The sequence below is a fragment of the Bythopirellula polymerisocia genome, from assembly GCF_007860015.1.
In the GTDB taxonomy this organism is placed as follows: Bacteria; Planctomycetota; Planctomycetia; order Pirellulales; family Lacipirellulaceae; genus Bythopirellula; species Bythopirellula polymerisocia.
Genome location: NZ_SJPS01000003.1, coordinates 634384 through 692054 on the forward strand (window position 1 = coordinate 634384; position 57671 = coordinate 692054).

At 53.4% G+C, this 57671-nt stretch carries 47 protein-coding genes (2 of these 47 only partly in view); 38 read left to right on the plus strand and 9 right to left on the minus strand.

Annotation, left to right across the window (positions count from 1 at the left end; translation table 11 throughout):
* The 5 genes from Pla144_RS12060 to egtB form a co-directional block, all read left to right on the plus strand.
* A protein-coding gene (locus tag Pla144_RS12060) for a cytochrome P460 family protein (RefSeq protein ID WP_146450919.1) crosses the window boundary here: on the plus strand, window positions 1-1113 show its final stretch. Its footprint begins 1797 nt before the window's first position; the window shows 1113 of its 2910 coding nt (coding positions 1798-2910); its start codon lies off the left edge, out of view; the stop codon is at window positions 1111-1113.
* Between the two features lie 91 nt (window positions 1114-1204).
* Window positions 1205-2179 carry an L-histidine N(alpha)-methyltransferase gene (gene egtD / locus Pla144_RS12065; RefSeq protein WP_146451078.1) on the plus strand — a complete coding sequence of 325 codons (975 nt, stop codon included), beginning with the start codon at window positions 1205-1207 and terminating at the stop codon, window positions 2177-2179.
* Window positions 2180-2375: 196 nt separating this feature from the next.
* Window positions 2376-3107, plus strand: a complete 732-nt coding sequence (locus Pla144_RS12070; RefSeq protein WP_146450920.1) for an ATP-binding cassette domain-containing protein — start codon at window positions 2376-2378, stop codon at window positions 3105-3107.
* An 8-nt stretch (window positions 3108-3115) separates the two neighbouring features.
* Window positions 3116-4648: a glycine betaine ABC transporter substrate-binding protein gene (locus tag Pla144_RS12075; protein ID WP_197530620.1), complete on the plus strand. Its 1533-nt coding sequence runs from the start codon at window positions 3116-3118 to the stop codon at window positions 4646-4648.
* On the plus strand, window positions 4632-5915 hold the full coding sequence (gene egtB / locus Pla144_RS12080; protein WP_146450922.1) for an ergothioneine biosynthesis protein EgtB: 1284 nt from the start codon (window positions 4632-4634) through the stop codon (window positions 5913-5915). Before Pla144_RS12075 ends, egtB begins: the two co-directional genes overlap by 17 nt.
* A 114-nt stretch (window positions 5916-6029) precedes the next feature.
* On the opposite strand, the gene Pla144_RS12085 is transcribed toward egtB, so the two are convergent.
* Window positions 6030-6737 (minus strand): cyclic nucleotide-binding domain-containing protein, encoded by a 708-nt coding sequence (locus Pla144_RS12085; RefSeq protein WP_197530621.1) that lies wholly within the window; start codon window positions 6735-6737, stop codon window positions 6030-6032.
* 187 nt (window positions 6738-6924) lie between these two features.
* On the minus strand, window positions 6925-8745 hold the full coding sequence (locus Pla144_RS12090) for a Na+/H+ antiporter NhaC family protein (protein WP_146450924.1): 1821 nt from the start codon (window positions 8743-8745) through the stop codon (window positions 6925-6927).
* 254 nt (window positions 8746-8999) lie between these two features.
* Between Pla144_RS12090 and Pla144_RS12095 the strand changes: the two genes are divergently transcribed.
* The 13 genes from Pla144_RS12095 (at window position 9000) to Pla144_RS12155 (ending at window position 28778) form a co-directional block, all read left to right on the plus strand.
* The gene (locus tag Pla144_RS12095; protein ID WP_146450925.1) at window positions 9000-11246 is read left to right on the plus strand and encodes an amino acid permease; all 2247 of its coding nucleotides are present in this window, start codon (window positions 9000-9002) and stop codon (window positions 11244-11246) included.
* 268 nt (window positions 11247-11514) lie between these two features.
* Complete coding sequence (locus Pla144_RS12100; protein WP_197530622.1) at window positions 11515-12093, plus strand: sigma-70 family RNA polymerase sigma factor; 579 nt, start codon at window positions 11515-11517, stop codon at window positions 12091-12093.
* On the plus strand, window positions 12090-13934 hold the full coding sequence (locus Pla144_RS12105; protein WP_146450927.1) for a FecR domain-containing protein: 1845 nt from the start codon (window positions 12090-12092) through the stop codon (window positions 13932-13934). Before Pla144_RS12100 ends, Pla144_RS12105 begins: the two co-directional genes overlap by 4 nt.
* A 225-nt stretch (window positions 13935-14159) precedes the next feature.
* Window positions 14160-15152 (plus strand): PEP-CTERM sorting domain-containing protein, encoded by a 993-nt coding sequence (locus tag Pla144_RS12110; RefSeq protein WP_197530623.1) that lies wholly within the window; start codon window positions 14160-14162, stop codon window positions 15150-15152.
* 195 nt (window positions 15153-15347) lie between these two features.
* Window positions 15348-16397, plus strand: coding sequence for a DUF1559 domain-containing protein (locus Pla144_RS12115; protein WP_146450929.1), 1050 nt, complete (start codon window positions 15348-15350; stop codon window positions 16395-16397).
* Window positions 16398-16424: 27 nt separating this feature from the next.
* Complete coding sequence (locus Pla144_RS12120) at window positions 16425-17072, plus strand: hypothetical protein (RefSeq protein ID WP_146450930.1); 648 nt, start codon at window positions 16425-16427, stop codon at window positions 17070-17072.
* Complete coding sequence (locus tag Pla144_RS12125; RefSeq protein WP_146450931.1) at window positions 17069-17539, plus strand: carboxypeptidase-like regulatory domain-containing protein; 471 nt, start codon at window positions 17069-17071, stop codon at window positions 17537-17539. The genes Pla144_RS12120 and Pla144_RS12125 overlap by 4 nt, the downstream gene beginning before the upstream one ends.
* 147 nt (window positions 17540-17686) lie before the next feature.
* A complete protein-coding gene (locus Pla144_RS12130; RefSeq protein ID WP_197530624.1) occupies window positions 17687-20875 on the plus strand; it encodes a hypothetical protein in 3189 nt (1062 codons plus the stop codon).
* 59 nt (window positions 20876-20934) lie between these two features.
* Window positions 20935-22425, plus strand: a complete 1491-nt coding sequence (locus tag Pla144_RS12135) for a PEP-CTERM sorting domain-containing protein (RefSeq protein WP_146450933.1) — start codon at window positions 20935-20937, stop codon at window positions 22423-22425.
* Window positions 22426-22637: 212 nt separating this feature from the next.
* Window positions 22638-24677 carry a glycoside hydrolase family 13 protein gene (locus Pla144_RS12140; RefSeq protein WP_197530625.1) on the plus strand — a complete coding sequence of 680 codons (2040 nt, stop codon included), beginning with the start codon at window positions 22638-22640 and terminating at the stop codon, window positions 24675-24677.
* 116 nt (window positions 24678-24793) lie between these two features.
* On the plus strand, window positions 24794-26950 hold the full coding sequence (locus tag Pla144_RS12145; protein ID WP_197530626.1) for an extracellular solute-binding protein: 2157 nt from the start codon (window positions 24794-24796) through the stop codon (window positions 26948-26950).
* 54 nt (window positions 26951-27004) lie between these two features.
* On the plus strand, window positions 27005-27835 hold the full coding sequence (locus Pla144_RS12150) for a sugar ABC transporter permease (protein WP_146450935.1): 831 nt from the start codon (window positions 27005-27007) through the stop codon (window positions 27833-27835).
* Between the two features lie 319 nt (window positions 27836-28154).
* The gene (locus tag Pla144_RS12155) at window positions 28155-28778 is read left to right on the plus strand and encodes a hypothetical protein (RefSeq protein WP_197530627.1); all 624 of its coding nucleotides are present in this window, start codon (window positions 28155-28157) and stop codon (window positions 28776-28778) included.
* Window positions 28779-28871: 93 nt separating this feature from the next.
* Here the strand turns inward: Pla144_RS12155 and Pla144_RS12160 are convergent, their stop codons facing one another.
* Window positions 28872-30077, minus strand: coding sequence for a 2,3-bisphosphoglycerate-independent phosphoglycerate mutase (locus Pla144_RS12160; protein ID WP_146450936.1), 1206 nt, complete (start codon window positions 30075-30077; stop codon window positions 28872-28874).
* Window positions 30078-30231: 154 nt separating this feature from the next.
* The gene (gene mobA / locus Pla144_RS12165; RefSeq protein ID WP_146450937.1) at window positions 30232-30843 is read right to left on the minus strand and encodes a molybdenum cofactor guanylyltransferase; all 612 of its coding nucleotides are present in this window, start codon (window positions 30841-30843) and stop codon (window positions 30232-30234) included.
* Window positions 30844-31022: 179 nt separating this feature from the next.
* Here mobA and Pla144_RS12170 point away from each other — a divergent pair, with 179 nt between their 5' ends.
* The 4 genes from Pla144_RS12170 (at window position 31023) to Pla144_RS12185 (ending at window position 35614) form a co-directional block, all read left to right on the plus strand.
* A complete protein-coding gene (locus tag Pla144_RS12170; protein ID WP_146450938.1) occupies window positions 31023-32156 on the plus strand; it encodes a C45 family autoproteolytic acyltransferase/hydolase in 1134 nt (377 codons plus the stop codon).
* Between the two features lie 159 nt (window positions 32157-32315).
* Complete coding sequence (locus Pla144_RS12175; RefSeq protein ID WP_146450939.1) at window positions 32316-32936, plus strand: hypothetical protein; 621 nt, start codon at window positions 32316-32318, stop codon at window positions 32934-32936.
* Between the two features lie 207 nt (window positions 32937-33143).
* Window positions 33144-33920 (plus strand): glycosyltransferase family 2 protein, encoded by a 777-nt coding sequence (locus Pla144_RS12180; protein WP_197530628.1) that lies wholly within the window; start codon window positions 33144-33146, stop codon window positions 33918-33920.
* Window positions 33921-34093: 173 nt separating this feature from the next.
* The gene (locus tag Pla144_RS12185) at window positions 34094-35614 is read left to right on the plus strand and encodes a sialate O-acetylesterase (RefSeq protein ID WP_146450941.1); all 1521 of its coding nucleotides are present in this window, start codon (window positions 34094-34096) and stop codon (window positions 35612-35614) included.
* Between the two features lie 177 nt (window positions 35615-35791).
* On the opposite strand, the gene Pla144_RS12190 is transcribed toward Pla144_RS12185, so the two are convergent.
* The 5 genes from Pla144_RS12190 to flhA all read right to left on the minus strand — a co-directional run bounded on the left by Pla144_RS12190 (window position 35792) and on the right by flhA (window position 41396).
* Entirely contained in the window at window positions 35792-36580 is a 789-nt protein-coding gene (locus Pla144_RS12190) for a FliA/WhiG family RNA polymerase sigma factor (RefSeq protein ID WP_231936322.1), read from the minus strand.
* A gap of 101 nt (window positions 36581-36681) precedes the next feature.
* Complete coding sequence (locus tag Pla144_RS12195) at window positions 36682-36930, minus strand: hypothetical protein (RefSeq protein ID WP_146450943.1); 249 nt, start codon at window positions 36928-36930, stop codon at window positions 36682-36684.
* A 159-nt stretch (window positions 36931-37089) separates the two neighbouring features.
* Entirely contained in the window at window positions 37090-37989 is a 900-nt protein-coding gene (locus Pla144_RS12200; RefSeq protein WP_146450944.1) for a MinD/ParA family ATP-binding protein, read from the minus strand.
* A 67-nt stretch (window positions 37990-38056) separates the two neighbouring features.
* Complete coding sequence (gene flhF / locus Pla144_RS12205; RefSeq protein ID WP_146450945.1) at window positions 38057-39220, minus strand: flagellar biosynthesis protein FlhF; 1164 nt, start codon at window positions 39218-39220, stop codon at window positions 38057-38059.
* Window positions 39221-39314: 94 nt separating this feature from the next.
* Window positions 39315-41396: a flagellar biosynthesis protein FlhA gene (gene flhA / locus Pla144_RS12210; RefSeq protein ID WP_146450946.1), complete on the minus strand. Its 2082-nt coding sequence runs from the start codon at window positions 41394-41396 to the stop codon at window positions 39315-39317.
* A 258-nt stretch (window positions 41397-41654) separates the two neighbouring features.
* Here flhA and mdh point away from each other — a divergent pair, with 258 nt between their 5' ends.
* The 16 genes from mdh to Pla144_RS12290 all read left to right on the plus strand — a co-directional run.
* Complete coding sequence (mdh, locus tag Pla144_RS12215) at window positions 41655-42596, plus strand: malate dehydrogenase (protein ID WP_146450947.1); 942 nt, start codon at window positions 41655-41657, stop codon at window positions 42594-42596.
* Between the two features lie 555 nt (window positions 42597-43151).
* Window positions 43152-43913: an alpha/beta hydrolase gene (locus Pla144_RS12220; protein WP_146450948.1), complete on the plus strand. Its 762-nt coding sequence runs from the start codon at window positions 43152-43154 to the stop codon at window positions 43911-43913.
* Between the two features lie 189 nt (window positions 43914-44102).
* Window positions 44103-46541 carry a tetratricopeptide repeat protein gene (locus tag Pla144_RS12225; RefSeq protein WP_146450949.1) on the plus strand — a complete coding sequence of 813 codons (2439 nt, stop codon included), beginning with the start codon at window positions 44103-44105 and terminating at the stop codon, window positions 46539-46541.
* A gap of 32 nt (window positions 46542-46573) precedes the next feature.
* On the plus strand, window positions 46574-47077 hold the full coding sequence (locus tag Pla144_RS12230) for a flagellar export chaperone FlgN (protein ID WP_197530629.1): 504 nt from the start codon (window positions 46574-46576) through the stop codon (window positions 47075-47077).
* A gap of 6 nt (window positions 47078-47083) precedes the next feature.
* A complete protein-coding gene (locus Pla144_RS12235; RefSeq protein ID WP_146450951.1) occupies window positions 47084-48001 on the plus strand; it encodes a sensor histidine kinase in 918 nt (305 codons plus the stop codon).
* Between the two features lie 17 nt (window positions 48002-48018).
* Window positions 48019-49476 carry a sigma-54-dependent transcriptional regulator gene (locus Pla144_RS12240; RefSeq protein ID WP_146450952.1) on the plus strand — a complete coding sequence of 486 codons (1458 nt, stop codon included), beginning with the start codon at window positions 48019-48021 and terminating at the stop codon, window positions 49474-49476.
* Between the two features lie 67 nt (window positions 49477-49543).
* Window positions 49544-50071, plus strand: coding sequence for a flagellar basal body rod protein FlgB (gene flgB, locus Pla144_RS12245; protein ID WP_231936324.1), 528 nt, complete (start codon window positions 49544-49546; stop codon window positions 50069-50071).
* 50 nt (window positions 50072-50121) lie between these two features.
* Complete coding sequence (gene flgC, locus Pla144_RS12250) at window positions 50122-50532, plus strand: flagellar basal body rod protein FlgC (protein ID WP_146450953.1); 411 nt, start codon at window positions 50122-50124, stop codon at window positions 50530-50532.
* 165 nt (window positions 50533-50697) lie between these two features.
* Complete coding sequence (fliE, locus tag Pla144_RS12255; protein WP_146450954.1) at window positions 50698-51000, plus strand: flagellar hook-basal body complex protein FliE; 303 nt, start codon at window positions 50698-50700, stop codon at window positions 50998-51000.
* 127 nt (window positions 51001-51127) lie between these two features.
* Window positions 51128-52807: a hypothetical protein gene (locus Pla144_RS12260; RefSeq protein WP_146450955.1), complete on the plus strand. Its 1680-nt coding sequence runs from the start codon at window positions 51128-51130 to the stop codon at window positions 52805-52807.
* 13 nt (window positions 52808-52820) lie between these two features.
* Window positions 52821-53918 (plus strand): FliG C-terminal domain-containing protein, encoded by a 1098-nt coding sequence (locus Pla144_RS12265; RefSeq protein WP_197530630.1) that lies wholly within the window; start codon window positions 52821-52823, stop codon window positions 53916-53918.
* Window positions 53919-53928: 10 nt separating this feature from the next.
* Window positions 53929-54594 carry a FliH/SctL family protein gene (locus Pla144_RS12270; RefSeq protein WP_146450957.1) on the plus strand — a complete coding sequence of 222 codons (666 nt, stop codon included), beginning with the start codon at window positions 53929-53931 and terminating at the stop codon, window positions 54592-54594.
* Between the two features lie 23 nt (window positions 54595-54617).
* Window positions 54618-55961 carry a FliI/YscN family ATPase gene (locus tag Pla144_RS12275; protein WP_146450958.1) on the plus strand — a complete coding sequence of 448 codons (1344 nt, stop codon included), beginning with the start codon at window positions 54618-54620 and terminating at the stop codon, window positions 55959-55961.
* 14 nt (window positions 55962-55975) lie between these two features.
* Window positions 55976-56434, plus strand: a complete 459-nt coding sequence (gene fliJ, locus Pla144_RS12280; RefSeq protein ID WP_146450959.1) for a flagellar export protein FliJ — start codon at window positions 55976-55978, stop codon at window positions 56432-56434.
* Window positions 56422-57120 carry a hypothetical protein gene (locus Pla144_RS12285; RefSeq protein WP_146450960.1) on the plus strand — a complete coding sequence of 233 codons (699 nt, stop codon included), beginning with the start codon at window positions 56422-56424 and terminating at the stop codon, window positions 57118-57120. The genes fliJ and Pla144_RS12285 overlap by 13 nt, the downstream gene beginning before the upstream one ends.
* A gap of 41 nt (window positions 57121-57161) precedes the next feature.
* A protein-coding gene (locus Pla144_RS12290; protein WP_146450961.1) for a flagellar hook-length control protein FliK crosses the window boundary here: on the plus strand, window positions 57162-57671 show its 5' portion. 891 nt of this gene lie beyond the right edge of the window; 510 of the gene's 1401 nt are visible here — the first part of the coding sequence; its start codon is at window positions 57162-57164; its stop codon lies off the right edge, out of view.

The window sequence follows — 57671 nt, forward strand, 5'->3', positions numbered from 1 at the left end:
AATCCTGACAACCCTCAGGCCAAGACATGTCAGGATTGCCACATGGCACGCGACTATCACAACGATGATCTGGACCTGCATCTGGAAAACATCGAGACTCGCATTGCGGCAATTCAGGATGATACTTTCCCAGATGCGGAGAATCTGGTCGAGCAAAAAGAGCTCAAGATTCGCCATCGCAAGGAGGGATATGCACGTCACAATTTCCGCGGGCTGAATGTTTTTCTGCTGGAAATGTTCAACCAGTTCGACGACGTGCTGGGGGTCCGCAAGTACGATTTCATGACTGGCTCAACGCAGGATATCCCCCATGCGATCGACGACTTTCTGTATCAGGCCCGCAATGATGTGGCGACGCTGACTGTCGACGCGAAATTCGAAGGTAAGAAACTAATTGCGACGGTCGATGTGCAAAACAAGGTGGGGCATCGTTTCCCCAGCGGCGTCGGTTTCCGCCGGGCTTTTATTGAATTGCTAGTGATCGAGAAGCCAACAGAAGGCAATGGGCGAATCGTGTGGTCATCGGGTCGCACGAATGAGCTAGGGGTGTTACTTGACGCAGACGGCAAACCGCTCTCGTCAGAATTTTTTGCCGAAGATCCTGCCGCCAATGAGCAAATCTGCCAGCATCATCACGAGGTCATCACCTCGCCAAATCAAGTACAGATTTACGAAACTTTGCTACATAGCGGTAAACACCGTTACACCACGAGCTTCATTCACGGTTCGGACATCGTGAAAGATAATCGCTTGCTTCCGCGCGGATGGAAGTCAAAAGGACCGGACCCCGCGCTGCGAGGTGAATTTCTCCATGCGACCCATCCGGGCCCCGTGGCGAAAAAAGATCCCCGCTATACCGATGGTAGTGGTTCCGACGAAGTGATTTACCGCATCAAGCTACCCGCAGAGATCGACCATGAGCGATTGGAAGTGCGTGCCACGTTGTACTATCAGGCGATTCCCCCCTACTTCCTGCAGAGCCTGTTTGAAACGGCTCCGAACGGGCCGGCAACCCAGCGTTTGCACTATATTTGCAGCAATATTGACCTCCGCGGTACCCCTATCGAGAACTGGAAACTTGAAGTAACCTCTGCGACGGCGGTGGTTGATTAGCGTCAATTTGTCACTGCACAATTTCGATTCAAACCGATAAGATGGTTTACTTCAGCAGAGAACCTATTCACCTGCAGCAGTTGGACTCGTGATGCTCAATTCAGATTCTGCCACCTCACTGCTCGATCTCGAACCCACAACCAAACAGTTTCTCGAAGACGTGCTTGCCGGCTTGCGTTCTTCGCCGAAACGCTTGCCCTGCAAGTATTTTTACGATGAACGGGGTTCGCAACTGTTCGACCAGATCTGTTTGCTCGAGGAGTATTATCTTACTCGCTCTGAGGATCAGATCATCAAAGAGTTTGCCGAGGAGATGGCTGACCAGATCGGCCCGGGAGTGATGCTGGTTGAGTACGGCAGTGGCAGTAGCACCAAGACTCGTGCTTTGCTCGATAAACTCGATGACCCGGTAGCCTATGTCCCAGTGGACATCTCGCGCGAACATCTAGCTTCGACGGCCGCGCAACTCTCACGGGTTTATCCGCAGATTGAGATCTTGCCCGTCTGCGCAGATTTTACCGAGAGTTTTTCCTTGCCCGTATCGCGTCGGGTACCTACCCACAGTGCGGTGTTTTTTCCGGGCTCAACGATAGGAAACTTTGAACCCCCTGAAGCGCGGGCCATGCTGGAGCAGATCGCTGATCTGTGCGGCCGAGGAGGTGGATTGCTAATCGGCATCGACTTGCAGAAAGACGTTTCAGTGATCGAGGCGGCATACAACGACTCCCTGGGGGTGACGGCCGACTTCAACAAGAACCTCCTCGATCGAATAAATCGTGATTTGGCGGGGAACTTTGATCTCGATCAGTTTGGTCATCGGGCAGTCTATGCCGATTTGGAAGATCGCGTTGAGCTCTCCCTGGTCAGCTACTCAGAGCAGAGTGTTTCCATTGCTGATCACCTCTTTCAGTTTACCGAGGGGGAACCGATTTTTACGGAGCATTCTCACAAGTACACCATTGATGGTTTCGCTGTACTAGCTGCTCAAGTAGGATTGACCCTTCGTAAATCGTGGACTGACAAAGAGAGTCGATTCGCCGTCTTACACCTTGCCTTTCTAGATTAGGCGGAGAGGAATGATTCGAGAAATAGAACACGGATGAACGCAGATTTAGCTGATGTCCGCGGATCGAGGTGTTTTAATCTGGAGATACTTCGTCAATTTTTATCGCTTCCGGTTTGACAATTTAGGTCTATGTCGCATCCGCTTTTTTCCGCGGCCCATTTCCTTTCCCGTTGATATTGAAATCCTAGGTCTCGTCATGATCCATCTCCAACGCGTCACAAAACGCTATGGATCGCACGTGGCCGTGGATGGGATTGATTTGGATTGTCAATCAGGGAAGACGCAAGTCTTGATTGGCACCAGTGGCTGTGGGAAATCGACTTTGCTGAGGATGATGGTTGGATTGGTGAAACCTGACTCGGGCACTCTGCTTTTTGACAGTGAACCACTCCTAGCAGAGAATCTTGCAGAGATGCGCCTGCGGATCGGCTATATGATTCAAGAGGGTGGCCTCTTTCCGCACCTCACGGCCCGTGACAATGCAGCGATCATGCCCCGTTATCTTGGATGGGAGCAGGGACGAACCGCCGAGCGGCTCAAAGATTTACTCGAATTGACGCAACTTCCTGCTGGGCTCTTGGATCGGTACCCCCGGCAACTCTCAGGAGGGCAGCGACAACGAGTGAGTCTGATGCGGGCTCTCATGCTTGATCCCGATGTGCTTCTCCTGGACGAGCCGCTAGGGGATCTCGATCCGATGATCCGCGCCGAGTTGCAGCAAGACTTGCGCGCCATTTTTCGAGAGTTAGACAAAACTGTCGTCCTGGTCACGCACGACCTTGGGGAAGCAGGTTTTCTGGGTGATACCATCACTCTGCTGCGTGCGGGTAGAATTGTGCAGCAAGGACCCTTTGAGGAATTACTTAAGAATCCCGTGGATGATTTTGCCGCAAAGTTTGTTCAAGCCCAACGCCCTATGTTATCATGAAGCGTGCAATGATAATCTGCCTCGTCTTGCTCCTGCTAGCGCTGTTCCCGCGCGGATCGAAGCTGGCTGGGGTGCGGGTGGGGTCGAAAAAGTTTACCGAGTCCGTCATTTTGGGCGAAATGCTTACGCAGCTCATCCGTTCTACGGGACAACGCGCCAGCCATTTGTCCGAACTAGGAGGGACCACGCTCGTTTTCGATGCCCTCCGCCGGGGAGAAATCGACCTGTACCCTGAGTATACCGGCACCCTTATCGAAGAAATCTTTTCCGGAAAGAATGCGAAAACATTTGAAGATCTCTCTGTGCTCCTCGAGCAACAAGGAGTGTTTGTCAGCCAACCGCTGGGGTTCAACAACAGCTATGCTCTGGCCGTCACGCGTGACACGGCGGAACAATACAAGTTGACGACGATCTCTGACCTAGCGGCCCACGACGATTTACGCATGGGTTTCAGCAACGAGTTTCTGGATCGCGATGATGGCTGGAAGAATCTCCGCAAGCGCTATGGCCTGCCACAGGACGAAGTCACGGGACTGGACCATGACCTCGCCTATCGGCAATTGGAGTCGGGGACCATCGAAGTAATGGATGTCTACACGACTGATGCCCGACTCGAAGGTCTCGATCTGGTGCTGCTGGAAGACAACCGCAATTACTTTCCTCGGTATGATGCCGTGGTGCTGTTTCGCTCAGACTTGGCTAAGCGGTTTCCTGATGTTCCCAAACAAATCGCCCGACTCGAAGGAATGATCACAGCAGAAGAAATACTCGATCTCAATGCGGAGGTTGAAACAGGTACCGTCCGCGAGCCGCAGGCCGCAGCGGATTTCTTGCGCGAACAGTTCTCGCTGGATGTGGAAGTTGCAGACCCGTCTGTGGCAAGCCAAATCTGGCAGCGAACACTTGAGCATTGCGACCTCGTGCGTCGGTCGCTAATCCCTGCGATCTTTGCGGCTATTCCACTGGGAATTCTGGCGGCCAAGCGTCCTCGATTGGGTCAAGTGATTCTGGGAGTGGTAGGCATCGTGCAGACAATTCCTGCCCTGGCGCTCTTGGTTCTTTTGATCGCCCCGGTGGCTTATTTGGGACTCGACACGCTGGGTGCCGGCTCCGCTACAGCAATAGTCGCGTTGTTCCTCTATAGCCTCCTCCCGATTGTGCGAAACACGGCAACCGGGTTGACCTCGATCTCGCCCGAGTATGCCGAGTCGGCAACTGCCTTGGGACTCTCGCCCATGTTTAGATTGCTGCACATTGAATTGCCGCTCGCATCTCCTTCGATTCTGGCTGGAATTAAGACGGCCGCGATTTTGAATGTGGGGTTTGCGACGCTGGGGGCCTTGGTGGGGGCGCGTGGATATGGTCAGCCGATACTCACTGGCATCCGCCTCAACGATATGGGGCTGATCATGCAAGGGGCCATTCCGGCGGCCTGCATGGCGATCCTCTTGCAAATCCTGTTTGAAGTGGGAGAAAGGTGGTTTGTCCCCGCGGGTCTACTTCCTCAATCCACGAGCATCACTGATGTCGAACCAATCTGAAACCCTTTACCTCTCCACTAATCTGGCCGAACGTTTCGCAGCGGTCCGCCAGTTTACCGAGACACTGTGCGAAACACTCCGTCCTGAGGATTGCTGTATTCAGTCGATGCCCAACTCCAGCCCTGTGCGTTGGCACCTAGCTCACACGACATGGTTCTTCGAAACTTTTTTGTTGAAGACGGATTCGAATTATCGTTCGTACGACGAACACTACGAAGTCTTGTTCAACTCCTACTACAACTCAGTTGGTGAGCAGTTTCCACGTGCGTTACGGGGAATGCTGACTCGACCGACGGTTGCAGAGGTTTACGACTATCGGCACGAAGTGGACCGACTGGTCACCAAGTGGTTTGGTGAGGGACAGATCGACGCCGATCAGCAATTAGCCAAAGTGGTTGAGCTGGGGCTGCACCACGAACAGCAGCATCAGGAATTGATACTCACGGACGTGAAACACATGTTCTCGTTGAATCCCTTGCGGCCCAGATTCCGCGCTGGGTTGCGACCTTCTGCCAGCGATTCGCCAGCAAAGTGCGAGTGGATCCATTTTGAGGAAGGACTCTATACAATCGGCCATGTCGGCGAAGGTTTTGCCTACGACAACGAAGGACCGCAACACCGTGTTTTCCTCGAGCCGTATGCTCTGGCTAGTCGCCCTGTCACCAGCGGTGAATTCCTCGAGTTCATCTCCGAGGGGGGTTACTCTCGACCTGAATTCTGGCTCTCAGAAGGCTGGCAACAAGTGCAAGTGAACGGCTGGCATCATCCATTGTATTGGTATGAGCAGGATGGCCGGTGGCAGGAATTTACACTCTCAGGCTCCCGGCCGGTCGATTTGGCTGCCCCCGTCACGCATGTGAGTTTTTTCGAAGCGGATGCTTTTTCCCGCTGGGCCGGCGTGCGACTGCCGACTGAGGCTGAGTGGGAAGTGGCCGCTCAAGATGTCGGCATTACAGGTAACTTTGCCGACACGCTACTTTGTTCCGGACACGCAATTCACCCTAGTAGTCGATCCGTTGATGATGGTCGCCTCGCGCAGATGTTCGGCGACATCTGGGAGTGGACAGCCAGTCAGTACACAGCCTATCCGGGTTACCAACCCGCCCCAGGTGCCTTAGGCGAGTACAACGGCAAGTTCATGTGCAACCAATTCGTGCTCCGGGGCGGGTCGTGCGCGACTTCATCGAATCACATCCGCCGTACCTATCGCAACTTTTTCGCTCCAGAGGCGCGTTGGCAATTCTCGGGATTCCGGCTGGCGAAGTAATGGAGTGGGCTCGAATTCGCGCTCTGCGGCGCTGGCGCTCCGCATTGCGGCTAACATAATTCCGTTAGCCGCGACGCGACTGAAGAGTTCTGCTTGAATGAGCGGAGCGCGATTTCAATCACCGCGCCCGCCCCGTTTCTGATACGTTTCCATAACCTTTGATGGATGGGCGGCGATGAGACCTTCCTTTCGGAGTTTGTCGACGACGTCGGCGCCGAGGATCCCCTGCACTTTCATGTGCAGTTGGGGTGAATTGTGGAACAATACCCGTAACTTATCAACAGGCCAGGAGAGATACTCGGTCGGGATGCTCGTGACCACACGAGCGCTGGCGAGTTGCTCGGTGAGAAATCCCATTTCTCCGACGAACTGATGCGAGACCACTTCGGCCACGGACCGACCATCGACCTCTACCCTTCCCCGCCCGTTGGCGATGAGCATGAGCGCTGCCACGGGCTGATCCTGCTGCATCAAGACTTCGCCTTCCTTCGCTTTCTTCCATTCGGCAATCGACAATAGCTTGGTGAACTCACGCGGCTTAAGCCCCCGGAAGACCGTGCGATAGAGTCGCAACTCCTCTTCACCCAGAAAGACGGGACGACGTTCCATGATCAAGAGCGCGATTTGGATCAAGTTCACCGTGATGAAGAGCGACTGCCAAGCGATCGGCTCGTACAACGGAGTCGCACTACAACAGTAGTAGTACGGCAAGAGGCAAAACATGGCCGCCACCATCAGAATCCGGAGCCAGAGGACATCGCGGATCGAATATGCGACCAGGTAGAGGATGTTTCCCAAATGGAGAAAATTGATAACGGACATGGTCATTCCCTTGCAAACTAACGACTCAGCTGCCGCGAAAAACCCCTATCCCGCTGCGTAGGCGGGACTGACGGCGCAACAGTCGGCACCCATTATTACCCGTCCAGAGCCGGAATTCCCAGGGGAGGCGTTGTAATTCGGTGAAGTAGAGCTGCTTTGTTCGATGAGACTAAACCAGTAAAAGTCGTCAGACAGCAAAAAACGCTAAGGCTGTCCAGCCAACTACTGCCAGGAAGGCGGCTTGCAAAGCGACAGGGATTTGAGTCGTAACGTGATCCATCAGATCCGCCCCAGTACACATCGAGCTGAGAATCGTGGTGTCGGAAATCGGAGAACATTGGTCACCAAACACCCCACCGTTGAGGCACGCGGCAAAACAGATTGACATGAACAACTCCGGGTGAGCGAGATTCAGGTTGATTGAAACCGCGTGCGCCAAAGGAAGTACCAGTGGCAACGTCACTGCAAAAGTCGCCCAACTGGTGCCCGTGGAGAAGGCAATCACCACGGCGATCAAGAACGCAGTGCCGGGCAGCAGCCAATGCCACTGGAGTGCCCCCAACAGCGAAACTAGATAGCGTCCCCCGCCAACATCCTGCGAGAGTTGGCCAATAGTAATTGCCAAAAGCAGGATCACACTGCCGAGGATGACGCCCTTCTGCCCCTCTAAAATGGCCGTGATAATCTGGCGGAGATTCATTCCTTTGAGCCAAGCCATCACAGCCGCAAGCATTAGCGCAGCACCGAAAGCCCAGAGAACTTTGGGTGAACCGTAGAAGTAATAAGTACCCACCGCGACCCCCAGCAAGGTAATCAAAGGCAAGACGAAATCCAAGATATGGGGGGGGTAACCAATCGGGACGAATTTGTATCCTGGATCATCTCCTGCCAAGGGCTCGGCGGTGGGGGAATTCAGTTCACCTGTCTCTCTGGCTCGTTGGCGAGCGGCCTTGAGCTTCCTCGGCATGAAAGGATGCTTTTCAATTGCGATCAGAAAAGTAAACAGGACAGAGAAGATCGCGTAGAAGCTCAAGGGAATGGATTGGAAGAAAAAAGCGACCCGATCCGTCTCGGTTGCCAGATAGGAGACTCCCACGACACCCATGAACGCCTGCACGTAGATTGGCCAGGCATTGAAGGCTAACAGAATGGCAATCGGCGACGAGGTGGCATCGACGATAAGCGAAAGTTCCTCATGAGAGACTTTTTCCTCGTCAGCAAGCGGGCGGACTGTCGTGCCGACCAGCACGGCACTGATCGTGCCTCCCTGAAAGAAGACGACACCCAGCATCCAGGCCACGAGCTTGGCGGTGCGAGGTCCGCGGACGAAGTGGGCCGCCATGTAATCTGCAAATGCCTCCGAGGCGCCTGTCGTGGCCCAGATTCCCATCAGCCCTCCCAGTAGCCAAAGATATAAGACAAGAATCGTGGCTGCCGTGGGAGTACCAATCGAGGGAATGAGCACTGAGTCCAAAACATTAAACTCGCCAATCAGCATCGCGCCGACAACGATTCCCGCTGATAGTGACGAAATTGGCTCCTTTGTCATCCAACAGAGAACGATTGCCGTCAGAGCTGGCAAGAAGGACCAGAATCCCCAATGCCGATAGGCGAACTGCTGAAAGTATTGTTTCTCCTGATCTCCCCCTGCTTGAGGTTGTTCATAGACGAACTGCTGGACCGACTTCGGCGTGCCTCCTTCTCTATGCAAAGCCAACAACTTTTTGACTGTTAGCGGTGAATCAGCCAATGGAATAGCCATATCAACGCCAACCTGTTTACCACCGAGTACGACAAACTGGTTACCAAGGTTATCGGTCTCGACGCCAACCTGTTCACCACCGAGTACGACAAACTGGTTACCGAGGCCATCGGTCTCGACCTTCAGAGGGGTTTGTTCGACCGTCCAGGTTGGTGGTGTGCGAACGCCAACGATGATGGCAGCGACAAATGCCAGGAGGAAAACCCACAAAGCCGGGCTCTTGAATTGGCTAGCTCCCCACGACATCGGCGTTAGCTTCCTGGAATAGTGATTTAGATTACGAACGACAGCAGCTCATCTTAATCTTTATCTGAGAACCCGGAAGCCCATTGGCAACGCCCCGCCAGAGGAATCCACGGGAAAGCTCTCGCTGACCTCTCCCCGAAGTGCCAGGGGTGAGCGGACAAACTTTCCAACCAGCATTGTAACCGGTGGGTATCAGCCGCTACGATCTGCATTGTTCATTCGCGATGTATCAACTCTTTTGCAAGGAATAATACATGCCGGCAGTGGAGTCCGACGGCCAGGAAAAGAAATTCGGGGCGTTTGGAGGTGTTTTCACCCCGTGCACGCTCACGATCTTGGGCGTCATTATGTTCCTGCGGTTTGGCCAGGTGGTCGGACAAGCAGGATTCTACTCTGCGATAGCCATTGTCCTCGCGTCGAAAGTAATCACCACGCTCACGAGCCTCTCGCTATCTGCTATCGCCTCTAATACGCGGGTCCGCGGCGGAGGTGCTTACTACATCATCAGCCGTAGCCTCGGGGTAGAATTCGGCGGGGCGATTGGCATAGTCTTCTTTCTTGCACAAGCCATCTCGGTAGCCATGTATGTCATCGGATTTACCGAGGCCCTAGTGAGCACGTTTCCTTCACTCACGGAAAAATCGTTGGCCATTGCGACCTTTGTCAACATCGTAACCTTTGCATGTGTCTACATTGGTGCAGGATGGACGATCAAGGTGCAGTATGGAATTCTCGCCGTGCTGGGGGCTGCCTTGGTCTCGTTCTATGTGGGAACAGCCAACAGCTTTTCCTTGAGCGTTCTCAAAGAGAACCTCTTGCCCCACTATACCGAGGGAGAGAATTTCTTTACGATCTTTGCCCTCTTCTTCCCCGCGGTCACAGGCATCATGGCGGGGGCCAATATGTCGGGCGATCTGAAGAACCCGGCACACTCAATTCCCCGAGGTACATTGGCTGCGGTGGCCGTCACGGCCGTTGTCTATCTTTCCCAAGCTTTTCTGTTGGCGGGGGTTAGTACCCACGAAGAACTGATAACCAATAATCTGATTGTTCGTGCAGTCTCCCGCTGGCCTATGCTCATAACGGCTGGTGTGTTTGCAGCGACGCTTTCAAGTGCCTTGGGTTCGATGATGGGTGCGCCACGAATCATGCAGGCCTTTGCCCGCGACGAGATCTTCCCGTGGTTTAATTTCTTCGGGGCGGCCAGTGGCAAGTCGAACGAACCACGGCGGGCCACAGTGCTGACATTTGTGATTGCCCAGTGCTGTGTGCTCTTGGGTGATCTCAATGCTATCGCCCCGATTATCACTATGTTTTTCATGATTACCTACGGTCTGCTGAACCTGGCCACCTTCTACGAAGCAGTCACCAAGAATCCCAGCTATCGCCCGACATTTCGGTATTGCCACTGGTCCCTATCGCTGTTGGGTGCGATAGGGTGTCTCGGGGTCATGTTGCTCATCAACTGGGCTGTGGCATTGAGCTCGATCGTGGTGATGGCCGCAATTTATGGCTCGATCCAGTATCGCGAGATTGAAGCGCGGTGGGGAGATCTGCAGGGTGGCGTTGCCTTCGAGCGCGCCAGACGGGCACTACTGCGGCTCGAAGATACTGCTTACCACCCCAAGAACTGGCGGCCAGTGGTGCTCGCCTTGTCGAGCAGCGCCTGGAACCGGCCACACCTGGCGATCTATGGCGAATGGCTCACCTCAGGGCACGGCGTCCTAACCCTCGCTCAGGTAGTTTGTGGAGACGTTGAAGACCATGCCGAACGGCGTGATAGCTACGAACGCGCTCTACGCAAGTTCATTGAAAAAGAAGAGCTGCAAGCCTTCTCGGCTGTGGTGGTCGGTACCTATCTTTCCGATGGCATCGAAGCGCTTGTACAGTGTCATGGTATCGGTGGACTCAAGCCCAATACAGTCCTCATTGGCTGGCCCAAGACGGAAACCAAGTCCGAGGCGTTCTGTGCAACGTTGCGGTTGCTGGCCAGGCTACAGCGCAGCGTGATCTGTGCGCGACTGCTATTAGATGAGGAAGTTCCCGATGGCCAACACGCCGCCGAAGATCGAGAAGCGATGCTGGCCGAGGCGTGGGAGATCCCCGAAGGGACAATCGATGTCTGGTGGCGTGGAATGAAGAATGGCGCCTTGATGATGCTCCTGGCGCATATGTTGCAGCAGAACCCCGATTGGCGGCATAAGACGATCCGAGTTCTACGAATCGTGCCCCATGAAGATGCAGTCGATGAAGTCCGCGAGCACATCATACAACTGGCTGCCACTTCACGGATTCGCGTCGAGCCCGTCGTGCAAGTCGCCGAAAATATCCCCCAGGTAATCCAATCGACCTCAGCGAATGCCGCCGTCGTACTGCTGGGATTTGAAGCCCCCGCGGAGGGCGAAGAGGCTGACTTCTACTGTCGAATGGAAACCATGGTCGGTGAACTTCCCCGAGTGCTCTTCGTGGATAGCGCTGGTGGGATGGAGCTAGATTCGTAGCTCCCAAGGGGCTGGGTCCTATCCCACCTTAATTTCGCTGGGTATCAGTTCCTTCATACCGGTCGCAAGCTCGCTGCGGCTAAAAAAACCTCCTTAGATGAACCGGTGAAATCGGCCCTAAAGCCTTGCAGGAAATAGGGTTGCGAACAATATTGCGAGAATGCCTGAAAACCGAGGGGAGTTTTTTTCTGATTCTCGATACCAGATAATGCGGCCCGGCGCCTTACCTATATACTGAGGCGAACTTTTCTAAGTGGGAACTGTATACGTGCCAGACAGCCAGCCCGAATTCGATCATACGAACGAGAATATAGCGACCCCGGCTGACCGCCGGCGTGATGCGTTTGCGCGGTTGTTTGCCAAGCATGATCGTTGGTTGTACGCGTATTTAGTGACGCTACTTGGAAACACGGCCCATGCTGAAGAGGTTTTTCAGGAAGTCTGTGTTATTTTGTGGCGCGAGTATGAGAAATTTGAACTTGGAACCGATTTCGTGAAATGGGTGGCGGTCATTGCACACAATCAAGTGCGTAGATTCCGCCGCCAAAGCAAGCGTGTCGGCTTTCAGGTCAACGAAGTGGCATTTGATTTGTTGGCATCCGAGGCCGTAGAGAGAGTAGACCTGTTTGATTGCCGCCGCGATGCGCTCAGGCGTTGTTTATCAAAGTTGTCACCTTCGGATCGCTCGCTGGTCCAGCAGTGTTACGAAGAAGATAAGGTTAACTTTAAGGCAACCGCCCAAAAACTGGGCCGACCAGAAAATACCGTCTACAAAGCTCTGAATCGGATTCGACGCGTATTGTATGAATGCATCAATCGAACATTGGTATCTGAAGGCTTGACATGATTGGTGATAAGGACCTATCGAACGCTGACAAGCAGAGGCTATTGCAAGTCCTGGGGGACTTGTGCAATGGCCAGCTTAATGCGCTCGACGAACCGTGGCTGCAAGACCTGCTCACCGAGAACGCTTCAGCCCGCGCCGTGTACATCGACTACTTGGAATTGGATGCTTCCCTTACTGCCGAAGGAATAACGCTTGCCGACCAAGACATGACTTCGGCGGATGCTTCGATAACAACAGCGGCTCACGACCTAGCAAACTTTTCTAGCAGTTCTGCCGTTTCGACGGGACGTAGTGGAATCGCCTCTTTCTGGCGGAAGTTGCCGTCGTGGGCAGTGGCGGCAACGCTTTTTGGAATCGCCTTGTTCTCCAGTGCGACTACCTTGGGATTGATTTCTCTGCTGAAGAGCACCGATTCTCAAGTCGCGGTTGCCTCCGCACAAGTGGTTGCGCGAATTACTGGTACTCAAAACAGTCTATGGCGACACGAAGAGACTCACCCGATTGGATACGGCTCGGAGCTTGTTGCAGGGCAAGAACTCGAACTCATAGAAGGGCTGGCTGAAATCACGTTCAATGACGGGGCAACCGTCTTGCTCGAGAGCCCAGCCCGATTCCTGGTGAAGGCACCGCATGAAGTCCGACTTGAAGAAGGACGCATGGCGGCAGTCGTTCCTGCCCAGTCACACGGGTTTCGAGTCCATACGCGGAACCTTGATATTTTCGATGCTGGTACCGAGTTTGGGTTGATGGCCCGACAATCGGGGGCGGCCGAGTTACATGTTTTTAATGGTGCGGTAAGGGCCGATATCTTGGACTCCACGGGCAAGGCTCTGCGGCGGTTGGAACTCAATGCTTCAGAAGCAGCTCGAGTGAATCCGGTTTCCACAACCGTGGCGGAATTCCCTGCCGACAAGGCGGCCTTTGTGTGCAGCCTGGAACCAACCACCGGCCCGCGAGATGGCTTATTGGCCTACGAGGGGTTTGATTATCCCGCAGGTCCACTCGATGCCCAGAATGGCGGCTATGGTTGGGCGGGACCCTGGTTTGGTATCGCCGCTGATAGCAAGGCCGGGCCGGACTCCAATGGTGTTGCCGTTGGAAGCCTGACATCCAAGGGAATCGTCCCGATGGGCAATAGGGCGGTGCAGACGGCACAGCAAAATCGTATCCGTCGCACGTTGGCAACTTCCATTGGCAGCGTGTTCGATGCAGCGGGCTTGGTCGAAGATCAGGATAGTGTCCGCCTCGTCGGGCGCGATGGCAAACGAGTTTACATCAGCTTTATCCAGCGCGTCTCGAAAGTCTCTGATTCCTCAGCTGAGTTTTACGGTCTTGAGCTGCATCGTGCCGATGGCAACGTCAATCGTGTGCTCTCGATTGGCAATGGTGCCGAGGATACTCTCTACGGTGCCACCTCTAACTACAACGTATATGGGGCGGGCAATTTCCCGACATTGGGCGTCGAAGACACCGAGGCAAACCTTTACGTAGTTAAGATCACCTTTGGCGTCGAGAACCACGATGTCGTGGAGGTGTATCGCAATCCCGAGTCGCTGCGGGACGAACAAGCCTCGATTGTCGATGCGGAGCTGCATGGCAACTTTGCCTTTGATCGCATCGGCATCGCCAGCTTCCACGGCAGTAAGATTCACGAGATCGACGAAATTCACGTCGGAACCCATTACTTGGCTGTCACAGGACGGTGGGGTGGCAAGCGTGGGCTGCAACGCCAGGGCATGGTGCAGTTACAGCAAGAACATCGGCAGCCTGGAGTGCTAACGAGGTGGACGGGGCAGAATTATGGTCGCATGGGCTTGGCGACCCTTTTTTCCGGCTACTAATCAATTAACTTAATGCAAGACATTCGCTAACTTTTCAAGTAGATTCCCCTATGAGAGTGACAAAATTCGTTGCCATTGGCAGTGATTGTGAGAACAATGGAAGAGTGTAACTATTTCGGTGAAGTGACGTATTCTCGGCTTGCTCAGAAAACTGAGTATGCCGTGCTACCCAACTTTCTTGTTGATTGTTTTCTTTTTTTGGGGAGAACCCCCGGAGGTGGAGTAATGAGACGACTTCTTTGTTTGGCCATTGTTTGTTCGATGGCCGCACCTGCATCCGCTGCTCCAACAGTGGACGGCACTCGCGATGCGGCCTATGGCTCAGCACTAGCTGTTCAAACTTTGCAGACTCAATTCGGCGATAATATGGACCCGAACGGATTCAGCAACGAGGGGGAACTCGATGCAGGTTACGCCACGATAAGTGGTGGCCGACTTTATGTGATGCTGACTGGCAATGTTGGAGCCAACTTCAATAAAGCAACTGTTTTTATTGACTCCAAGCCAGGTGGTGAAAACGTATTGTCGAATCTCCCGAATTACGATGGTGGAGTAAGTCAAAACTTTGGTGGTTTGACTTTCGATGCCGGCTTTGAGGCTGACTACCATGTTTTCGGTCGGTGGGGTGGTGGAGCATTTGAAGTTGACATCGTCGATCGCGCAGGCGGCACCTGCACCAACAATTGTGCCGGAGACTTTGGTGCCGCGACTGTTGGTTCAGGGACAGGGATCCAGAGCGGTTCGGCATTTGGAAATGGCAATGGAACTACATCCTATTTAAGTTCACCATTAGAATTCGGTTTCAATAACACGAATGTCCTTGGCGTCACAGGGGGTACAGCTGCTTCAGATCCAGTCGCAGCAGCTGCCGTGGCTACAGGCTTTGAATTTTCTGTTGCTCTTTCCGACATCGGCAGTCCCGTTTTTGGCGACTTGATTAAGATCCATGCCGTCTATGGCAATGGTGACAACAACTTCCACTCCAATCAGGTGTTGGCCGGTCTACCACAGGATCTTATGAACGGAGTCGCCACGGGCACAGGAAATCTAGGAGGAGATGGAAACGGTGGTTTTACCGGGAATCTAAGTGGCATTAACTTTGCCAATTTAGCTGGCGATCAGTTCTTCAGCATCCGAGTGGTCCCCGAACCCACCTCAATGGCCTTGGTTGGCTTGGCAATGTTTGGTCTCGTCCTCGGACGCGGCCGCAGAAGTTAGGAGTTACGAGCCACGAGTTTCGAGATTCGAGTGAGCAACTCGCTACCCGTAACTCACAACTCGCAACTATTGAATCCTTGTTTGTTGGTCAATCGCCGTCCTCGCACACCCTTGCTCCCCCGGCAGGGCGTGCGGGCGGCGTTTGCCAGCCTTTTCAAAAATGGACTCTTGAACGAATTCCAAAGGAAACTCGTTATGAATGCACATCGCTCTCGCAGGCAAACCGGCTTTACCCTCGTAGAACTCTTGGTGGTGATCGCCATCATCGGGGTCCTGGTGGCACTCTTGTTGCCAGCGGTGCAAGCAGCGCGCGAAGCGGCGCGGCGGATGAGCTGCGCGAATAATTTAAAGAACATTGGTTTGGCTTGTATCAATTTCAATGACACAGCGAAACACTTACCAGTGAGCATTAGTCGTTGGCAGGAGGACGTTGATATCAACGGCACGTGGATTGGTCCAACAAATGGTAAGATGGCTGAAAGCAATGGCGGCCCTGGATACAACGGTAAAGGTTGGATTGTGGATATCTTGCCTCAGATTGAACAGGGTGCAATGTATGAGACTATCAACTCAAACAACAAAGGCGGCTTTGGAATCAATGGACCCTTTGGGAATGGAATGGGCAAACCTGTCTTGAGTGAATTGATGACGAAGCAGTTGCCAATTATTACGTGTCCTTCGGATGCTTCCGCTGTTCCAAGTGATCAGCAATGGCACTGGCCAAACCGACTCACTGCAACTACCAGCTACAAAGGTTGCATCGGTGATACAGCTGTAACTGATGGAAATCACAAGGGGGATGTGAACGCCAGTCAATACACAGGGTTTCCCGGTTTCGGTTCAGGACCGGATTGTCACAATACCGTGGAATGCAATGGATTGATATGGAGGGGGAATTATTTCAATCCTGTTGAACTAAAGTCCATCACCGATGGTACGAGTAATACCATCATGGTCGGTGAATCAGTCGTAGACCAAGACTATCATTCTGCAGCGTACTTTGCTGATGGTAGCTGGGCATCCGCTGGAGTTCCGCTGAATTTCTTTCGTCTGGGTACTTCACCTGAGGACATCAAAAACGTCGACTGGTTCGATATGCGTGGGTTCAAGAGCCTCCACCCGGGGGGAGCGCAGTTTGTGATGGCCGACGGTTCGGTGCATTTCATCCAAGAGTCCATTGATGGAAGAACTTACCGAGGCCTGGCAACTCGCGACGGTGGCGAAGTTGTCTCTTTGTCGAATTAACGGATTCCTTTCGAACTGTAACAAAACATGAACAACTCGGTCTCGAATACAACCTGGCGCCTACTCTCAATTAATCTGATCCTAGCATGCGCGGGTTGTGACAACACAAATCCCTCCGGCAATGCAATAGTGCAAGGGACTGTCACGATTGATGGGGTGCTGGCAACCCACGGAACGGTGACCTTTTTTCCTCAGCCAGATGGTCCGGTGGCAATCGGTCAGATCCATTCAGATGGCAGCTATTCTTTGCGAACTGGATTGGGTAATCCGACGAAGCCTGATTCAGCAAAGATTCAGGCTGGTGACTATGTAGCTACGGTCATGGTCATGGGGGATCCTGTCGAAGGGGCTGCGTCTGCTGAGGGTGGCCCTCCACTGGCCGGGCCTCGACTGACTGCCCTCAAGTATGCAGATAAACAAACTTCTGGTTTGGAGTTTGGTGTCAAGCCGGGACGAAATGTATTTGTTTTAAAACTCGAAGGTGCGGCAAGTGATGCTCCATCTGAGACTGCATCCGATAGCAGCTCAAATGGAGACAATGTTATTAGTGAAGAATTGAAAGAAGAAGATCAAAAAGAAGCCTCATCAAATCGCAAGAGCGATAACTCAAAGCAACCAATATCTGAAGATACACCAAAATCAGAGAAGGCTTCCGAGGAGACGAAATCACTGTGAAGAAGCCAAAGAATAGTTCTCCAATAGGATTGCTCATTGCTATCGCTCTTTGCGCGATCCTGTTGACCGGGTGTGGCGGACTTTATGATGCGAGCGTATCGGGAACTGTGACACTCGATGGCAATCCTCTACCCCGAGGGACCGTGGCATTCAATCCAGAGAATCCTGGACCAGCTTCTTACGGTCAAATTGATGACTCAGGTCACTACACTGTGATGACGGGTCGCGAAGAGGGCATCCCCTCGGGGCAATACTTGCTGACGGTCGTGGCGAACGAAATCCCTCAAGTAGAGGGCAAGGATGGAGGTCCTCCCCCAGCAGGAAAACCCATCACCCCCAGATGGTATCGCTCGCCTACTACTTCAGGCCTTAGCTTCACTATCGAATCCGGTTCCAACACGATCGACCTTCCACTGACATCTGACCCTCCCTCCGGTTGGCAAGAGCCAAAACCTCGTCGGAGGTAAGATTTTCGCGGATTAATACCCCTCAACTGACGGATTCTGCGCACTCAAGGATTCAACCGCACGTACTAATACCTTCTGATGAACAGATTAAAGCACTCTACCGAAGTTCGAAATCTTCTCCCCAGCTTGTCGCTGTTGGGATTCTGCGTGCTTTTGTTCGCTCTGACAAATGCATCTGCCCAGGACACTTCCGCTCCTGCAACTCTGCAAATGTTTGAGGCAAAGTGGGACACCATTGAAAATCGTCAGGTTGATTTGTTTTACGCTGGTTATGGTGCTATGTGGTTGCCGCCTCCACAACGGAGCGACACCGGACCTTTTTCGGTCGGTTACGATGTGTTCGACCGGTTTGACCTCGGCCAACCGGAGAACCAGACGCTTTACGGTACCGAAGCTGGGTTGAAATCACTCGTCAAGACTGCTCACCGCGCGAGTGTGAGTGTTTACACGGATATGATCTGGAATCACAACGGCTTTGGAAGTTCGAACGATGCTTCCTTTGTGGCGTTGGGGGGATATCCTGGCTTCGTGATGACCCAAATTGGAGACCCTTACGGCGACTTTCATAATCCATCCATCAACTTTGACAACAATCCCATCGAAGGCCGCCTCGCCGGTTTATACGACATTGCGCAGGAAAAGAATTACACCTTCATTCGTAATCCTGTGGAGGAGGGGAATCCAAATAACATCCCCGCAGGGACGACCTACAACAAACCTGATTCGAATAATGCGCGTTTCTATACGGATCAAGACCTCGGCGGCACGAGCGTATTCGACCCGGCGCTGAACACGAACGTGATCTTGTACGACTTCAATACTTTGACGCCCCTCTCTGGCGATCCTGTGTTGGAAAACGCAACGGGTTTGCTCATGCGAAACGCGCGGTGGATGATCCAGGAGATCGGCGTTGATGGCTTCCGCCTAGATGCTGTGAGGCACATGCCGACTTGGGCACTCAACTTCCTGGACCAGGCAGTTTTTCGCGCGAATCCGCGATTGAATCTCGATGGTACAATTAAGCCAGTCTATTCATTTGGTGAAGTCTTCGACGGCAATAAGGGAACCGTACAGAACTACATTCGGCACGACTTGCCTAATCCGCTTGCGATTGAGCAAAGCAATACCACCGTCGGTGGCAATCGTGACGCGCTTGACTTCCCCTTATTCTTTGCCTTACGAGACAACTTGACGGGGAATGGCCTCGGGAATAACTGGCACGGCATCCGAGGGGCCAGCCAAGATTGGCAAGACGACGGGATCCAGAACGGTAGTCAAGGCGTCTCCTTCGTTGATAGCCATGATGATATTCCTGGCGGATTTCCATTCTTGAAGAATGTTGCCTATGCCTACACATTGATGCGACCGGGCAATGCAAACGTCTATCTGAACGCAAAGCAGTTTGGTGAAAACCGCGATTTCCCCAACGATGGCAAGGACGACGCGCTTGGCGGGTTTTATGGCGATACGATCACCAAGCTCGTCGAGATTCGTAACTCGCATGGTCGCGGAAATTTCCACGAGCGATGGATCGACGACGCCTTCAATCCAAATGGATTTTCTAACATTTACATTTACGAACGCTCGAATTCCGCGATCGTTGGCCTCAACAGCCGCAACGATGCGTTTGTCGAAACCCGCAATGGCGTACAAACCAATTTCGCACCGGGCTCGATTCTCGTTGAACTCACCGGCAATGCGTCAGATCCGACGGTTGATCCAGGCAACGTTATACCAGAGACCGTGAAGGTCAACGGATCGGGGCAAGTGAATATCAGCATTCCCAGCAATGATACCCATGGCCGAGGCTTTGTGATTTATGGCTTGGCGACTCCGCAGGGGAGTCTCAGTCTGACCAATGTCTCGTCGACTTTGCAGGGAGCTACACCAACGGCCGCGAATAATGGAACTGCCAGGCTGGGTAGCCTCGATGTTATCAGCTCTGACACGTTTCAAGTGCAGTTGAATACTACACCTGTTAGCTTGCTGGATCCTACGAGTGGGTTGATGGTTCGCGATTTTGCTGCTGACGGCGACACGGCGATGATCCGTATAAATGAAGGTATGGACTTGAATGATCTCCCGGGGATCGATCATCCGACTCCTGGTAGTGTCTCCTACGGGTTTGAAGAATTCACCGACACACGTATTCCTGGATTGAATAACGGTGGCAACGGCACCTATGCTCAGACCATCGATACATCTCAGCTCGCCGAAGGCCGCCACTTCATAACTGTGCGAGCTTTTCGACATCGAGATTCGGATACCGGTGGAGACGGAGGACCTGCAGTCTTCACCGATTTCAAACGAGCAATTTACGTCGACCGTTTTGCACCTGAATCGTCCATTGTCAGTTTCAATCCTTATGGGAGTGCCCCGGAGGATTTGGATCTGGTCGTAGCGAGTATAGATCAGACAGCAGACGCGGTGCATGTGCTATTGAATGTAGGGGCAAGCAAAAATGATGCACAAATCCTATCCATGGTGAATGGAGCAAATAAAGCATCGAGTGTGGGCGGCGGACAATTCAAATATGGCTTTAACAACGTCGTTGAAGGAAATCATGTAGCGACGGTTGTCATGTACGAGCCAACCGGCAGCTATACGATTCGCCGCTTTGCGGGACTCTCGCCGGATACAAACTTCGGGGGAGGCTTTGGCGACACCGATTTCAACGGCTTCGTAGGGCCTGCCGACATCCTAGGATTTGAGACGATTCTCTACAGCAAGAACAACACCTTCAATCCCACTTCCGACACCAATGGTGATGGACTAGTCGACAATCGCGACCTGTTTGAGTTGGACGATAAACTTGTTGCTCAAGGTGCAAGCGTCCTTGCCATGCAAAGATATGAAGAAGTCCTTCTGCGGCGCGGCAACGTCAACGGCGATGGGGTCAGCAATACGCTCGACGTAGCGGCGCTGTACGCCGGTTTTGGTATCCCCACCACGTCGCCCAATTTCTGGCTCTTTGATATGAATGTCGATGGTATCGTGGACGCGTTCGATGCCGAGACCCTGGTCACTGAGGTCTTTCGTGCCACTCCGGGTGATTTCGATCTGGATGGTGATGTCGATGGACGAGACTTTCGTATTTGGCAACGAAGCGCGGGTACGCTCTCCGGAGGTCGCTACGATCTAGGAGACGCTGATTTTAATGGCGTGATCGATGGGGCAGATCTGGCAGTCTGGCAACTAGCATACGATTCAGGGAATCTTATGGCATTGAGTGCCAATTCCCAAGCAGTGCCTGAGCCATCGACAGTCGTAGTTTGTGTAATGGTGGGGTTGATATCGCTTATGAGTGCAAGGAATCGCACTGCGCTCATAATGTAATTTAGTTTGTGGTCCGTTTGAAAACTTAGAGTCTTATTTTTTTGAAGAGGGAGAACAACATGAACGAGTTTAATTGGCTGAAAACCTTGGCGGCATCCTTGATGCTACTTACTGCAACTGGCACAGTTCGCGCGGTACCGACCATTGATGGCACCGCCAGCGTGGCTGACGGGTACACACTATTGTCGACACAGAACACCGACACACAGTTTGGCAATGTTACGAATCCAGATCCGATCCGAGGCTTCGGATCAGAAATAGATCAGGTTTTTGGCAAGATCGAGGGTGGCCGCCTCTATGTTGTGATGGCGGGGAATATGGAAACCAACTTCAATAAGCTGGATGTCTATATCGACTCAGTTGCTGGAGGAATGAATCAAATCGACGGCGCCAACTTGCCGCTGGATGTGGACGGATTTTGTTGTGGTGGTTCCGGTAGCACCAACGGGGCATTTCAGAATTCCAATGGTCTAAAGTTCGATGCTGGATTTGCTGCCGATTACTTTCTGAGTTTTACACATGGTTTCGAGAAGCTTCGCCCAGATCTTCCAGATCAACTCGAATTCTATGCCGCCTCTGCTCACTATGCTGACATGACCCAGGGCACTGCTGGTGCCGTGGTTTCTGCAGGTATGCAACTGGCTCAACGTGGATTGCCCCAGGTATTGAGAGGTTCCACCGCCGACTTCAACATCGACGGTCGGGTCAACGGTGAAGACTTTCTGATTTGGCAGCGCAATTTCGGAGCAATGAACGCCAATCGCACCCAAGGCGACGCTAGCGGCAATGGAATGGTCGGTGGCGAAGACTTGGCCACTTGGCAGGCTGCCTATGGTTTTGATGCCTCTACAACGCCTATCGACCAAAACTATTTTGCCCCTTTGAATGACGTGGATAACTCGAACTCACTCTTGGGACCCTCATTGCTAGGACTTTCCCAGGGAGATCTGATTGACAAAAACTACGCCTTGGGTGCGAACGGGGGTTGCAATGTGGACAACTCTGGCGCGGGTTGCCTGACTCGCGAATTGGAGTTTGCCCTGCCAGTCGACGTGGCTAACGATCCCAACAATACTTGGAGCCATCGCAACATGGAGAACACGATTGGCCTGCAGATGGCATTCGATAACAGCAACATCGCAGGGGTGAATGGAGGGCCTGATTACTTTAACCCAACTGCAGGTGATCCTGCGAACGTGACGAGCGGAATTGAGTTTTCCATTCCTCTTTCGCAAATAGGAAATCCTGCTGCCCTGAGCGACATTCGCCTCTCCTTATTTGTGAACAATGGTGATCACAACTATCTGGCGAATCAGTTTTCGGGTGAAGGAATTTTACTCGGCAATCTTGGTGGCAATGGGTCAGGAGGCTCCGGAGCTTTCAATGATCTACGAGATATCGATCTGGGATTATTTGCAGGCAATCAATTTGTGACGCTAACGGTTCCCGCACTAGCAGCAGCCGCATCTGCCGTTCCCGAGCCTAGTTCGCTCGCGTTATTGGCATTCGCCGCAACCGCGATTATTGGTAGCCGTCGTCGGAAGAGTTAGTGGATGGACCAATTCAAAGCTGGCCGTCAGGCATTGCACCGGCGGCCAGTTTTTTAGGTCCAAATAGAGGATGCTACTTTTTCGGACCGCCACGCGGTCCGTGAACCTGGAGGGATTGTCCCTCCGACCAGGGTTGCCTACTGAAATCCAACAGGAACGACAGACATCCCATCATGTGCAACGAGGGCTTTCGTTGCACGAAAGCGAAACGAATGAATCGATCGACTATGAGCAGTAGGATATGTGAATGCTTCGCCGCGCGGTGCTTGTGGTCAGTTGCGGCCTGTCTAATTGCAATCGGAAGCACCGGTTGCCAACGCCAGCAGCAATCAAGTGTCACACCTACGACGACGGTCGATGCTTCCCCTTCCACAGCGCCAGCCTCAGCCGATCCGGTAGTGGTTGTGGTCAGTTCGAGCAGAAAGAACAAAACACCCCCTAAAGTACAGCCTGACGTCTCCCGGTTTGTCCCCGACTGGGTAGCAGAAGCGGTGTTCTATCAGATTTTTCCTGATCGGTTTCGCAATGGCGACTTTGAGAACGATCCCACACGTGAATCGCTTGAGGACGTAACCTCGATTCCCGAAGCATGGCAAGTTTCTCCTTGGACCGGGGATTGGTATGCACGAGCCGATTGGGAACGACAACTCAGCGGAAGTTTCTTCGAAAAGGGAGTCTTTGATCGACGCTATGGGGGCGATCTGCAAGGGGTACTCGATCGACTCGACTATCTCCAGGATCTGGGCATCAACGCCATCTATTTCAACCCCGTGTTCTATGGCAAATCGCTGCACAAATACGATGGGGCCTCGATGCATCACATCGATCCCTATTTTGGCCCTGATCCGGCAGGCGACTTGGCGATTATAGAGCGGGAAACGAGCGATCCCAAGACCTGGCAATGGACCGCTGCCGACAAACAGTTCTTGGAACTCGTCAAAGAAATTCATGCACGGGACATGCGGGTGATCATCGATGGGGTGTTCAATCACACAGGCCGCGATTTCTTTGCGTTTGCCGACCTGCGGGAGAAGCAAGCAGCTTCCCCCTACAAGGAATGGTACATCGTTCAGTACTTCGACGATCCCGTGACACCGCAGAATGAGTTTCGCTACAAGAGCTGGTGGGGTTTTGAGTCATTGCCTGAATTTGCCGAAAACAAAACCCACGACGACCTTCATCCTGGCCCCAAGGCCTATGTGATGAACATTACTCGCCGGTGGATGGACCCGGATGGTGACGGCGACCCAAGCGATGGCATCGACGGCTGGCGACTCGACGTAGCGAATGAAGTTCCTCAACAGTTTTGGGAGGACTGGAATACGCTCGTGCGCGAGCTCAATCCGGATGCTTATACCGTCGGCGAGTTTTGGGACGATGCCCGCGACCACTTGGTCGGAGGTCATTTTTCTGGAACGATGAATTACCATGGCTTCGCCTACCTCGCTAAAGGATTTCTCATCGACGGTATCCTCACTCCCCACGACTTCGGCCAGGAATTGGTCGCTCGATTGGATGAGTACCCGCAGAAGATGCAATATGCACTGCAAAATCTGATCGATTCACACGACACTCAGCGAGTCGGCTCGATGATCGTGAATCGAAGTCGCCAGCCCTACTTGCAGCCGGATCGATTTGACTACGATGTAAGCGAGCGGGTATCTCCCCGGTACGATAACGAGTACAGCATTCGCAAGCCAAACGATCTGGAAAGACAGATTCAGCGATTGGTCGCATTGATGCAGATGACATTCGTCGGCCCCCCGATGATTTACTACGGTGATGAGGCAGGCATGTGGGGGGCCGACGATCCCTGCAATCGGCTTCCGATGGTATGGGATGATCTGATTTACGATGACCAATCTACAGATCCTTTGGGTCGGGATCGCGAGACCGACACGGTCCAATTCAATCAAGAGTTGCACGATTTTTACCGGCAGTTGATCCATCTCCGCCGCAAGTATGATGTGCTGGAACATGGCGATTTCGAACCGGTGGTAAGTGACGACGACGCGAAGTTTTTTGCATTTCGCCGCACTTTGAAAGGAAAAAGCGCATTGGTGGCGATCAATCGAGGGGAGGCCACTTACAGTTGGGAAGTCCCCTGTGACACCGCTCGGGAACTTCAGTCACTTATTGTCACCTGGGACCCAGAAGCCAAGGCCGACATCGTGCGCCGAGATGGGGTTTGTATCGTCACGGTTCCGCCGTTGGGAGGCGTAGTACTAGCCGATCGCGCAAACCCGGAGTGACCGACACTATGGGTTCTCAATCACGTGGGCGGCAATCCATATGGACTTTATTTGCCTTGGGGTGTCTGTTTCTCCTTGGCGGCTGTTCCCAAAATGACCCTCGACGGAGTGTAACCTTGTGGCACCAAATGGTGCCTCGCGATCGGGTCATGCTCGACAAGCTTGTCGAGGAATTTGAAGCCGCCCATCCAGAAATCGATGTGCGCACGCTCTACAAGGAAACCGAAGAACTCCGCAGCGGTTTCCAGACGGCTGCCTTGGCGGGCATCGGCCCTGAACTAGTCTATGGCCCCTCCGACGTGCTGGGCACATTTCACGCAATGGGCATTGTCGGCGACATGAGTCCCTGGGTGAACTCGGAAGAAGCTGGTGAGTTTGTAGAGGGAGCTCTCACCTATCTGCCTGACCCCAATGACTCTGAGCATCGCATGCTATTGCAGGTTCCTGATCGATTCGGCAATCACTTGGCGCTGGTTTACAACCGCAAGTTCATCGCGGAACCACCTGCAACCACCGCTGAAATGGTTGATCTGGCAGTGGCCAATACGCTCGACACCGATCGCGATGGACGCCAAGATCGCTATGGGTTGGTGTGGAACTTCGTCGAACCTTTTTTTGCGATCCCTTTTCTAACAGGTTATGGAGCCTGGGTATTCGACGAATCAGGCCAGCCCGTGCCCGCATTGGATTCCCCTGAAAGCGTCTCCGCCTATCAGTTCATCCTCTCCTTGCAGCAAGAGCATGGGGTCGTGCCAAGAAACTGCGACTACGAGACCGCCGATTCGCTGTTCAAATCAGGGAAGGCTGCCATGATCATCAATGGCGACTGGAGTTGGACCGACTATTTGGAAACCGAGGGGATTGATGCGGCCATTGCCCCCCTACCTGTAGTAAGTGCAACTGGCAAACCGATGGCGCCGATGATATCTCCCAAAGGTTATTCACTCAACGCCTTGGTCAGCCCCCAGGCGGCAGAAGATGCAATGCAGTTTGTCCAGTTTATGACCAGCGCAGAATCACAGCGCAAGTTTATGGAACTGGTGCGAATCTTGCCTTCCCGTAAAAAGCTGCTCGACGATCCGCTGATCCGCGAAGATCCGACGCTCGCTGCCTCGAAAGAGCAGTTTGACCGGGGCCGAATCATGCCCGTGGATATCGAAATGCGAGCCGTCTGGGATGCGATGCGTCCCCCGTACCAGACTCTCCTGGGAGGCAACACGACTCCCGCCGCTGCGGCGCGCCAGATGCAGCAGAACGCACTACACTCGATCGAGATCATTCAGCAGGAATCAGCAGGCACGGCGTTTCTCTGGCTCTGGCAACTGGCGGGACTTGCGATATGCGGTAGCTTGGTTTTCTGGCAACGCGAAAGTTTGCTGGGGCTCCTACCTGATATGCGTCGTCAGCCATTCGCCTATCTGCTCATTGCCCCAGCACTGATTGTCATGTTTGCCACGGTGGTCTTTCCGTTTTTCTACAATGTGTTGCTTTCACTTTCCAACATGTCGCTCCACAATTTCCAGGAGTGGTCGATTGTCGGCCTCCGCAACTACCTAGACGTATTTACCGAAGCGAAGTTCTTCGGGGTATTGCTGAAAACCTTGGTCTGGACGGTCGTCAATGTTGTATTTCATGTGGGGATCGGCGTGGCGCTAGCGATTGCGCTCAATGGCCCGATTCGTGGCAAGCCCCTCTATCGGGTCCTGTTGATCATTCCTTGGGCGGTGCCGGCCTACATTACCGCGCTCACCTGGCGGAGCATGTTTCACTATGACTACGGTGCGGTGAACCTGCTCTTGGGGGAATTCTTAGGAATCCCGCCGCTCAACTGGCTCGGGGAGCCTGGCCTCGCATTCACCGCGTGCATCGTAGCGAATGTTTGGTTGGGCTATCCCTTCATGATGGTGATCGCTTTGGGAGGCTTGCAGGGTATTCCGCAGGAACTCTATGAGGCTGCGCGGATCGATGGGGCCAACCGCTGGCAACAGTTTCGTAACGTTACGCTCCCGCTGTTAAAACCTGTGCTCGCTCCGGCCGTCGTTCTCGGTGGCATTTGGACTTTCAACAATCTGAATGTCATCTGGCTGGTCTCCAACGGTGGTGAGCCGGCTGACCAGACGCATATCCTTGTCTCGTATGTTTACAAAGCCGTTTTCAGTTTCTATCGCTACGGCTATGGAGCTGCCTTGTCGATGGTAATCTTTGTACTATTGCTCGCTGTTAGCTTGTATTCTCTGCATCGTACCCGTGCGACTGAGAGCGTTTATACGTAACGGATGAAGACCGGCAGCTTACGCTTCCGGCTCGTCTAAATTAGACAAATTGCCATGAAAGAATCATTACTTACCACCTTGTCTCGCCACTTGCTGCTCTTGGTCTTCGCGGCCATCAGCATCTATCCCGTGCTTACGGTCTTATCGATTTCGCTCAGGCCGGGCGACCAACTGCAATCGACCGATTTGTCGATTATTCCTCCCAATTGGACGTTCGCCGCCTATCGAGAGTTGTTTACCGAGCAACCCTTCCTGCGATGGCTCGGGAACTCCCTGTTGGTGTCGACGCTCGTTACTTTCACAGGGGTAGTGCTTGCCTCGATTGGAGGTTATGCACTGAGCCGATTCAAATTCATCGGGCGGCAAGCCACGATGCTGGCGATTCTGACCACCCAGATGTTCCCTGCCACGATGTTGCTACTCCCTCTGTACATCTTGATTGCCAAATTACAACTGGTAGATACCTTCCTGGGACTGTTAGTATTCTACGTCTCCACCGCCCTCCCCTTTTGTATTTGGCAAATGAAAGGCTTCTATGACACGATTCCCCCCTCGCTCGAAGAGGCGGCCCATATTGATGGCTGTAGCCGAGCCACCGCTTTCTGGCTTATCATCCTGCCCATTGCAGTCCCGGGCTTGGTGATCACGGCCCTGTTCAGCTTCATGACTGCCTGGAGTGAATACATCGTGGCTGCTCAGGTATTGCAAGACCGCGATATGTTTACGCTGCCACTTGGAATCAAAAGCTTTCAGGCGAGTATGTCGACACAGTGGGCACTCTATGCCGCCGCATCGTTGCTGGTGAGTTTGCCCGTGGTTGTCGTGTTCCTGGCCTTGAGCCGTTACCTTGTATCAGGCATGACTCTTGGAGCGGTGAAGGAGTGAACATTGGAGCCTCGACAGGCAAGACGCCCCTCCCTGGCAAGATGGCGGAGACACACTTTTGTTCATTCTGCAAGCTGCTAGCCTTCCACGACACCTGCAAAACGTGTAACTTCTTTGCTACTGGGGAGTTGCAAAGTATCAGTTGTATGGGTTGGGCAGAATTTTCGGCGAACTGATCGGGAAATATTTCCCAAAAAGGTGTCCAAAACTGGTGTCAATCTTCATGCGTTCTTAGAATAGAGCCAGTGACCGACTGGAAGCCTCGACCTAAAACATGGACGGGAATCCAATCCTCCAAAACCACTAGGACACCGGGTCTATGAATCACGGCCGCAACGAAGAAGAAACGCGCATCCCCGAAATTGCCATCACCGGGGACCTGACAGAACACGAATCTGAGCTTACCGAACGCCTGCTGGACATCGAGCCCGGCGGACAATGCACCTTCTATTTCGACTCACCCGGTGGCAGTCCCTATTGCGCCGTCTCGTTGATGACGATCATCCGTCTGCGTGGCTTGCGTGCGACGGGGATTGTGACGGGGGAATGTTCTTCAGCGGCGCTGTGGCCGTTTGCTGCTTGCGAACGGCGACTCGTGTCTCCTTTCAGCGTCCTCTTGTTCCATCCCATGAAATGGCAAAGCGAAGAAAACGTCGGCCTTGCCGAGGCTGCCGAATGGGCCCGCCATTTTGGCCATCTGGAAAAAGACATGGATGCGCTGCTTGCCGACCTCTTTGGTGTGTCCCGCGACATGATGCGCAGCTGGATCAACCCCGGGAAATATGTTTCGGGCAGTGAACTTGCTGGTGCAGGGCTGGCCGAGTTGATCACGGCCTCCGACTTGGTCAATCCAACAGGCGTGTTCCACCTGTTCCACCTCGACGAGCAACAGGAAGTGGAACAACCCGAGGCCACCAAGCCTAAGCTTCGCAAGGCACCCTGAACAAGTAGAAGGAATGGAAGGAATTAGGGAATCGGGGAATTCTGATTCCAATCATCTTGTTCCTCAATTCCTCCCATTCCATGATTTCCTCTCCTAGGCTCCGAATTTATTCAGGCGGCCAGCATTCGCTAGCGCCAGGGGCATGAGATACTTTGCCTCGAATTGGCCCAAGCCACCTCGGAGGCATTCGGCTTCACCGAACTTCTCGCAGGTATCGGTTCGGCAATTCTTCGCCACCAACAGCGTCGGCACGGCGTGCCAACTATGGCTTGCCAACATGCTCGGTGTGCTGTGGTCCCCTGTGCAGATAAATACGTCGGGCTTGAGTGCCAAGATCCGCGGCACGCAGCCGTCAACTTCCTCGGTCCGTTTCACTTTGGCGTCAAAATTGCCGTCCTCACCCGTGCTGTCGGTGTATTTGAAGTGGATAAAAAAGAAATCGTATTTTGACCAGTTCTCTTCGAGTACCGCCATCTGCTCGTCAAGCGTTTGGGCCTGGCCCAAAATATCCATCCCCACCAATCGGGCCAATCCCTTGTACATAGGATAGACGGCAATCGCTCCGGCACGCAGGCCGTAAACTTCATCGTAGCTGGGGAGCTTTGGCTTGGCCGAGAAACCCCGCAACGTACAGCAATTAGCCTTTGGCTGACCGGCGAGAATCTTCTTTGCCTGCTCGATGAACTCAGCAGCGACCTGGGCCGTCTTTTCGCTATCTGGGTTGGTGGCACGAGGATCGAGTGGGGGAACACCTGTTGCCTGGGGATCAGTATCCGCCACATCCCCCCCTAGACCCGATCCGCGTAAAACCACGACAAACCGATGTTCTTTCACGGGCTCGACGAAGACCTCGACGCCGGAAATCGAAACCTCGCGGAGCTTGATTGCCAGAGGAGCGCTCTCCTCAGTAGGGATCCGCCCTGCACGGCGGTCGGTGATGTTGCCAGCCGCATCAAGCGTGCAGAAATTCGCGCGGATGGCAACATCGTTCTCTTGAAGCTCGAAACCGATACCAGTCGCCTCCAAGGCACCGCGACCGATAAGAAACTCGAGTGGATCGTAGCCGAACAGCCCCAAGTGGCCAGGACCACTGCCGGGACTGATTCCAGGCTTAACAGGAATACTCCCGCCGCAGACCCCCTGCTTTGTCAGCGCATCAAGATTCGGCGTGCGGGCGGTCTCCAATTCCGTCAGCCCCCCCGGCTGCTGAGGCAGACCCCCTAGCCCATCCGCGACGAGCATAACAATCTTGGAATCATTCTTGACCTGAAGCTGGCGAGTAAGTTGATGCATGTCCATGGGTAGTGGTTGGTGGCTAGTGAATAGTGGTTAGTGGTAAGACCGGATGTGCAAGCTTCCGGCATTGGCAAGACCCTGATTCTCTCGCAAAGTCCTCCCCGCGCGAAGGATCAATTTATGGCAAAATCTCGGGATGGTTGTCGAACTGAATGTATCAGTTTCTGGTATTAGCCCTGCTGATCGCCGCTTCGTAGTCTGCCAGGGTATTGAGGTTTTCGAACGAGGCAAGCGACGGATCGAACTTGCGAAGAGTCTCCAGAGGGATTCGCTTGATTTCAACTTGTTCCAGAAGACCGTGCAAGGAATGGCGACCGGCAGCGAGTTGGAGCTTTGCTTCGGCGAGAATGTTTGTCTTGTAAACTGCCGTCAGAGGATAGAGTCGCTCTGCGTCTTGCGGAACGACCGCAGATGAATCGCCAAGTTCATCAAAGAGAAGGTCAATGACGGATGACTCCAGCAGCGGTGCGTCGCAGCCGGTAACGAATGCCGCTGGCACCGCTGAGTTGAGTGCTTGCATTCCTTCGATTAGCGCAGCGAGGGGGCCCGCATACGGCTGTTGGTCGCGGACAATCTGCACCTCCACAGGAAGCGGTGGGAGTGGCTGCTCTGCAGCGGCGACGACGACTATGTGCTGTGGGGCTACGGATATGCTGACCAAACGCACCGTGCGCTCCAGCAGCGTCTCCTCACCGAAGGGGAGCAGGGCCTTGTCAGTACCCATCCGCGACGATTGACCTCCGCAGAGAATGATGGCGCCGCGAATCATGGCAACTACGCTGTTGATTGCACCTAAGTCGCCTTTTGCTCCGCAAAAGTAGCGCTACTTTTGCGGAGCAAAAGGCGACTAGGACGGAGTGGCATTGGTCAAAGGGATAACACGGTTATAATGCATAAAGCCGCTCTCGGCACGTGCGGAGTGAATGACTGATTCTAGGCGAGGCAATCATGTTGGTTCAAAGGTCGTTACTTTTGCTATACGCACTGCTGGCTTATAGCCATCTCCAAGCGGAAGATGTGTATCAACCTGCCCACTTCGGCCAGGGGGAACTCCGAATTATCGACTCGATTCCCGTGGCCATCTTGCAGGGGACTCCCACTGAGATCGGTCAGCAACATGCGGCCCTGCTTGCCAATTCCAGTGCCGAGCTATTTCAATTCCCCAAGCGGATGTTCGAAGAAAGCGGCAACGGCTTTTTTTGGCCGTTTGCGGTTTCAGCTGGGAAAACACTGCTGCTCAATGCCCCCGCAAGATATCGCCAGGAGATCGAGGCCGCAGAAGAGCGGGCGAGACTCGAATCAGACACCCTTGCTGTGGCGAACACCTTGCTGGAGCTTCAGAGGGTGGGATGTTCATCGCTGATTGTGGAATCAAAACGAAGTGCGACCGGCGGCCCGTTGTTTGGTCGTAATTTCGACTTCCCGGCTTTTGGTCTGCTCGATCGATACAGCGTGGTCAAGGTGATTCGCCCCACGGGCAAACGCTCGTTTGTGGAAGTGGGATATCCCGGCCTGATGGGAGTATTCTCGGGGATGAACGACGCAGGACTCTGCGTGGCGACTCTCGATGTTTATGATTCGGCGGATGGTTCTGTTGTTTTTGAGCCGACGGGCGTTCCTATGATGCTGGTGTTTCGTCAGATCCTGGAAGAGTGTACGAGCGTCGCCGAAGCTGAGGTCTTGCTAGGCCAAACACAGGCAACCACTCGGGCCAATCTGGCCGTGTGTGATCGAGAGCGGGTAGTCGTCTTTGAAATCACCCCCAAGCAGTTGGCTCGCCGCGATGCAGTGAATGGACTGATTCCTTGCACGAATCATTTTCTCACCAAGGGCCTTACCCTCCATGAGCAATGCTGGAGGTATGACCGCCTGAAAAGTGCGCAAGACATACCAAGCCTCAGTGTCCACGACATTCACGGTTATCTCCATCAGGCCAACCAGGGGGAACTCACGCTGCATACCATGGTCTTCGAACCGCGTGAGATGGTGCTGCACCTGTCGCTAGGCTCGCCTCCGAGTTCTGGCCACAAGCTGCATCGTTTGGACTTGAGGGAATTGCTCGTGAAAGTGACGGATCGATGAATTCACTTTTTTCTCGTGAATCTTGGACCCTTTTTAGCTAGGATTTTCACTTGTAGAATGACCGTCGCTCTTGTCGGACCGTTTTGAATCGCCGTCAATCCTTTGACAGAATGGCTTGTTAAGCACAACTCCTCAATATTTTTACTGGAACGTATTGCCATGTCCTTTTTACCTCCAGCAAGGTATTCGCTTTGGAAGGGAAATTTAGTCCTTGCAATTTCCATCTTCGTTTTGTCGGGGACAATTCCTGAACAGACTCTAATTGCCAAAGAAACTGCAGGAGCGCAAGGCGAGGCCTCAAAGAGCGACCGCAGTAAGCTCCTCCTGAAATACGGTGACGGCAAACCTGATGGCAAGAAAAGCATCGCTGGTGCGGGGGAAATGATTCGCTTCGAATTACCCGAGGAAAAGGGAAAGGTTCGTGCCCTTCGGGTACATGGTGCCCGCTACGGCTACCCTCAGCCTCCGAAGGAAGACGTTGAGATTTCCTTGCTCGGCGAGGACATGACCGAAGTCTTGCATACCGAACTTGTGCCCTATTCGCTCTTTAAGCGGGTGAAGAAAGGCCGCTGGACCTATCTTCCCTTCCGCGACAATGTTGAGGTTCCTCAGAAGTTTTGGGTAGTGCTTAACTTCAATGCGGAAAAAACCAAAGGGGTTTACGTGAGCTACGACACGAGCACCATGGGGGAGTATTCCCGCATCGGTCTCACGGAGGAAGATGCCCGGGAAACTGATTTCGCTGGAGATTGGATGATCCAGGTGCTATTAGCAAACTGATCCCACAAGGTCGGCCGATACCCTGATCGCGAAAACGGGGAAACTGCGCAGGCTTTGACTGCTCCATAAACTAGTGAAGCGTCTCAAGCAATTTCGTTTGCCACCGATATGTTAAACCTAGCGGGTAGAAGGGGCGATGCTAAGGAAGTACGCACGAGAACCGGGATTGGGGACTCGCAATACTTTTTCAACCTGGCAGGTGTCACCGTGGCTAATTCCGATTTGGCGAAACTAACCGTAATTGTCCGCACCTTTGAGCGTCCCAAGGCGATTGGCCGCCTCCTGAAGAGCCTTCGCCGCTATCATCCCGGATTAAGGACGTTGGTGGCTGATGATGGCGTCGAAGCGACTCCATGCAAGCATGTCGAAACCGTACGCCTTCCGAGCGAAAAGGGGCAGGCGGCCTGTCTGAATGCACTGCTGGCACGGGTACGGACCCCCTACTTTCTGGTGCTCAGCGAGAATGCGGAAATCCATCACGATAGCCAACTTGAGAGTCTCACTAACCTGGTGGCCAACGACCAGCTCGACATCGCTGGCGGCAATGTCGTCGCGTGCCGGCGGCGGTTATGGTTCTTCGTATCGCGCCAAGCTCAAGGCAAGCACGGACTATTGGAGATCGCCGGTGATCGGCTCAAGCTACTCCCCGGCTCACGCTCTCAGGGGAATGGCTTCTGGTGGTGCGATCTACTGCCTGCTTTCTTCGTCGCCCGCACTGATCGGGTACGGGCCATGGGTGGTTGGGATCCCGAGCTCCGAGACGACTGCCAGGAAGAATTCTTCTTCCGCGCCCACCGCCACGGCATTCGCGTGGGATTGCAACCAGCGGCTACCATCTGGCAGTGGCAAGAACCCGCAACTCAACCAGCGGACGACTCGCATCAGCGACTTCTTGCCCTGGGAGTCGCCAAGATGGGTCTCTCTGAAATGACCGATCTTGAAGGCCGCTTGATTCGCGTTCCTCGGCTCGCACGGGCAGCTTAATGTTTTCCCGGTGATTGCCGGAATTGTGCATAGCCAGATCTGGCCTAAGGTGCTTCTGGTCCACCAGGGAATTCTCCAATTCTCTGCGACCTTCTCGCCGACGCCGGTCGATTCTGTTATCATCGGGCATCTATTCTTCCGCCAGTGTTCCTTTGATTCATTGAGGTACCCAGATGAAGTTGTTCCCATCAATCCGCGCGCTTTGCTTTTTGTTTTTATCCGCCTGCTGCGTGGTGTCCGTTGGCCGTGCCGAGGTTTCGGTTCCCAATATCTTCAGCGACCACATGGTCTTGCAGCAGAAGCAAGCGAACAAAGTCTGGGGGAAAGCCAGCCCCGGAGAAAAGGTATCGGTGACGATCAATGGCAAGGTGAAAGAGACCACTGCAGGTGAAGATGGCAACTGGAGCGTTATGCTGGATCCTCTCCAGGCTGGTGGACCTCATGAACTGGTCATTGCTGGGAAGAATACGATTACGATCGGCGACGTTCTCGTGGGGGAAGTCTGGATCTGCTCCGGGCAGTCGAACATGCAATGGGTCGTAAAAAACTCCTATGACGCCGATCTTGTGGAGGCCACTGCCAACTATCCCAAAATACGCATGATAAGTTATCCCAACAAAGGGAGTCAGACTCCTCTCTGGTCCCACGTGGGAGCGGACTGGAAAGTCTGTTCCCCTGCTACGGTGGGTAATTTCTCAGCCGTCGGATATTTCTTTGGACGAGAACTTCTCCAGGCCCTCGATATACCGATTGGCTTGATCAACAATTCCTGGGGTGGCTCCGCGGCTGACGCCTGGGTGAATCGCGATCTGTTGCAGGACAGCGAGTTCTACCAACCGACGCTTGATCGTTGGCAAGAAATGGAACAGCAATTTGAATCCCTCTCGACCAAGGCTGATCTGACTGAGAAGGAAAAGAAAAAACTGGCGGGCTTGAAGAATCAAATGTTTGGCAATCAACGACCGGCCAATATTTATAATGGAGTACTCATGTCCCATCTAGGATACGGCATCCAGGGGGCAATTTGGTATCAGGGGGAATCGAATGCCGGTCGAGCGTTTCAATATCGCGACCTGTTTCCCCTGATGATCGCGAACTGGCGTGAGGAATGGAAAGAAGGTGACTTCCCCTTCTATTGGGTCCAACTTGCTGATTTCGGGGCGGAAAAACCGGAACCTGGCGACAGCGGGTGGGCAGAGCTACGCGAAGCCCAGACGATGACCATGGACAAGTTGCCCAATACGGGTGAAGCGGTCATCATCGACGTCGGCGAGGGCAAAGACATCCATCCCCGCAACAAAGTCACTGTCGGCCAACGACTTGCCCGCTGGGCGTTGGTCAATGAATATGGCAAGGACATCGCTTACCAAAGTCCGACCTATCGTTCGATGGAGAAAGAAAACGGCAAGATCATTCTCTCATTCGATCATGTGGACGGCGGCTGGCGACCATTTGACGTGAAAGAGCCAGTGGGCTTTACAATCGCCGGCGCGGACAAGAAGTTCGTCAAGGCAGATGCCAAGATTCTCGAAGGCAATCGCATTGAGGTATCCAGCAGCGAAGTGCCAGATCCCGAAGCGGTCCGTTACGCCTGGGCGGACAATCCCGTCTGCAACATGTTCGATGTAGTCGGCTTACCACTAACGCCGTTCCGCACCGACGATTGGCCGGGGGTGACGGTTGATAATCACTGAGCGTCTGTGGGCCTGATCTGACTTATCCGATGGGATTGCATTATATTGCCCGACTGAGAAAAAAAACCGCGAGGCAACTGCCGAGCGAGAAATCTCGCCTGGATGTTGCCTCGCGGCTTAGGATTGGTCAGCAAGATACCGTAAGCTGACGCATCCGGACGCGCCTTTTTTCAAGTGTCAGGTGCCGAATTCTGGTCGGCGTCTTCCTAGTTGGTTTTGCAGGCGTTGGACGATCGCGCTGTGCATTTGGCTCACGCGGCTTTCGCTCAGGTCGAGGGTCGATCCGATTTCTTTCATCGTCATCTCTTCGTAGTAGTAAAGAATAATGATGAGCCGCTCGTTGCGGTTGAGGCCCTTGGTGACTAGTCGCATAAGGTCGGATTTTTGAATACGCCGTGTGGGGTCTTCACCCTTTTTGTCTTCGAGAATGTCGATCTCGCGGACGTCTTTGTAGCTGTCGGTCTCGTACCATTTTTTGTTGAGACTTATGAGTCCGACCGCATTCGCGTCGGACATCATTTTCTCAAGCTCTTGCACGGAGATCTCCAGCACTTCGGCGACCTCAATTTCCGTAGGCTGCCGACCGTGCTTCGCTTCGAGCGATTTGATGGCTGCGCTGAGTTTGCTGGCCTTAGAGCGAACCAGGCGAGGTACCCAATCCATGCTGCGCAGTTCGTCGAGCATGGCACCCCGAATTCGTGGGACGCAGTAGGTTTCGAATTTGACGCCGCGGCTCATGTCGAAAGCCTTGATGGCGTCCATCAAGCCGAAAACGCCTGCTGAGATGAGGTCGTCGAGTTCCACCCCGTCGGGGAGTCGCGACCAGATGCGCTCACCATTATATTTCACCAGCGGCAGATAACGTTCGACGAGCCGATTGCGTAACTCGCGACTGCTGGGGTCTTTCTTGTATTGATGCCAAACTTCGACGATTTCATCTACAGGTGCGACAGTCGCTGTTGTCATGCAATCCTCCATGCTGCTTTGAACCAATCACCCCTGGTGGGGCAATCGGATTGTGCGAGAATCCATTCTCGATGTTTAGTTTGCCGTGCCATTCGGGCACACTAGCTAGTAGGTTGGCTTTGGTCCACTTCTGCTAAAGCATCCAACTCTGCTTGAAGCTGGTTTCTAGTTGACTCATCGACGGTAGCCTGTGCGATCATTCCGACGATCATGCCCACCACAGCCAAGAGTACCGTAGTGGCCATCGCCTGCATGATCGTGCCGTCGAATCCGGCACCATTCTTTATGGCACGTAAGAGCACCACGATCATTCCTAGCAGTGCAAAGATGCAGGCGTAAGTGCGAGCCATGCGACGAGTCTCCTTGAGCCTCAAACTTTTCGCAATCGCGCCATTTTGACACGCGAGTGCAAGCCATCCGACTTCCATTAGTTATCGTCAACATAAGCATATGAGTTGAATCTTATTGTGTAGAAAAGGGGATTAATTTTGTGTCGAAGCCGTCAGCCTTCAGGCCGAGAATTCTTGAGCCACTGCTGCCAGGAGAACCTCTGCCTGCAACCCAGATTCATGGGAGCGACTTTGCGGTGGATCTATGCGGCCTTTAACCATATGCGTCTGTGAAAGTAAATCGGCTGCCAGTAGCCGTAGAGAGCGACGAAACGGGGATCGGAGGCTAAGAGTGGCAGCACCGCTGGAAAGCTGTTTCTCGGAGGGCAAGACTGCTGCTTCTCCGAGCAGTTTCATTCCCAAGAATCTACGACAAGTAGATGTGAAACTATCGCTCACCCGCATGCCTTCGACAGGGTCGCTACATTGATTCACGACAAGATGGAGCTTTCCGTCGACATCTACCCAGGGGGCGAGCTTTAAGGCAGCGTATCCGTCCATCACCACCGATGGTTGGGGAGTACATAACAACAATATCTGCAGTGAAGCGGTCCAGAAACGTTCAACCCAGGGATTCATCCCCGCGCCTGCATCGATCAGAATCACGTCTGCAATATTGGTCAGGGAACGCAATTCGGTTATCATCCGATTCATTGCGCGAGGATTGAACTCAGCCGCTTCATTCGCGACATCTGATCCAGGCAAGAGTTGGACTCCCTCAGTAATTTGCTCCAATACTTCTGACACTGCTCGACGCCCGTTCATGACGTCTGCCAATCCACCGTTTCGGCTAGAGCTCAAGGATCGAGTCAGGCGAGGAGCGCGTAGATCAGCATCAACCAGTACTACCCGCTTGCCAAGTTGAGCAAGTTCTAAAGCAAGGGCGAGCGCGATCGCTGAAGCACCTACACCGCCTCGCGCGCCGCTCACCGCAACCATAGGCACTCCCGGCTGAAGGACCGTATGTTCTTTGACGGTCTCGCGGACGAGTTGACGCAGTTTATCGGCTTGATCGAGCATGATGATAGAGGATGAGAGCTAAAGGATAGTGGTTCGTGGTGAGCCGGGTCGTCTAGACCCCGTTCAGCTATTGGATTCCTAAGATCATCTCGGCCACTTTGCGAGAAGTGGCAACTTGAATATCGTCGGGGACGTTTTGTCCGTCGGTCATGTAGCTGATTGGGAGACCACAAACCTGGCCGATGGAGAGAAGATTCCCCAAGGTTGTGGCCTCGTCGAGTTTGGTGACGATGATTCCCGTTGTACCAACCGAGGAAAACTTCTCGGCGGTGGTCGTCAGACCCTTGGCCCCACTGACGGCGCTAAGTACTACATGCACCTCAGATGGTTCGGCCTCGGCAAGTATCACCTTTAGTTCTTGAATCCTGACTTGATCACGGGGACTACGACCTGCCGTATCCATCAAGATCAGATCGAGTGAACGCATACGCGCGACCGCTTCTCGCATTTCGCGAGGTGTGCTCACTACTTCCATTGGCAGATCGATGATATCGGCGTAGGTTCGCAACTGTTCCACGGCAGCGATTCGATAAGTATCGACCGTAATTAACCCGACAGTCTTGTTTTCACGCAGGCGAAAGTTGGCAGCGAGTTTGGCGATCGTCGTGGTCTTACCCACTCCCGTGGGACCAACCAATGCGACTACCTTTCCAGCCCCCGATGAGACTTGTATCGGGCCGGTTACTTTGATGTCATGTTCAACCTTGCGCACCAGTTCAGCTCGCAGGGCCAGAGGATCATGCAGGTCGATCGTCTCGATCTCGCGCAAGTACTGAAGTATTTTCTGGGCAACACGTTCTTCGACATCCGATTCAATGAGATCGGTATAGACCTCAAAAAGCGCCTCGGGAAGTTTTCGGATGGCAGAGTCAGGTGACCTCTGCCGAAGGTTTTGGGACGTGAATTGGAGTTCCTCCAATTCCGTGCCGTAATTCGCAGAGAAATCTTTTCGGTATTGGTTGCGGTAGTCGAATTCATCTCCTCCCAATGCAACTGGGACGATTTCCGAAGCGACCGCGACCTCCATCGGCTCAGCATTGGCGACCAGCTTCGAGGGGACTCTTGCATCCCTCGAGGCGGCCACTTCAAAGTGCCTTCCAAGAAAGATCCGACCCAGCAGGCCTGCATTTCGTTCGCGGGTATGGAGCACAGTAGCCTCCGGTCCCAACTCACGACGGATCATGTCGAGGGCCTGCTGCATGGATTTCGCGCGAAAAGTGGAAATGTTCATAGTGTGGTTAGTGGCTAGTGGTTGGTGGCTGATGAGCCGGATGCGTAAGCATCTGGTTTCTTGGTCATTCGTCTTTGTTCATTTGGTCATGTGCTTATCCGTCGCTTGCCAAGCCAAGTGTAACTATTTGTGTGTCTCTGGTGATCTCATTGAAGCTCAATACCACAAGCTGGCTTAGGTGGTTTTCGGTGATCTGTTTGAGGGCTGCACGAATCTGTGGGCTGACAAGCACGATGGGCGTGTGGTTTGCCGTGGTGAGTTTCGATAGTTGTTCGGCGATTGAACTGCAAGTTGCTTCGATAGCTTGTGGTGACATCCGGATGAATAGCCCACGCTCGTTGTGTTCGAATCCTGCGCGGATGCGGTCTTCCATCGCCGGATCGAGAGCGATTACGTAGAGCTCACCCTGTTCGTTGCGATAGCGCGTGCAAATCTGGCGAGCGAGCCGGTGTCGCACATATTCCGTGAGTAAAATCGGGTCTTTGGTTCGCCCAGCGTAATCACCCAGGGTTTCCAAGATGAGTGCCAACTGGCGTATCGGCACCTGTTCCCGCAGCAATAGTTGCAAGACCCCCTGCACCTCTGCCAACGACATCGCTCCAGGAATCAGCTCCTCGACCACGGCAGGTTGGGATTGTTTGAGTTCGCTGACTAGGTGCTTGGCTGCATCACGCGTTAGAATCTCGTCGGCATGACGACGGCACACTTCGGTTAAATGGGTGGCGAGGACGGCCCCCGGTTCCACTACGGTGTAACCCAGCAGTTCTGCATTGTCCTGCAAGGCAGGTTGAATCCACTTGGCATCGGTCCCGAAGGCAGGGTCCTTGGTATCGATTCCGTCGATCTTGCCTGTTGTCATCCCCGAGTCGATTGCCAGCAGGTAACCCGGTTCCAGTCGATCTTGCGCGATGGGCATGTCGGCAATCTTGATGCGATACTCATTGGGATCGAGGCGCATGTTGTCGCGGATGCGGATCTTGGGCATGATAACGCCGATCTCGGAAGCGACTCCTTGCCGGACCCGTTGGATTCGTTCCAGTAGATCGCCACCCCGTTTGGGATCGGCGAGTCGAATCAGTCCCACTCCCACCTCTACCTCCATAGGATCGATGGCGAGAAAATCCTCGATTCGCTCTTCGGCAGGTTTCTTCTGTTCCTTGGCTTCCGTGGCGTCACGCGTTTTCTTTTGACTTTCCGCCTGAGTCAACATGCGGGCCACGCCAAGACAAGCTGCACACATCACCATTAGGGGAGTACGTGGGAGGTCGGTCATTACCAAAACAGCAAGAAACCCAGCTGCCACTGCCAAGGCCTGCGGACGGGCAAACAACTGCTGCATGAACTCATGAGGCAAGTTGCTGCTGCGGGTGCTACGGGTGATGAGCAACGCCGCGGCGAGGGAGATAAGGAAGGCCGGGACTTGGCTCACCAGACCATCGCCGATCGTGAGCCGCGTGAAGAGTGAGCCGGCTTCCATGAGCGGCATTCCGTGCTCTGCGACACCAATAATGAGTCCGCCCAAGACATTGATCACCGTGATAATAATACCAGCAACAGCATCACCACGGACAAACTTGCTGGCACCATCCATGGCCCCATAAAAGTCGGCCTGCTGCGTTATTTCATTCCGACGACTTTGGGCTTCATGTTCATCGATGATGCCCGCGTTCAAGTCGGCGTCGATTGCCATCTGCTTGCCTGGCATGCCATCTAACGAGAAACGGGCAGCGACTTCACTGATTCGAGTGGCACCCTTGGTGATCACGACAAACTGGATCACCACGATAATGATGAAGATGATCAGCCCAACGACAATATTTCCGTCACCTGCCACAAAATTCGCAAACGCGGTAATGACCCCGCCCGCTGCGTTTTCTCCATCGACGGCTGCCCGGGTGAGAATCAGTCGGGTTGTGGCCACATTAAGCACTAAGCGTGCCAGAGTAGTCGCCAACAGCAGCGAGGGAAAAATGCTGAACTCCAGCGGCGACTTCACATAGACCGTCGTTAACAGCACGATCACCGAGACCGTGATATTGCCAGCTAGCAGCACATCCAAGAGCGCAGGTGGTAATGGTACCAGGATCACCAGCACGCTGGTAATCATGGCAATCGGCAAAACGAGATCTTGGCAACGGCGGGCAAGACCCGCAGCGCCAGACGCGTCAGCAGCCATCGACGGACTCCGCGAAGAGAAGCAAAATGTGAAAAGACTTTGGTAGAAAAGCGGGCCGGATAGTAAGAACTGAGCTGCGTGGTGTCTAGATCGCTGTTTGACTGGGTTTCGAAGTGCGATAGCAATGGGCGAGGATAGCTCAATCCGGTCCGAGGGCTACCTGGCTCGCGCGCGGAGGCACTTGCATCAATGCAGTTCTCGCGCGATACTCACATACTTGCAGTTGGGTTTTCTTACGTTATTCATGGGAGCAAAGCGATGCGGCGAGCGAAAATCAGCATTATCGGGGCGGGAAATGTCGGGGCCACAACGGCCCATTGGTGTGCGGCGGCTGAACTGGGGGACATTGTTCTGGTGGACATCCCACAGACCGAGGACATGCCCAAAGGGAAGGCCCTCGATCTAATGCAATCCTCGCCAGTAATGGGATTTGACTCGAATATCGTCGGCACGACGAGCTACGATGATACTTCCGGCAGCGATGTGGTGGTGATCACTGCTGGCATTCCCCGCAAGCCCGGGATGAGTCGAGACGACCTGCTCTCGACCAATGCAAAAATCATGGCGAGCGTATGCGAGCAGATCAAAAAAACTAGCCAGCACGCTGTGGTGATCGTGGTTAGCAATCCGCTCGACGCAATGGTGCAGAAAGCATTGCAAGTCACGGGATTTGAGCCTAGCCGGGTGCTCGGCCAGGCGGGAGTACTGGATACGGCCCGCTATCGCACTTTTCTGGCGATGGAATTGGGGGTTAGTGTTGAAGATGTATCGGCATTGTTGATGGGTGGCCACGGTGACACGATGGTCCCTATTCCCAGTTGTACTTCAGTGGGTGGAATCCCCGTACAACAATTGATCGAGCCTGCGCGGCTTGCGGAAATTGTCGATCGGACTCGCAAAGGTGGTGCTGAGATTGTGAGTCTCTTGAAGACGGGCAGCGCCTATTACGCCCCCGCTGCGGCAACAGCACAAATGGTTGAAGCAGTCGTGCGCGACAAGAAGCGGCTAATTCCCTGTGCGGCATATTGCGACAAGGAATATGGGGTTGGTGGCTATTATGTCGGTGTGCCAGTGGTACTCGGCTCTAGCGGTGTCGAGAAGATCATCGAGCTGACGCTCACCAACGAAGAAAAAACGGCGTTCCAAAAAAGTGTGGATGCCGTCAAAGAGTTGGTCGCCACGATGGCAAAACTTTCCTGAGTTGCACTAGAGAAATCTGTCGCTTTGCACTCCTCGTCAAGGGCAGAGCGCAATCGGGGAAACACCTTTTTGTAGTTCCCTTGCTTAAGCATTGCGATTTCCTTCAAAAGGAGTTTCATTCAACATCTTGTGTTGGAATCGAACATTTGTCCGGAAATCTGCTGTGCAAGAAGTGTGGGCACGCAGAGTGCTAGCACTCGGGATGGGGATGATTTTGGGCTGTGACGTTGACATTCTCTACCAGCTGGATTACAACGCCCATCGTTACGTCATTCGACTGATTTTGCGTGTGAGGGTGTCTTCCGCAGGTCTTCAGTCGGGTTAGCTAGCAGGCAGAATTGACTGAGAATACTGTCATTCTGAATGCGAGTTGATCTGATGGATTCTCCTGCATGTAGTCGCCCTTATCCGCTTGATATAGCGTGTTTTCCAGTTAATCGCGATCGAAGAATGTAAGCGATTCGGCTAAACACGGGTGTTGGTCATGGAGCGATATCGAAGGCGTAGCGAGAGTCTCTGACCACTTCCGCACAACACCAATAATGCGAACCAACCATGAACCGAACGTTGCAACCCAGTCAACCTTCTTTACTGCCAGCCACCTACAACAGCCTTACGGCTTGGCCTAAGAAACGCAAACCATTACCAACAGCCAGACGACACGACTCCTCTACCCGCTACTGTGTTTTTTCACCTATCCATTACGAAGCCGGTTACGCCTATCCGCTAATTGTATGGTTGCATGGCCCGCACAGTAGCGAGGCAGAAATCCGCCAGGTAATGCCGCTGGTAAGTACGCGCAACTTTGTTGGTATCGCGCCTCGAGGAACCTTGCGAACCAATCAGACGGAGCGTCGTTACGGCTGGGAACAAACCCCCTCTGCTGTGGCTGAGGCTTGCCAACGGGTGCGCCATTGCATTGAAGTTGCCCATAGCCAGCTCAATATCCATGAGCAGCGCATCTTTGTCGCGGGATATGGTGAGGGGGGTACTATGGCCCTGAGGGTAGGAATGGAGCATCCAGAACTTTTTGCCGGGGCAATTTCTCTGGGGGGACGAGTCCCCCGAGGCGGCCATGCCTTTCGTCGCATAAACGAGGCACGCAGCCTGCCTCTCATGCTGTCTGTTTCGCCAACTGAGGAGAGATACAGCAAGCAGCAGGTGATGGATGACCTACGCTTGTTGCATAGCGGGGGATTCTCGCTATCGTTGAATCTCCATCCCGAAGGCGATGTCTTAACGGACACAATGCTAGCGGACATCAATCCCTGGATGATGGAACTCGCCTGTCAGAGTACCGTTTCTACTGGTAGGTGAAATCAATGTGAGTAAGTGAGTAGGTGACATACGTATTCACCTCCTCACCTCCAAACCTCTCTGCTATCACTTCTCATCGTCAACATGGATTGACACCTGCGCAGGCATTTCGGTACAAGCTTCCCCGCCCTAGTCTCGTAGGACCACCTGTTGGCCCTGCGCCCATCTCGACTCGTATGGCGAAGTATCGTGTCTGACGCGAAGCCCACCACCCCAGATAAATCCTCACCGGAGGCAATCGCTGCGCCGGGGGTCCGCACTAGGATTGCGAATCAGCTGAATTGGTCGGGCGGAAGTCGACTTCGCAAGATAATACTTGGCAGTCTCACGGCAATTGGACTGGCAGGCTTGTTTGCCTTTTGGAGTTACTTGGGGCATGTCACGGTGGTTGACGTCCCTGTCGTAACCCTAGATGTGGCTTGGCAAGCCCTTGATCAGCGTAAGTTTGAAGAAGCCCGCAATGTTATAAGTGAAATCCAGAGGAACCCCAGTGGTCTCACAGATTTCGGCAGCTACTTGTATATACTCGGTGCTGTGAAATCTTATCAAGCTGATAAGGAATGGTCGGATGACCGGAAGCGGGCAACTCACCTTATTGCAGCACGCTATCTGCAAAAGGCTCGCGAACTTGGTGTGCCAGAGCAGCGCGAGGGAGAGTTGATTTACTTGTTGGGGCAAAGCCTGGTCTATGGCAACCAACCGCAAGAAGGTATAGCCATATTGCAAGAATCGCTTCAGACACTCTCTGACCCTCCCGTGCAATTGCGACGTCTCCTCACCGAGGCTTACCTCAACCTGCCCAATCCTAAGCTCGCCAAAGCCTTAGAACAGAACCGCTACCTCGTCTCAGATGAATCGCTAAGTGATAGTGAGCGGGACGATGCCTTGCTCACTCATTCTCAAATTCTCTTGCAGCTAGGCAAACTTGAGGAAGCCACAACTTTCATCAATTCTCTGGACAACAACAAAGTATACCAGGCTGCTAAGGATACCTTATTGGGCCGACTTGCTTTGGCCCAGGCAAGAACGGCTAAACCGAATTCCGCCGAGCGAACTGCTTTAGTTGACAGTGCCCTCAAAGACTTTCGTGAAGCATTGCGACAAGACACGCTCCACGGACGAGTCCGCCGCCAGGCGATGGTCTTCATAGGTGAATGCTACGAGTTGAAAAACGACTACCCTGCTGCAATTGCTGAGTATGATAATATCGGCAACAGTTTCGGCGATACTTCTGAAAGCATTGTCGCTACCTTATCCAAAGCACGCTTGTTGCAGCAGACGGGTCGTCCAGACAAGGCATTGGTTGCCTACCGTTCAGTCCTGGAGTCGGTCGGCGAACCGGTGACGTATGTAAATCCTCTCTTGCCATTCGCACAACTCCGAAAAATGCTCCTACAGGCTCATTCTCGCTTTGTGGAAGATCGTAATTTCGAGCAGGCAATGGCACTAGTGGAACATTTCGCTTCGCTTTTTGATCCGACGACCGTTACCGAATTGCGCGGCATCACCCACGTTGCTTGGGGAGAAGCCAACCTCGAAGAAGCTTCCAAGGCCCAACGTCGCCACTCGACGGAATCTCTGCAGACGGAAGGCCGATACCATTTCCGTTCTGCGGGGAGAGCTTTTCAGACCCTCGCTGAAATGCGATTTGCGACGGTTCAATTCACGGATGATCTCTGGGCAGCTGCTGAGAATTACTATCGGGGGCACAGCTACACCCAAACGGCACTGGTATTGGACGAGTATCTCCATCATGAGGCTCGTACCCGCCGAGCGCTTGCTCTGCTGCGTTACGGCCAATCACAGCTCGCTGTCGGAAAAATGAAGGAGGCCGTAGCCGCCCTTGAAGAGTGTATTGAAATGCACCCTCGTGATGCCAGCGTTTACGCTGCGCGAGTGGCTTGTGCCCAGGCCTTTCTCGCTCTCGATCAGCCTGAAAAGGCAGAAGCGTTGTTGGTGAGTAATATCACCGGGGATACGCTACGACCCGAAAGCCCCGAATGGCGGGAGTCTTTGTTTCTCTTGGGAACTCACTTGCACGAGTCTGGAGAATACGCGGAATCAATCAAGGTCTTAGAAGAAGCCGTAGCAAGATATCCAACGGCGCCTCAAGCATTGCTAGCCCGGTATACGATTGCACGTTCATTCCATAGTGCTGCAGAGCAACCGGCTAAAAAGGCTCGGCTGGCCAAGACAGAGAACGAGCGCCAAAAAAACCGTAAGATCCGAGATCACAATCTTGAGTCTGCATTGGAAAACTATCAAGACGTGCAGCGGAGGATCACTCTAGGAGGGCACGCGGACGAATCGCTGATGACCAAAGCACTCTTGCGTAATTGCTACATGATGCAGGGATCGGTTCTGTTCCAATTGCGTCGTTACGAAGATGCCAGAAAAGCCTATGCCAATATCTCGACTCTCTATCAGCATGAACCCTTTGTGCTGGAAAGCTTCGTTCACATTGCTAACTGTTGGCATCGATTGAACCAACCGCTCAACGCCCGGCAGACAATCGCCCAAGCTAAATTGGTGCTAGAACGCTTACCGGGAACTGTGAATTTCAAGGAATCAACAAATTTCAGCAGACAGCAATGGGAATTGTTGTTGGATGAAATGGCGCAATGGTAGGCAATCGCTTGCCGAAGCAGAAAAGTACATTCGTGACTAATTTATCAACAGATAAACTTGCAGACCTCGTCGCCAAGCGGCACTCCTGTCTGGTGCAGTTGCACAAGCTGGGAGTGAGGCAGTCGGAGTATATTGCTACCGGCGAGATCAGTTTGTTGTTGCGTCTGTTGTCAGTCAAGAATCAATTGATAGTGGCTCTGCAAAGCATCGAGCAACAGTTGGCACCGTTCCATGACCAGAACCCAGAAATGAGACAGTGGGACTCTGCCGAAGCCCGTGAGAATTGTTCACGTCAAGCTGCTGAGTGCAAGAAACTCTTGGATCAAGTGATGGGGCTGGAATGTGAGAACGAAAAGAAAATGACCCAGCGTCGCGACCAGATTGCACAGCAGCTCCGAACGTCACAGGCCTCGGCGTCGGCGCGGCGAGCATACCACGCCCATCATACCCGGCCGCAAGCGAAACCAGTACCGTTAGACGGAGATTCAGTGTCTCTCGGATTTTCTGCTCACTTGGATCTCCAAACAGGACCCTAAACCACGATGCAATCTCAATCTGCCCAACATCAAGAAACACCTCATTTGCGAATTTTCAATGGCACTGAAGAGACGCAAGGAGAACTCGCAGTGCCCGAGCTAGAAGCCGGTTGCAGCCTGGAAACTGTGTTGACTGCCTGGCATGAAGCGACTGTGCGTTTGGAACAGACCCATGAGATTCTGCAATCCGAAGTAAGACGACTCAACGAAGAGTTGGAAAGAAAGAATAAAGAATTGGCATTGAATGCGCGATTGGCTGACCTAGGTCGCATGGCGTCTCATGTAGCTCACGAAGTACGCAACAGCCTGGTCCCCGTCACCCTGTATGTAGAACTGCTCAAGCGTCGGCTGTTGGAAAATCCCGGTAGCCTGGAAATCCTAACTAAAATAGAGGCAGGGTTCACCGCCCTGGACGTCACCGTGAACGATCTACTCAACTTTACTTCGCATCGTGAGCCCCGCTGGGCAAGTTTTCTGGCCACGGAACTGATCCAAGAGGTGTGTGACGCACTCAAGCCCCAGCTTGACGCGCAGTCGATTCAGGTGCTCGTAGAGGTCGAACAGTCTGCGCAGTTAACCGCTGATCGTGAAATGCTTCGCCGGGCAGTCCTCAATCTGGCACTCAATGCTTTGGACGCCATGGCAAACGGCGGGGAGCTAGTGATCACGGCCTTTGAGGGACCCCATGGATTCATGCTTGAAGTTGCAGATAGTGGAAATGGAGTGAATCACAATCAATTGGAAAAAGTCTTTGAACCTTTCTTTACAACAAAAAGCAACGGCACTGGGTTAGGACTCGCGATCGTGCAACGCATTGCCGAAGCTCATGGCGGTCGGATCACCGCCATGAATTGTCCTGAAGGAGGTGCCGCCTTCACGATTGAATTGCCGGCAAGACAGCAACTCAAAAGGATGGCCGCGTGATTGAGCAGGGAATAGCTATGGACTCGAAACGCATATTGGTAGTCGACGATCATGCCGCTGCACGAGAATCGGTAGCTGACGTGCTGCGCCATGCCGGTTACGAAGTCAGATGTGCATCGAGTGCGCGTGAAGCATTAGGCTTGCTGTCAAAAAGTGAGTATCACGTGATCATCACTGATCTGCAGATGCCTGGCATGGATGGCCTGGAATTCATTCGTCAGATTCAACAGCGCCGCCTCCTCTCGCAAATCATCATGGTCACCGCCCACGCCACGATCGCATCCGCTGTCGAGGCAATGCGGTATGGGGCCTTTGACTATCTAGAGAAACCCTTCAATGCCACTCGACTCGAAGAGCTGGTAGGAAGAGCCGTGGAACGAGGCCGGCTGCTTGCGCCGGAGGAGAGCAAACATACATCGGGAACTTCCAAGTCAGACGACCAGCTGGGATTGGTCGGCAATAGCCGTGCGATGCAAGCATTGCGTGCTAGCATCCGACAGGTGGCCCCCACGGATGAAACGGTACTCATCGTCGGGGAAAGCGGCACGGGTAAGGAACTGGTTGCCCGTGCCCTCCATCGTCTGAGCAGGCGAAATGCCGGCAAGTTGGTGAGCCTCAACTGCCCTGCCCTTTCCCCGCAGTTGACCGAGAGTGAATTGTTTGGCCATCGCCGTGGTGCCTACACAGGTGCGGACGACGACCGAGTGGGTCGATTCGAAATGGCGGATAAGGGAACGATCCTGCTCGATGAAATCACGGAAATCGATCTGCCACTGCAAGCCAAGTTGTTGCGGGTACTCCAGGAACGCACCTTTGAGCGGGTGGGCTGCAGCCAGTCACGAACTGCCGATGTGCGTATCCTTGCCAGCACGAACCGTGATTTGCAACAGGAAGTTGCTAGCGCACGATTCCGGCAGGACCTGTACTATCGCCTCGCCGTAGTGCCGCTGTTACTGCCTCCGTTGCGAGAGCGCGAAGGGGATGTCCACATGCTCACCGATTACTTTCTCGAGCGTGCTGCTAATCGCTTGCAACGACCGCAATGCGAGATGGAGCAGGATGCCAGGCGCTTGTTTGCCGACTACCATTGGCCCGGCAATGTACGAGAACTGGAAAACATAGTAACCCGTGCGTGTGTGCTCAATGAAGGTCAACCAATTTCGGCAGTTGAGATGCAACCCTGGCTGGAACAACCCGAATTTGTCACCGAGACATCCGGTTCCCCTTTGCCCGTCGGAGTCACCCTCGAAGAGATGGAACGCCAGATGATCGTCGCGACATTGGAACGCTTTGGTGGCCATCGGGCCCGAACCGCTGAAGCCTTGGGGATCGGCGTGCGTACGCTCAGCGGCAAACTGCGAGGCTATGGATATGCACCTCATGCTAAAGAGTTTGGTCTCGCGCCGAGTGTTAGGCAGAATTCGCCGAACGAGTCGGCAAATTCTGCCGGTTTTAGAACTAAGCAGTCCGCGTAATTTGCGGAAAGAAACAAAGCTAGATAGTCCAGGGATAATAGCAAACAATACGAACGAATAGGTATTATTGAGAACCGATTGCCGCGTGATCGTCAACAAGGTGTTGGCGGTGGCACGACAATTGCTCGCACAAGGAAAAGAAAAGATTTCCGAGGAAGTCATGTTGTCGTCCATGTTTGAATCATCGACTGTACCTTTGCTTGAGCAAGTGGTGAACTTCACCCAGGCTCGGCACGGTGTGCTTGCCGGTAACATCGCCAATATCGACACACCGGGGTACAAGTCACGAGACCTGTCGGTGGCGAGTTTTGAGTCCCGTTTACACGAAGCCATCGAAGCAAAGCATGAGGCTGCCGAATCGCCGACTTACGCTCTAAACGCAAAGTTAGCGGGGCGACCAACTGGGAGTGGAGATGAAAACTGGGATCGAGTGCGTGAGACCTCGGAGGACATTTTGTTCCACGACAACCATGACGTGAGCATAGAAACACAGGTTACAGAGATCAGCAAGAACCAAGCCCATCACAATATGGCGTTAACACTGATGAACGCACAGTTTCGCTTGTTGAGGGCCGCGGTTACAGAACGAGCATAATGCGATGAAGGTTTTCGCTTTGTGTGGGGGAAATAAGGAGTCGATTGATCATGTTTAATGCATTGGATGTAAGTACCAGTGGACTGGTTGCTCAGCGGACACGGCTCAACGCAATTTCATCGAATCTGGCCAACATGTCGACCACCCGTAATGAAGCGGGCGAGGCTGTTCCCTACACTCCGCGATTTGTGGTTTTCAAGACGGATGACAACATTGTCACCAGTGGTGGAGGTCAAGGCGTGACCGTCGACCGCGTGGATTATGCCGACGTGGAACCCAACATGAAATACGAACCCGGACATCCCGATGCCAACGCCGAGGGGTACGTAGCTTACCCAAACATCGACATGACCACGGAGTTCGTGGACGCTCTGGGTGCCTCGCGTGCCTACGAAGCCAACATTGGTGTGATTGAAGTAACCAAAGATATGGTCGAACGAACGTTGCAGATCCTCGCCTAAATAACAAAAAAGCGATTGGCAATTAGCCAGACAATAGTTTCTGTGCTAATGGCTAACAACTAACAGCTAATACCTTCCCCAAACCAAGAAAGGACTCGTTGTTCGACTAGTTGACGTAGCAGCGGACGTTGGGGGGCCAACGCCGACAACAATCTATCCCGTGCTATGAGTTCGATTACCCCCAGCCAATTATTTACCCAGCAAGCTTTACCACAAACTGTCAAACCACCTGTGCAAGGCGAAAGTACCGCCTCCTTCAAGGACTTTCTGCTCGATTCAATTCGCGACGTGAATTCGATGCAGCAGCAAGCAGACCAGGCAGTGGAAACAATGATGACCGGTGGTGAAGCCGATCCCGCCGAAGTGCTTACCGCCGTTCAAAAAGCGGACCTCGCATTTCGGCTCATGATGCAGATGCGAAACAAGATGATGCAAGTATACCAGGAAGTGAAAGAGATAAGGGTATGAGTGGGAGGAGTGACTAGGTGAATATTTCAACACGCTCACCAAATCGCATCGATTAATCAAAACATTCGGCTAGCTGGATAGTGTTTCCAACTTAAAAACCAAAAAAGCACCTTTACGGAGTCCATGGATGGATTTCTTGAATCAGGCAATCGGCCAAGTACGCGACTTGTTCCTCTCGATGACACCAGCGGCGCGGGTTACAGCTGCGTTGCTCGTGGGAGTCATTGGCGTAAGTCTCGGCTTTCTTGTGCAGCAGCACAGCGCCGGTCCTGATGAATATCTATTCAATGGAGAATTTCTTCCCTCGGAAGATGCTAATCGCATTGAGGTTGCCATCGCGAAGGCGGGACTGGAAGGATCGCAGCGAGAAGGAAACCGCATCAAAGTGCCTCGTGGACAGAAAGCCGCCTATCTTGCGGCAGTCGCAGAAGCTGGAGCATTGCCAGCTAACTTTCATGCAATCCTCGATAGCGCCCTCGATCTGGGTCCGTTTGTCGACGACAAGACACGCAAAGAGAAACTCAAGGCAAGTCGGGAGCAGCAACTTTCGATGATTATCCGCGACATGTCCGGAATCGAAGATGCGAAGGTGATCTACGACATCGCACAGCCCCGCGGCATGGCCCGCGAAAGTGTGGCGACGGCCACGGTCAGTGTACAACCATCACCGGGTGAAGCACTCTCAGGCCAAAGAATGAAAATGATCCGCAACGCGGTTGCCGGTGCTATTGCGAATCTCAAGCCGGAAAATGTCGTGGTTGTGAACTTGGGCGACGGGAGCCTCTTCAGCGAGGATGTTTCACCCGAGTCGTTTGATAGCCCCTATTTCCAACATCGAGTCGCTTTTGAACGCCATATTAAAGGAAACATCGAAGGGTTGCTTTCTTATATTCCCGGTGTCCGGGTTCAAGTGACCGCCGAACTGAATCCAGCTCTCACGCGGGAGACACACACCGTGGCAACCGAGGGAGAAGCGACTGCCTTGCGCGAATCCAACGAAGAGCGGATTAGCGAAACACAACACCTCAAAGATGGTGGTCGCGTTGGATTGGAGGCGAATGGTCCCGGGCGAGGAAGAGAATCTTTCGCAGAATCAACCGTCAAGAATTCCGACTCAAATACCTCATCGGAGCAAAACTACTTTGTTCCCACAAAAAATGAGATCACTACCGAAGCGGGCCTCGTGCCGGAGCATGTACGAGTGGCCATCGCGGTTCCCATGAATTACTTGGTACAGGTATACCGCGAAAGGCAGAGGCGTAACGGAGAAGACCCCAACCAACCCTTGCCAGCAGATATTAGCACTACCCTTACCCGGGAAGAAGGTGATCTTGAGAACAAGATCAAAGAGGTCGTCGTTCCCTTGCTGACCAAGGAAATTGCGGTCGACAACTATAAGGATGAGATCATCAAGGTTTCGTTCTTCGAAACACTGACTCCCGATCCGATCGAGCCGATTCCTGCCAGCAGTAAGGCACTCGCTTGGGCCAGTCAAAACTTTAACACTCTCACGATGGCCGGAGTCGCCCTGGTAGGTCTAGTGATGTTGAGATCACTCGTGAAAGGTGTTCCTCCTGTCGAACCATTAGACTCGGCTGCTGCTCCGCTGTTGTCGCTCAAGATGCCGACTCTGCGGGAAAATGATTCCGCCGCAGCAGGCGAAGCGAGTGACGACGAAGATTTTGAGCGTCCCCGCTTAAAGCTCAAAAAGGGAAAAAACCTTCGTGATGAGCTGACTGACATCGTACGTGAAGACCCCGATTCAGCGGCTGCGATACTACGCAGCTGGATAGCAAATGCAGGCTGAAAGTGAAACGAAGATGATCGATACTATCCGAGACAATCCGCTCCGCAAGGTCGCCATCCTGATCGCCTGTCTTGATGAAGAGTGGAGCGAACGCGTTCTATCCAGCCTGCCAGCCGATCAAGCGGAGATCGTCCGCCAACGTGTCGAGCAACTTGCTGAGATCGATCCCGAGGAACAGCGGGAGATTCTGCGGGAATTCCGCCGCAACTTTTCCCAATCCATGATGCCCAGTAGTGAAGGCGTCGAACTCGATCTTACTCTGCAAGAACGGATCCAGCGTGACAATTATAGTCCGCCGACGGAGTCACCTCGTCGCCCCCTGGAAACTCTTTCCGAGGCGGACACCGAGTTCATTGTCGAAATGCTCGTTGACGAACATCCACAAACAATCGCGCTCGTTCTATCGCGGCTCGATACGGAGCGGGCCGTCGAAGTCCTCGGCAAGTTTTCTCCCTCTATCCAAGCCGACATTATGCAACGTCTGGCCGAACTCGACACGATCGATGATGAGAGTGTCCAAGTGGTAGAGTCGCAAGTGGCACGCTGGATTAGTGAACAACGAGAACGCAAAGCACGGATGTCTGCCGGAATGGACATGGTCGAACGAATCATGAGTAAGACACCTCCAGCACAGAGAAACAAAATACTCGCCGAGTTCAATAAAAACAACTCGGTATTTGCACTGAAACTGGCAAGAGAGGCTGTTCACCCGTCGCCTCAGAAAACAGCTATTCAAACGCCAGAACGCAAACTTTCACCTCCGTTGGTGCAATCTGCACCAAGAATCGTTCCGCCTCAGCCAGCCAAGGCTCCCGCACCTCCCAAGAACCCTTTCGCGAGTTACACCACCGAACAATGCGCGGCGGGACTTGAGTCGCTTGACTCGGGCACCTTATTGTCCGCTTTATCTCAGTGCGAAGCCCAAGTGGTCCGCTTGGCCTTGGTGGGTGCAAGTGAAAAGCTGCTCAAGCGAGTGCTGGCGGGACAGTCGCGACGCGAGGCAAAACTATTTCGCCAGTCGCTTCGTGAGATCGGTCCCATACGTATCAGCGATATAGTTAGCGCACAGCAAGAATTGCTGCATACGGCAAGCAAGATGAAATCCTTCTAGAGATTACCCCATGGCCACCATCATCAAGAACGACTCACAAGCTTTTGCGACTGGGCAACCAGTGCGCGAAGTGGCCTATGACCTGACAGACTTCTCTGGCCAGGCGGAGAACTATCTCGACCGCGTTCGTGCCGAGGCAACGAAGATCGTTCAAAAAGCGAAACAAGAAGCAGCCACCGTCCGCGCGCAGGCAGAAGCCGCGGGACGCCAGGCCGCTCAAGAAGCAATCGAACAGATTTTAGACGAAAAGGTTGCCAAACAGATGCGATCCCTATCCCCTGCTCTTCAAGCAGCGATTGGGCAAATCGTGGATTCACGCGCTGACTGGCAGCATCATTGGGAAGGGGCAATCATCGACCTGGCATGCAGTATCGCCGCTCGCATTGTGCGACGTGAAATCAGCAATCGGCCAGAGATTCCACTCACCTGGATCCGCGAATCACTCGAACTGGCTGGGAACGCGGCAGAAATCACACTGCATCTGAACGCAAGTGATTTAAACACGCTGCGGAACCAAGTCCAACGATTAACTGAAACAATGAGCCCCGCAGCACCTGCGCGAATTGTACCCAACGAAGAAATTACCGCGGGTGGCTGCCGAGTCGAGACCAAGTTTGGCGTCATCGACATGCAATTGGAAACACAACTTCAGCGGCTTGCCGAGGAAATGACCTGAGCAGCATTCATGCTAACGGAAATATGAGAACCGCTTACCCCCCCCATCTCGATTCTGCCCTACTCGCCGGCATCACCGGCAGTGTAGCTCAGACTATTGGCTTGACCGCCGCCGTGGCCGATTTTCCGGTCCCCATCGGTGCTGTGGTGAATATTGAAAAACAATCCGGCGATGCAGTCGAGGCAGAGGTAATTGGATTTCGGGACAAGCATACCCTTGTCATGCCATTAAGCCGAATGGAAGGAATTCGGCGTGGAAGTTCAGTACGGCTCGTGCGTACGTCACACACATTGCGGGTTGGCAACGACCTGCTCGGACGAGTCGTCGATGCGCGGGGTCAATGTATCGATGGACGCCCCCAGCCAATGCTGCAGGAACGCCGATCCCTAGAAGGCGAACCACTGCCTGCAACCGAGCGACCGCGAATTGATGCACCTCTGGCCACCGGAGTTCGTGCGATTGATGGCTTGTTGACCTGTGGTCGAGGGCAAAGGTTGGGAATTTTTGCTGGATCAGGTATCGGCAAGAGTGTGCTCATGGGAATGATGGGGCGCTATACAGATGCCGAGGTCGCGGTCATCGGACTCATCGGCGAACGTGGTCGCGAAGTTAATGAATTCATCCACCGTGAGCTAGGCCCCGCCGGTTTGGCGCGGAGCGTGGTTGTCGTGGCCACCAGCAACGATCCGGCACTCTTACGTGTACAGGCGGCCTCCACGGCGACTACGATCGCGGAATACTTTCGAGATGCCGGCAAGAACGTTCTCCTGATCATGGACTCTGTGACTCGATTCGCTCTGGCCCAACGGGAAATCGGACTCTCAGCGGGCGAACCTCCCACTACAAGGGGATTTCCTCCCTCGGTGTTCAGTATGTTGCCACGCCTGGTGGAACGTGCTGGACGCACCAAGCGGGGGAGCATTACGGCATTCTACTCCGTGTTGGTCGAAGGAGACGACGAAAACGAACCGATCGCAGACACAATGCGAGGTCTGCTGGACGGGCATGTCTGGCTCTCGCGACGGCTAGCCGAGCGGGGGCATTTTCCTGCTATCGACATCTTGCGGAGCATTAGCCGATTAATGACCGAGATTACTCCGCGCGAATACCAACTTTCAGTCCGTGTTTTGCGGCAATTGCTCTCGGTGCTTCATGAGAATGAAGACTTGCTTTCGATAGGGGCCTACCGCAAGGGAACCAATCGCGAATTAGACGTAGCTGTCGCGATGAAAAAAGAAATTCACGACCTTCTGCGTCAAGCCGTCGACACACAACAGCCACTCGCAGAAGTCCAGGCTGCCGTCAGCACTCTGGCCCAGGCGTGCAGCAATCACTTGCAAGCAACCACCGTTTCACCCCAGGTTTAGCGCAATAAACCCCTATGGCTCGATTCCGATTTCGATTGGCAACACTCGAAAAACTCCGCGAGATTCATCGCGACGAGTTGCGGTTGAAATTGGCTGAAGCGATCCAAGCCCACCAGATACTCGAGCAGCAACTCGGGCAAGTGGGTGATGAGCTTGCAGAGTTAGAAGCCTCGCGCCGGGCGGCAGTTGTGGGAGGGGTGACCGATGTCAACGGAATACTAACTGCCCAACGATACCAGGCAGTGCTCTTAGCTCAACAAAAAACCATGCGAGAGCAATCACGCATTTTGGCTGAGGAGTCTGAACAGCGGCGACAGTCGGTCGTGGAGGCGGATCGGCAAGTAAAGGTTCTTGATAAACTCCGAACACGGCAGTTGGCAGATCATCAACAGCAAGCACGACTTACTGAGACCAAGCTGTTAGACGAGGTAGCCTCGCGCTGCCAACAGGAGGATAGCGCATGGGTGCATTAATTCGCTTTGCCTTTCCACTGATAGGTTTTCTCTCGACGGCAACGGTTATCACTGCGCTGGGAAGTTATGGCTACCTGCGTAACTCAGGAAAACTCGACGACGAAAAAGTATTTCGTATCGTCGCAATTATGCATGACGTGGATCTCGACAAGATTGCGAAGGCACATTCCGAAGAACAGCTGGATGTTCCCCGTGAAGAGGATTCATTTGAACGCCGACAAGAAGCCTCGCAAATGGCTACGCTCCAGCTTCAAGCCAAGCGGGACGACCTGATCCGCTTGCTGGATGACTTTGACTCGCAGTTTAAGCAATTGAGTACGGCCAGCGCACGCTACCAGAATTACAAGACGGAAGTAGAGCACTTTCTCACAGAGATCAAACAGGAAGCCCTCGACGAAGGACTCAGATCGGTCCGCGAACAGATTCAAAACATGAATCCCAAAAAACAAGCAAAGCCCTTGTTGATCAAAATGCTAAGGGAAGAAGATCGCATGCATCAGGTGATCTTGATCCTCAATGGCATGTCTCCCAAGAAACGAAGTGACATCATCAAGACCTTCGAGCCCGAAGACCTTGATATCCTCGCAGATCTCCACAGGCACATGTTGGATGGTGACCCCGTGAAACCTTACGTGGAAAACCAGCTCAACGAACTCAATAAACTCAAATCACAAGACAATCTATAGGGCCGCATTGATTACGCGCTTGCAAACTTCCTAGGATCACTATGAGCACCACTTCCATAAGCAGTCTCTTGAATATCGTCGCGCCGACTGCTACTGCATCGGTAGTGCCGGCTGAACCATCCAAGGATTTTGACCGCTTTCTCCACAAAGCCACTACGCCTGTTACTGCGGCCGACAAACCTATCCCGAAACAAGAGCCTGAATCGGCCCAGCCCGAATCCGCTCCCTCAAACGAACCGGCGAAAACTCCAGATCAAGAACAAGCTGCGAACCCGGAAGATAGGGGCGACGCCGAAAAGGCTGCTGACGAACAACCCGTGGCCAAAAGCCAAAAGGTAGAAGCAAGCGAGAAACCCGAAGACGACCAGGACGAACTAATTCTTACCGAAGCCGCCGTTGCGGCGACGACATTGCAGTCTGTCGATTCCCAGGAACCTCAAGTGGAAGCCCCAGTGCAGGGATTAGAAGCGAATGCCGAGGGGACCAACGAAGATTCAGAGCAGCCGCAGGCCGAATCAACCCTGAAAACCCTTTCTCATGAGGAATCGAGC

Bases quoted from the DNA above. Each gene is read 5' to 3' on its own strand.
- Pla144_RS12115 (WP_146450929.1), top strand. From the start codon at position 15,348: ATGAATGCACATCGCTCTCGCAGGCAAACCGGCTTTACCCTCGTAGAA.
- Pla144_RS12160 (WP_146450936.1), bottom strand. From the start codon at position 30,077: ATGGACATGCATCAACTTACTCGCCAGCTTCAGGTCAAGAATGATTCC.
- Pla144_RS12070 (WP_146450920.1), top strand. From the start codon at position 2,376: ATGATCCATCTCCAACGCGTCACAAAACGCTATGGATCGCACGTGGCC.
- Pla144_RS12175 (WP_146450939.1), top strand. From the start codon at position 32,316: ATGTCCTTTTTACCTCCAGCAAGGTATTCGCTTTGGAAGGGAAATTTA.
- flgC (WP_146450953.1), top strand. From the start codon at position 50,122: ATGTTTAATGCATTGGATGTAAGTACCAGTGGACTGGTTGCTCAGCGG.
- Pla144_RS12095 (WP_146450925.1), top strand. From the start codon at position 9,000: ATGCCGGCAGTGGAGTCCGACGGCCAGGAAAAGAAATTCGGGGCGTTT.
- Pla144_RS12270 (WP_146450957.1), top strand. From the start codon at position 53,929: ATGGCCACCATCATCAAGAACGACTCACAAGCTTTTGCGACTGGGCAA.
- Pla144_RS12105 (WP_146450927.1), top strand. From the start codon at position 12,090: ATGATTGGTGATAAGGACCTATCGAACGCTGACAAGCAGAGGCTATTG.
- Pla144_RS12235 (WP_146450951.1), top strand. From the start codon at position 47,084: ATGCAATCTCAATCTGCCCAACATCAAGAAACACCTCATTTGCGAATT.
- Pla144_RS12075 (WP_197530620.1), top strand. From the start codon at position 3,116: ATGATAATCTGCCTCGTCTTGCTCCTGCTAGCGCTGTTCCCGCGCGGA.
- Pla144_RS12170 (WP_146450938.1), top strand. From the start codon at position 31,023: ATGTTGGTTCAAAGGTCGTTACTTTTGCTATACGCACTGCTGGCTTAT.
- Pla144_RS12260 (WP_146450955.1), top strand. From the start codon at position 51,128: ATGGATTTCTTGAATCAGGCAATCGGCCAAGTACGCGACTTGTTCCTC.
- Pla144_RS12200 (WP_146450944.1), bottom strand. From the start codon at position 37,989: ATGCTCGATCAAGCCGATAAACTGCGTCAACTCGTCCGCGAGACCGTC.
- egtB (WP_146450922.1), top strand. From the start codon at position 4,632: ATGTCGAACCAATCTGAAACCCTTTACCTCTCCACTAATCTGGCCGAA.
- Pla144_RS12220 (WP_146450948.1), top strand. From the start codon at position 43,152: ATGAACCGAACGTTGCAACCCAGTCAACCTTCTTTACTGCCAGCCACC.
- Pla144_RS12190 (WP_231936322.1), bottom strand. From the start codon at position 36,580: ATGACAACAGCGACTGTCGCACCTGTAGATGAAATCGTCGAAGTTTGG.
- Pla144_RS12140 (WP_197530625.1), top strand. From the start codon at position 22,638: ATGAATCGATCGACTATGAGCAGTAGGATATGTGAATGCTTCGCCGCG.
- Pla144_RS12150 (WP_146450935.1), top strand. From the start codon at position 27,005: ATGAAAGAATCATTACTTACCACCTTGTCTCGCCACTTGCTGCTCTTG.
- Pla144_RS12195 (WP_146450943.1), bottom strand. From the start codon at position 36,930: ATGGCTCGCACTTACGCCTGCATCTTTGCACTGCTAGGAATGATCGTG.
- Pla144_RS12155 (WP_197530627.1), top strand. From the start codon at position 28,155: ATGAATCACGGCCGCAACGAAGAAGAAACGCGCATCCCCGAAATTGCC.
- Pla144_RS12120 (WP_146450930.1), top strand. From the start codon at position 16,425: ATGAACAACTCGGTCTCGAATACAACCTGGCGCCTACTCTCAATTAAT.
- Pla144_RS12265 (WP_197530630.1), top strand. From the start codon at position 52,821: ATGATCGATACTATCCGAGACAATCCGCTCCGCAAGGTCGCCATCCTG.
- Pla144_RS12090 (WP_146450924.1), bottom strand. From the start codon at position 8,745: ATGTCGTGGGGAGCTAGCCAATTCAAGAGCCCGGCTTTGTGGGTTTTC.
- fliJ (WP_146450959.1), top strand. From the start codon at position 55,976: ATGGCTCGATTCCGATTTCGATTGGCAACACTCGAAAAACTCCGCGAG.
- Pla144_RS12085 (WP_197530621.1), bottom strand. From the start codon at position 6,737: ATGTCCGTTATCAATTTTCTCCATTTGGGAAACATCCTCTACCTGGTC.
- mobA (WP_146450937.1), bottom strand. From the start codon at position 30,843: ATGATTCGCGGCGCCATCATTCTCTGCGGAGGTCAATCGTCGCGGATG.
- Pla144_RS12240 (WP_146450952.1), top strand. From the start codon at position 48,019: ATGGACTCGAAACGCATATTGGTAGTCGACGATCATGCCGCTGCACGA.
- Pla144_RS12275 (WP_146450958.1), top strand. From the start codon at position 54,618: ATGAGAACCGCTTACCCCCCCCATCTCGATTCTGCCCTACTCGCCGGC.
- mdh (WP_146450947.1), top strand. From the start codon at position 41,655: ATGCGGCGAGCGAAAATCAGCATTATCGGGGCGGGAAATGTCGGGGCC.
- Pla144_RS12185 (WP_146450941.1), top strand. From the start codon at position 34,094: ATGAAGTTGTTCCCATCAATCCGCGCGCTTTGCTTTTTGTTTTTATCC.
- Pla144_RS12285 (WP_146450960.1), top strand. From the start codon at position 56,422: ATGGGTGCATTAATTCGCTTTGCCTTTCCACTGATAGGTTTTCTCTCG.
- flhF (WP_146450945.1), bottom strand. From the start codon at position 39,220: ATGAACATTTCCACTTTTCGCGCGAAATCCATGCAGCAGGCCCTCGAC.
- Pla144_RS12110 (WP_197530623.1), top strand. From the start codon at position 14,160: ATGAGACGACTTCTTTGTTTGGCCATTGTTTGTTCGATGGCCGCACCT.
- egtD (WP_146451078.1), top strand. From the start codon at position 1,205: ATGCTCAATTCAGATTCTGCCACCTCACTGCTCGATCTCGAACCCACA.
- fliE (WP_146450954.1), top strand. From the start codon at position 50,698: ATGAGTTCGATTACCCCCAGCCAATTATTTACCCAGCAAGCTTTACCA.
- flhA (WP_146450946.1), bottom strand. From the start codon at position 41,396: ATGGCTGCTGACGCGTCTGGCGCTGCGGGTCTTGCCCGCCGTTGCCAA.
- Pla144_RS12135 (WP_146450933.1), top strand. From the start codon at position 20,935: ATGAACGAGTTTAATTGGCTGAAAACCTTGGCGGCATCCTTGATGCTA.